Source organism: Enterobacter sp. T2 (genome assembly GCF_010692925.1).
In the GTDB taxonomy this organism is placed as follows: domain Bacteria; phylum Pseudomonadota; class Gammaproteobacteria; order Enterobacterales; family Enterobacteriaceae; genus Enterobacter; species Enterobacter kobei.
The window spans coordinates 3,902,817-3,960,487 of record NZ_CP048736.1; the positions used below are offsets into that span (position 1 = coordinate 3,902,817).

Consider the following 57,671-nt stretch of genomic DNA (forward strand, 5'->3'; position numbering starts at 1 on the left):
GACGCCTTCTCGCTCAGCAGCCAGACTATCGCCTGCGCGACCTCTTCCGGCTGGCCGCCGAGCTGCATCGGCAGTAACGATTTCACGCGATCCACCCGCCCCGGCTCCCCACCAGACGCGTGAATATCGGTAGAAATCAGCCCGGGCCGCACGCAGTTTACGCGGATACCCTGCGCCGCTACCTCCAGCGATAATCCGGTAGTCAGGGAATCTACCGCGCCTTTGGAGGCCGCGTAATCGACATACTCCCCCGGCGCGCCCAGACGAGACGCGGCAGAGGAGACATTGACAATCGCGCCACCCTTGCCGCCATGTTTGCGCGACATGCGCTTTACCGCCTCACGGCAGCAGAGAAAATAGCCCGTGACGTTGGTGCTCAGCACGCGGTTAATGCGTTCAGCGGACAGATTTTCAATAGTGGATTGCTCAAACAGAATGCCTGCATTGTTGACCAGCGCGGTAAGGGGCTCACCTTCGCGATCGAGGCTGTCAAACATGGCCATGACCTGCGCTTCATCGCTAATGTCTGCACGCAGGGCAAATGCTTTTCCACCCGCCTCAACGATCTGATTGATGACGTCCTTTGCGGCTTTGATATTGTGGTGATAGTTCACCGCCACGGTATAACCTTCGCGAGCCAGTTGCAGCGCGGTGGCTTTGCCAATGCCGCGGCTGGCGCCGGTGACCAGTGCAATTGCCATTGTCTTCTCCCAATAAAAAGCCGGGTGGCGGCTTCGCCTTACCCGGCTTACGTTACTACAGCAAAAAAATTACTGGTATTCGCTCATCGGCACACAGGAGCAGAACAGGTTACGGTCGCCGTATACGTCATCAAGACGCTTCACGGTCGGCCAGTATTTATTTGCCACGCCTGCCGGGAAGACAGCCAGTTCACGGGAATAACCGTGATTCCACTCGGCCACCATCTCGTGCTGGGTGTGCGGAGCGTTAACCAACGGGTTATCTTCCAGCGTCCATTCGCCGTCCTGCACGCGGTCTATCTCCATGCGGATGGCCAGCATCGCGTCAATAAAGCGGTCCAGCTCGGCTTTGCTTTCAGACTCCGTTGGCTCCACCATCAGCGTACCCGCAACCGGGAACGACATGGTTGGTGCGTGGAAGCCGTAGTCGATCAGACGCTTGGCGATATCCAGTTCGCTGATACCCGTCGCTTCTTTCAGCGGACGAATATCGAGGATGCACTCGTGTGCCACACGCCCATCGCGACCGGTGTAAAGCACCGGGAAGGCCGACTTCAGGCGAGTCGCAATATAGTTAGCATTCAGGATCGCGACCTGGCTTGCCTGTTTCAGACCTTCCGCGCCCATCATGCGGATGTACATCCAGCTGATTGGCAGGATTGAAGCGCTACCGAACGGTGCAGCAGAGACCGCGCCCTGACGGGTCAGCATACCTTCAATCTGCACGACGCTGTGACCCGGCACGAATGGCGCCAGGTGCGCTTTCACGCCGATAGGCCCCATGCCCGGACCGCCACCACCGTGTGGGATGCAGAAGGTTTTGTGCAGGTTCAGGTGCGACACGTCCGCGCCGATGAAGCCCGGAGAGGTAATGCCCACCTGAGCATTCATGTTCGCGCCGTCGAGGTACACCTGACCACCGAACTGATGCACCACTTCGCACACTTCGCGGATGGTTTCTTCGTACACGCCGTGAGTCGACGGGTAGGTCACCATGATGCAGGAGAGCTTATCGCCCGCCTGCTCGGCTTTCGCGCGCAGGTCGGCCAGGTCGATGTTACCGTTCTTATCACACGCCACGACCACCACTTCCATGCCCGCCATCTGGGCAGACGCCGGGTTGGTGCCGTGGGCAGAGCTCGGGATCAGGCAGATATCACGATGGCCTTCGTTACGGCTTTCGTGATAGTGACGGATTGCCAGCAGCCCCGCATATTCACCCTGCGCGCCGGAGTTCGGCTGCATACAGAGCGCGTCATAACCGGTCAGTTTCACCAGCCAGTCGGAAAGCTGGTTGATCATGACATGATACCCTTCCGCCTGCTCTGGCGGGCAGAACGGGTGCAGCTCGGAGAACTCAGGCCAGGTGATAGGGATCATTTCTGCCGCGGCGTTCAGCTTCATGGTGCACGAGCCCAGCGGGATCATCGCCTGGTTCAGCGCCAGATCTTTGCGCTCCAGAGAGTGCATATAACGCATCATCTCGGTTTCGCTGTGATAACGGTTGAACACAGGATGCGTCAGGATAGCGTCATTGCGCAGCATGCTCTCCTGAATAGAGCGGCTGTCATGCGCGACCTCTTTGTCCAGCGCATCAATATCCAGACCGTGCGCATCGCCCAGCACGACATTAAACAGGTTGACGATATCGTCGCGCGTGGTGGATTCATCAAGGGTGATGCCCACGGCGTGATGAATGTCGCTGCGCAGGTTAATTTGTGCGGCATCCGCACGTGCCAGCACCGCCGCTTTATCCGCCACGTCCACGCACAGCGTGTCGAAGTAGTGCTCATGACGCAGCTTCAGGCCTTTCTGCTGCAGGCCACAGGCCAGAATATCTGCCAGACGGTGGATGCGGCTGGCAATGCGTTTCAGCCCAACCGGGCCGTGGAAGACAGCGTACAGGCTGGCGATGTTTGCCAGCAGAACCTGAGAAGTACAGATATTAGAGTTCGCTTTCTCGCGGCGGATATGCTGCTCGCGAGTCTGCATCGCCATGCGCAGCGCGGTGTTACCGGCGGCATCTTTCGATACGCCAATAATGCGGCCTGGCATGGAACGTTTAAATTCATCTTTCGCGCCAAAGAATGCCGCGTGCGGTCCGCCGTAGCCCATCGGCACGCCGAAACGCTGGGCCGAGCCGAATACAATATCCGCACCCTGTTTGCCCGGAGCCGTCAGCAGCACCAGCGCCATAAAATCAGCGGCAACGCTGACCACCACTTTGCGGGATTTCAGCTCGGCAATCAGTGCGCTGTAATCATGCACTTCGCCGGTGGTACCCACCTGCTGTAACAGCACACCAAAGACGTCCTGGTGATCCAGCACTTTGTCAGCGTCGTCGACAATCACGTCAAAACCAAAGGTTTCCGCACGGGTACGCACCACGTCCAGCGTCTGCGGATGCACGTCCGCCGCCACGAAGAAGCGGTTGGCATTTTTCAGCTTGCTGACGCGTTTTGCCATCGCCATGGCTTCAGCTGCCGCGGTCGCTTCATCCAGCAACGAGGCGGAAGCGATATCCATCCCGGTCAGGTCGAGCGTCACCTGCTGGAAGTTCAGCAACGCTTCCAGACGGCCCTGGGACACTTCCGGCTGATACGGGGTATAGGCGGTGTACCAGCCCGGGTTTTCCAGCATATTACGCAGGATAACCGGCGGTAACTGCACGTTGGTGTAGCCCATGCCAATGTAAGACTTATAGCGCTTGTTAAGGCCAGCGATGGCCTTCAGCTCCGCCAGTGCGGCGAATTCCGTGGTGGCTTCTCCCACCTGAGGCGGCGTGGCAAGCTGGATGTCTTTTGGCACGATCTGGCCGATCAGTGCGTTTAATGAATCCGCGCCAACCGTTTTCAGCATCTCCTGCTGTTGCTGAGCATCCGGCCCAATGTGACGTTCAATGAAAGCGCCACGGTTTTCAAGCTGGCTTAAAGTCTGTGTCATGAGCGATGGTTCCTGAAACGTGCAGTGAATTTAAGTTCCCTCTCTCCTCGGGAGAGGGTTAGGGTGAGGGGAAGATGGGCACCCTCACCCCTGCCCTCTCCCGGAGGGAGAGGGGGATTAACAATTACTCGTCTTCTAACAGGGCTTCGTACGCGGTCGCATCCAGCAGCGCGGCAACCTGAGATTCGTCACTGGCTTTGATCTTGAAGATCCAGCCACCTTCATAAGGCTCGCTGTTCACCAGCTCCGGCGAATCGCTCAGCGCGTCGTTTACGGCCACAATTTCACCGCTTACCGGTGCGTAGATATCGGATGCTGCTTTAACGGACTCCGCCACGGCGCAGTCATCGCCCGCGCTCACGGTTGCGCCCACTTCCGGCAGGTCAACAAACACCATGTCGCCCAGCAGCTCCTGCGCATGCTCGGTGATCCCTACGGTGTAAGTGCCGTCCGCCTCTTTGCGCAGCCACTCGTGTTCTTTGCTGTATTTCAGTTCTGCTGGCACATTGCTCATTGAAGTTCTCCTGATAAAAATAGTTAGGCGACCGGCTTACCGGCGCGAACAAAAATCGGTTTGGTCACGTTGACCGGCATTTCGCGGTTGCGGATTTGCACCACCGCCGTCTCGCCAATGCCCACCGGCACGCGAGCCAGTGCAATACTGTAGCCCAGCGTCGGGGAGAAGGACCCGCTGGTGATCACGCCTTCGCGCGGATTGCCGTCGGCATCGGTAAAACGCACCGGCAGTTCTCCGCGCAGCACGCCTTTTTCCTTCATCACCAGGCCAACCAGCTGTTCAGTGCCCTTCTCGCGCTGCATTTCCAGCGCTTCACGGCCAATAAACTCACGGTCAGCGGGTTCCCATGCGATGGTCCAGCCCATGTTGGCCGCCAGCGGAGAGACGCCTTCGTCCATCTCCTGACCGTAGAGGTTCATCCCCGCTTCAAGGCGCAGCGTATCGCGCGCGCCCAGGCCAGCCGGCTTCACGCCCGCTTCCACCAGCGCACGCCAGAAATCAGCTGCTTTCTCGTTTGGCATGGCAATTTCATAGCCCGCTTCACCGGTATAGCCGGTCGTGGCAATAAACAGATCGCCCGCCTGCACGCCAAAGAAGGGCTTCATCCCTTCGGTGGCTTTACGCTGCTCGTCGCTGAACAGAGACGCGGCTTTCGCCTGCGCGTTCGGCCCCTGCACGGCAATCAGCGACAGATCGTCACGGACGGTGATGTCGATGGCATAAGGTTCGGCGTGTTGGGTGATCCAGGAGAGGTCTTTTTCGCGGGTGGCGGAGTTTACAACGAGGCGGAAGAAGTCTTCGGTGAAGTAGTAGACGATAAGGTCATCAATCACGCCACCCGAGGCGTTCAGCATTCCGGTATAGAGCGCTTTCCCCGGTGTCTTCAGCTTCGCGACATCGTTCGCCAGCAGATAACGTAGAAACTCCCGGGTGCGGCTACCGCGCAGATCGACAATTGTCATGTGGGACACGTCGAACATACCGGCATCGGTGCGCACCGCGTGGTGCTCATCAATTTGCGAGCCGTAGTGCAGCGGCATCATCCAGCCATGGAAATCCACCATGCGGGCGCCGCATAACACGTGCTGTTCGTACAAAGGAGTCTGTTGAGCCATCTTGTCCTCGTTGAAAAATTCACCGTGAAACCCGGTATCGGCCTCGTTTCCGAATGCCGACGCAAACGTTCTCTTTTACCTGAACTTACCACCGAAACCGGCGGTTAACCATAAGGTAAAACGGGTCATCACATTAGCTTATGACCAAAAAACGCTGAAAAGCCTACAGAGTTATTCACTGGAAAAATGCGATTAACCCCGCACAAAATTAACAATGATCTAACAGGATTTAGCACATGGTGATATTTCATGCGGAAAAACGGGCCGAATTTCCGTCACATAAAAATCATGACATTAGATTATCTAATGCGAAAAATGACGTGGAATTAGAATATTTCAAACGAGGGAATTTTCCCGGCACAGAGGCCGGGAAAAGAAAGTGTGACGGGGGTCTATTTTATTTCAGCCAGTCCGGCAGGTCGTTAAGACCCATCGCCTGACGCAGGAGTTGAGGTTTGACGCCAGGGAGGGTATCGGCGAGCTTGAGCCCAATATCACGCAGCAGTTTTTTCGCCGGATTTGCCCCGGCAAACAGCTCACGGAAGCCCTGCATGCCTGCAAGCATCATCGCCGCACTGTGCTTGCGGCTGCGCTCGTAGCGACGCAGATACACATGCTGCCCAATATCTTTACCCTCTCGCTGCAGACGACGCAGCTCTTCTACCAGCTCCGCCGCATCCATAAAGCCGAGATTAACGCCCTGCCCGGCCAGCGGATGAATGGTATGGGCCGCGTCGCCCACCAGCGCCAGACGGTGCGCGGCAAACTGACGCGCATAGCGTCCGGTTAAGGGGAAGACCTGACGCTCGCTCTCAAGAGTACAAAGCCCCAGACGGTTATCAAACGCCACGCACAGTGCCTGGTTAAAGGCCTCTGGCGTCGCCTCCTGCATCTGCTGCGCTTTTTCCGGCACCAGAGACCAGACAATTGAGCAGAGATGCGGATCGCTTAACGGCAGGAATGCCAGAATGCCGTCGTTGTGGAAAATCTGGCGCGCCACGCCGCCGTGCGGCTCTTGGGTACGGATCGTCGCCACCATGGCATGATGGCGGTAATCCCAGTAGGTCAGCGGAATATCCGCTTTATTGCGCAGCCAGGAGTTAGCGCCATCGGCACCGACCACCAGACGCGCGGTGAGCATATCGCCACTTTGCAGGGTGATAAACGCCTCGTTTTCGCCCCACGCAACCTGCTGGATTTGTGCAGGCGCAACCAGCGTTACGTCGCTGCACTGCTGAGCTTTCTGCCACAGCGCGTGGTGGATCACCGCGTTCTCAATGATGTGACCCAGATGGCTATAGCCCATGCTTTCATCATCAAAAGCAATATGACCAAAGCTGTCTTTGTCCCATACCTCCATGCCGTGATAGCAGCTCGCACGCTGGGCCACGATATCTGACCAGACGCCAAGGCGCGTCAGCAGCTTTTCGCTGGCCGCATTTATTGCCGACACGCGGAGTTCCGGCGGGGCATCAGGTGCGACGGGCTGAGGCTGCTTTTGCTCCAGCACGGCCACACGCAGGCCGCTGCCTTGTAATCCGCAGGCCAGGGCCAGTCCAACCATTCCGCCGCCAACGATGGCAACATCAACATTTTGCACAGTGATAACTCCTTAACGCGCGACCCAACCCAGGGTCCGCTGCGCCAGCACGTCGCGTGCCGGAATGAACAGTTCCATCGCCATCAGCCCGAGGTTGCGACCGGCAACCAGCGGCGCCCAGCGATTGGCAAAGAGATGGACTAAACCATCGGTAACGCCGATTGTCGCCTCTTTATCGGCCTGACGTCGCTTCTGGTAATGGCTGAGTACCGGGTATGCGCCGCAATCTTTCTGTTCGCTCCACGCTTGCGAAAGCGCTTCGGCCAGGCTCATCACATCCCGCAGACCCAGATTAAAACCCTGACCCGCGATGGGGTGAAGCGTTTGCGCGGCATTGCCGACCAGCGCCACGCGGTGCGAAACAGACTGTGATGCGGTAGTTAACGACAGCGGGTATACCGCACGTTTTCCCGCATGGGTAATGCGACCCAGCCGCCAACCAAACGCTTTCTGCAGTTCACTGCAAAAACGTTCGTCGGACCAGGCCTTAACGTCTTCCGCCTTTTCCTGCGGATGGCACCAGACCAGCGAGCAACGACCATCCGACATCGGCAGCATCGCCAGCGGACCGTGCTGCGTGAAGCGCTCAAACGCCCGGCCGTTGTGTTCTGCGGCAGTAGAGACGTTCGCAATGACCGCAACCTGCCCGTAAGGCTGCTGCTGCCACTCAACGCCGCACTGGGTTGCGAGCGCCGAGCGCGACCCGTCCGCCGCAACAAGAAGCTGGCCGTCGAGAACGGTGCCATTATTCAGCGTCACGCTGACCGTTTCTTCACTGCGGGTAAAGCTCGCAACGCGTGACGGACAATGCAGGGTCACGCCTGGCGCGTCCTGCAACAGACGAAACAGGCGCAGGCCAACATCATGGAGTTCAACGACCTGACCCAGGGCGTCAATACGATAATCATGGGCATCCAGCGTCACAAACCCGGCATGGCCGCGATCGCTCACATGCACGGTATGAATGGCGGTGGCGCAGTCGGCAATCGCCTGCCAGATGCCAATTCGGGAAAGCTGTTGGCAGGTTCCCTGCGCCAGGGCAATGGCGCGAGAATCAAAGCCGGGGTGATTCTTCGTTTGTGGTGCAACCGCCTCAACGAGATGCACCGGAAGCTGCCCCTTCGTCAAATGCGAGATCGCCAGTGCCAGGGTGGCGCCGGTCATGCCGCCGCCAACGATAATCACGCTCATACGCGTGCCGCTGCCATCAGCGCCTCGATATCGTCTGCGTGTTTCACCACGCTCGCGGTCAGGTTTTCGTTACCGGTTTCGGTGATGACGATGTCATCTTCAATACGAATGCCAATTCCGCGGTACGCTTCGGGCACATCGGCATCCGGCGCGATATACAGCCCCGGCTCGACGGTCAGCACCATGCCCGGTTCCAGCACGCGTGAACGGTCGGTACCGTACGCCCCCACATCATGCACATCCAGCCCCAGCCAGTGGCTCAGGCCGTGCATAAAGTACGGACGATGCGCATTTTCGGCGATCAGGGTGTCCACGTCGCCTTTCAGGATGCCAAGCTTCACCAGTCCGGTGATCATGATGCGCACAACTTCGCCGGTCACCTCCTGAATGGACGTGCCCGGGCGATACAGCGTGAGCGCCGTTTCAAGTGATTCGAGAACGATGTCATAAATTGCTCGTTGCGCGTGCGAGAACTTACCGTTCACCGGGAAAGTACGGGTGATGTCACCCGCGTAGCCCTGATATTCGCAACCGGCGTCAATCAGCACCAGATCGCCATCGCGCAGCGCACTTTCGTTTTCGGTGTAATGCAGAATGCAGCCGTTCTCCCCGCCGCCGACAATGGTGTTGTATGACGGGAAGCGCGCGCCGTGACGGTTAAATTCGTGGTGAATTTCGCCTTCCAACTGGTATTCGAACAGACCAGGACGGCATTTTTCCATGGCGCGGGTGTGTGCCAGGGCGCTGATTTCGCCAGCGCGGCGCATCACGTTCAGCTCTTCTTCAGATTTGAACAGGCGCATCTCATGCACCACCGGACGCCAGTCCGTCAGCGTGGCCGGCGCGGACAGATTCTGACGCGAGCCTTTGCGCAGCTTATCCAGAGCGGTGAAAACAATCTCATCGGCGTACGCATATTCGCCCTGCGCGTGATAAAGCACGTCGAGGCCGTTGAGCAACTGATAGAGCTGCTGATTGATTTCGCTAAACGCCAGCGCGCGGTCGACGCCCAGCTTCTCCGGTGCGGCCTCTTGCCCTAAGCGGCGGCCAAACCAGATTTCAGCGGTTAAATCGCGTACGCGGTTAAAAATCACGCTGTGGTTGTGGGTGTCATTACTCTTAATCAGCACCAGGACCGCTTCCGGCTCGTTAAAGCCGGTGAAGTACCAGAAATCGCTATTCTGGCGATAGGGGTATTCGCTGTCGGCACTGCGCGTCACTTCCGGCGCGGCAAAAATCAGCGCCGCACTGCCGGGCTGCATTTTTGCCAGCAGCGCCTGACGACGGCGCAAATACTCTTGTTGCGAGATAACCATGACACCCTCCTGTGCGTTATTTTTCTTAATGTAAGGTTGGCTTACGAACTTCCGGCGCGGTCGGCTGTGAGCGCGTAAAGTTGTCGTGGCACAGCAGCGCCGCCACGCGCACGTACTCAATAATCTCTTCGAGGGACATTTCCAGCTCTTCCTGGTCTTCCTCTTCATCGTAGCCGAGCTGGGCGATGTTACGCAGATCGTCGATCGCTTCACCCGCTTCGCCGGTCACTTTATCAAGCTTAGGCTGGGTTACGCCCAGGCCAAGCAGATAGTGGTTTACCCAACCCGCGAGCGCATCGGCACGATCGAAGACGCTGACGTCATCACCTTCAGGCAGATAAAGCTGAAAAAGGAAGCCATCGTCCTCCAGCGAATCACTGGTTGCCGCATGCATTTTACGCAGCGATTCTGCCAGTTCGTGGCCAAACGCCAGCCCTTCGTTCGTGAGGTCGTGGATCAGCGGCTGCCATGAGCTATCGCTGTTTCCGCCGCACAGTATGCCGCTGATCAGACCGTGCATTTCGGCAGGGGTAAGTCCGACTCCCTGCTGGTTCAGTAACTGGTTTAAATCCTTGTAACCAGGCATTTCGTTCTGTATAGACATACGCATTCGTCATCAAAGGGAGGATATTCATGATATGCTACCACTTTGGACCCTGGTGATACCAGAAAAGGGCTTGTATCTTCACATCAGGGTAGCTATAGTGTCGCCCCTTCGCAGCCCCCGGGGCAGTAAGCGAAGGCAGCGCAGTCAATCAGCAGGAAGGTGGCATGTCTGCACAACCCGTCGATCTCCAGATTTTTGGCCGTTCACTGCGAGTGAATTGTCCGCCTGAACAAAGGGATGCTTTGAATCAGGCTGCGGACGATTTGAATCAGCGGTTGCAAGATCTAAAAGAACGCACTAGAGTCACAAATACTGAGCAGCTGGTTTTCATCGCCGCGTTGAACATCAGCTATGAACTGACTCAGGAAAAAGCGAAGACCCGCGACTACGCGGCTAGCATGGAGCAGCGCATTAAAATGCTCCAGCAGACCATAGAACAGGCATTGCTTGATCAAGGTCGCAATCCCGAAAGACCGGGACCAAAGTTTGAATAACACTTCTCAGTTGACTATGGTAGAGTAACTGTGAAGACAAAATTTCTCTGAGATGTTCGCAAGCGGGCCAGTCCCCTGAGCCGATATTTCATACCACAAGAATGTGGCGCTCCATGGTTGGTGAGCATGCTCGGTCCGTCCGAGAAGCCTTAAAACTATGACGACACATTCACCTTGAACCAAGGGTTCAAGGGTTACAGCCTGCGGCGGCATCTCGGAGATTCCCTCTTTCTTCTTCTACCTACTACCATGACTCAATTCCCTGAAGTTTCTGCCTCACGCCAGGATATCCGTCAACTTATTCGCCAGCGTCGTCGTGCACTTACGGCTGAACAACAGTCGCATTTTGCCCAGCAGGCCGCCGCCCGCATGATGGCGTGGCCCCCGGTGGTTATGGCTAACACGGTCGCTCTGTTCCTGTCGTTTGATGGCGAGCTCGATACCCAACCACTTATCGACCAGCTCTGGCGCGCCGGGAAGAAGGTTTATCTACCGGTGCTGCATCCTTTTAGCAAAGGCAATCTTCTGTTTCTGCACTACCATCCGCACAGCGAGCTGGTGGTGAATCGTCTGAAAATTACCGAGCCCAAACTCGACGTGCGCGACGTGCTCCCGCTGTCACAGCTGGACGTGCTGATTACGCCGCTGGTGGCGTTTGATGAACAAGGTCAGCGCCTGGGTATGGGCGGCGGTTTTTATGACAGAACGCTGCAAAACTGGCAGCAGTACGGGTTGCAGCCGGTGGGGTATGCGCATGATTGCCAGGCTGTAGAAGCGTTGCCCGTCGAGAAATGGGATGTGCCGTTGCCGGCGGTGGTGACGCCATCGACGTTGTGGGAGTGGTGAAACAGGCGTGCAGCCTGATGCCCTCACCCCAGCCCTCTCCCACAGGGAGAGGGTGAAAACAAAAAAAACGGTAACGATAGTTACCGTTTTGCATTTACCTCGCCACCCGACACCATCAGTAAAGCAGGCGCGCGCGAATCGTCCCCGGAATCGCTTTCATGCTCTGCAGCGCTTTCTCGGCAACATCTTCATCCGCTTCGATATCAATTACCACGTAACCCATCTGCGAGTTGGTTTGCAGGTACTGGGCGGCAATGTTGACGCTCTGCTCGGCAAAGATTTGGTTGATAGCCGTCAGCACGCCAGGACGGTTTTCGTGGATGTGCAGCAGACGGCGACCACCGTGCAGCGGCAGAGACACTTCCGGGAAGTTCACCGCAGAGAGCGTGGAACCGTTGTCGGAGTATTTGCTCAGCTTACCCGCCACTTCGAGGCCGATATTCTCCTGCGCTTCCTGAGTAGACCCGCCGATGTGTGGCGTCAGGATCACGTTGTCGAATTCGCAGAGCGGAGAGTTAAACGGATCGCTGTTGGTGGCTGGCTCCGTCGGGAACACGTCAATGGCCGCCCCCGCCAGATGCTTACGCTTCAGAGCATCGCACAGCGCAGGGATGTCGACCACCGTACCGCGCGCGGCGTTGATCAGCAGTGAGCCCGGTTTCATCAGCGCCAGCTCTTCTGCACCCATCATGTTTTTGGTGGACGCATTTTCCGGCACATGCAGGCTTACCACGTCGCTCATGTTCAGCAGGTCAGAGAGATGCTGCACCTGCGTCGCATTCCCTAGCGGCAGCTTGCTTTCGATATCGTAAAAGTAGACGTGCATCCCCAGAGATTCCGCCAGAATCCCCAGCTGAGTACCGATGTGGCCATAGCCGATGATACCCAGTTTTTTACCGCGCGCTTCGTATGAGCCCGCAGCCAGTTTGTTCCACACGCCGCGGTGCGCTTTGGCGTTAGCCTCCGGAATACCGCGCAGCAGCAGGAGTAATTCGCCAATCACCAGCTCCGCCACGGAACGGGTGTTGGAGAACGGGGCGTTAAATACCGGGATACCGCGTTTGGCGGCAGCATTCAGATCAACCTGGTTGGTACCGATGCAGAAACAGCCAATCGCAACCAGCTTCTCCGCCGCAGCAATAACATCTTCCGTCAGTTGAGTACGGGATCGCAGGCCAATGAAATGGGCATCACGGATGGACGCTTTCAGCTCTTCGGTATCGAGCGCGCCCTTGTGAAATTCGATGTTGGTGTAACCCGCCGCACGAAGGCTATCAAGCGCTTTCTGATGCACGCCCTCGACCAGCAGGAATTTAATCTTGTCTTTCTCCAGTGATACCTTTGCCATTTCCCCGACCCTGTTTTTTATCTGAACTGATGTTGTGCTGGATTGAAATCCGCTGTAGCCAACATATCAAAAAAAACTATTGCAGCAATATGAACGTTTGCGTCGGCACTCTGAAGAAAAGTCATACAGGGCAAAATGGCAGAGCAAAATGCTAAGGAAATTTACAAATGTGGCAGGATCGGCAAAAGAGGTGGAAAAACGTGACACAAGTCACCGAATTTAGCTTTTCAAAAATTTTTTAGCGGGGGGAGCGCTCCCCCCGTCAGATCATTTTACGATGGTTTTCACACCGTCAGCGGTGCCGATCAGCGCCACATCCGCGCCACGGTTGGCGAACAGCCCTACGGTGACAACGCCTGGAATAGCGTTAATCGCATTTTCCAGGGCAATCGCGTCGAGAATTTCCAGGCCGTGCACGTCGAGGATGACGTTACCGTTATCAGTGACCACACCCTGACGGTATTCCGGACGACCACCCAGCTTCACCAGCTGACGGGCAACCGCACTACGCGCCATCGGGATCACTTCGACCGGCAGCGGGAAATTACCCAGAATATCGACCTGCTTGGAGGCGTCAGCGATGCAGATAAATTTGTCTGCAACGGAAGCGATGATCTTTTCACGGGTCAGCGCTGCGCCACCGCCTTTGATCATCTGCATGTGGCCGTTGATTTCGTCTGCGCCATCAACGTAAATCCCCAGACGATCCACTTCGTTGAGGTCGAAAACGGTAATGCCGAGGCTTTTCAGCTTTTCCGTGGACGCATCAGAGCTCGAAACCGCGCCCTCGATCTGCCCCTTCATCGTGCCCAGCGCATCGATAAAGTGTGCCGCCGTTGACCCCGTACCAACACCGACAATGGTACCTGGCTGTACGTACTGGAGAGCGGCCCATCCTACTGCTTTTTTCAGTTCATCCTGCGTCATGATCGTTTTGCCTGTGGTGTGAAAACTCAGGGCGCATTATAGAACACGTCGAATGGATTTCGTCTGCCACAAAGGGAAAATTGTGTCATAGTGCAGATTAAGCAAAATTTAGGAGCCAGCCAGAGCAATGAAACGTCCGGACTACAGAACACTACAGGCACTTGATGCAGTTATTCGTGAACGCGGTTTTGAGCGCGCAGCGCAAAAGCTGTGTATCACCCAGTCCGCCGTATCACAGCGTATCAAACAGCTTGAAAACATGTTCGGGCAGCCGCTGCTGGTGCGTACCGTGCCGCCTCGCCCAACGGAGCAAGGTCAAAAGCTCCTCGCCCTGCTGCGCCAGGTTGAGCTGCTGGAAGACGAGTGGCTGGGTGACGAACAAACGGGCTCCACGCCGCTGCTGCTCTCTCTGGCGGTCAACGCCGACAGTCTGGCAACCTGGTTACTGCCCGCCCTTGCCCCGGTCCTGGCCGACTCCCCTATTCGCCTGAATCTACAGGTTGAAGATGAAACCCGTACCCAGGAACGTCTGCGTCGCGGTGAAGTTGTTGGGGCGGTCAGTATTCAGCCTCAGGCGCTGCCAAGCTGCCTGGTGGATCAACTGGGGGCGCTGGACTACCTGTTTGTGGGTTCAAAAGCCTTTGCGGAGCGCTACTTCCCTAACGGCGTCACCCGCGCCGCGCTGCTGAAGGCGCCTGCCGTGGCGTTTGACCATCTGGACGATATGCATCAGGCGTTCCTGCAGCAGAACTTTGACCTGCCGCCGGGCAGCGTGCCGTGCCATATCGTCAACTCGTCTGAAGCTTTTGTGCAGCTTGCGCGTCAGGGCACTACCTGCTGTATGATCCCGCATCTGCAGATTGAGAAAGAGTTGAAAAGCGGTGAGTTGATTGATTTAACGCCGGGGCTGTATCAGCGCCGGATGCTCTACTGGCATCGTTTTGCGCCGGAAAGCCGCATGATGCGCAACGTCACCGATGCACTGCTGGCGTATGGGCATAAGGTGTTGAGACAGGATTAAAAAGAAAAAGCCGGGTGGCGGCTACGCCTTACCCGGCCTACAGGTTACTGAGCCGGTTTCGGCTGTGCTGCAACGGGCTCCAGCTGGAACACCACATCCACCTGATCGTCGAACTGAATGGTTGGCTGCTCGTAAGTTTCCTGCGCAGAAACCGGTGCCGCGTCAGCCTTCATCATCCGTACCATCGGGCTTGGCTGATAGTTAGAGACGTGGTAACGCACGCTGTATACCGGTCCAAGCTTGCTCTTGAAGCCGGACGCCAGCTGTTCAGCCTGGTGAATGGCATCATCAATCGCCGCTTTACGCGCTTCGTCTTTGTATTTCTCCGGTTGCGCAACGCCCAGCGACACGGAACGGATTTCGTTCAGACCGGCCTTCAGCGCACCATCCAGCAGTGAATTCAGCTTGTCCAGCTGACGCACGGTCACTTCAACCGTACGCACGGCACGGTAGCCTTTCAGGATGCTTTTGCCGTTCTGGTAGTCGTAATCCGGTTGGGTACGCAGGTTAGCAGAGCTGATGTCTTTCTTGGCGACACCGTTCTGTTCCAGGAAGGAGAGATATTGCGCAACGCGGTCGTCCGCCTGTTTTTTGGCAGAGGCGGCATCTTTCGCAGCCACGTTGACTTCAATTGCCAGGGTTGCAACATCCGGTACCGCGTCCACGCTTGCGGTGCCTGACGTGACAATGTGCGGGCCATCCGGCAGTTCACTCGCCTGCGCCGACACCGCACCTAAACTCACTAATGCCGCCAGGGCCATCACTTTAAACTTCACTGTCATTCCTCCATGTTGCGAAGAGTGCCCCAGAAACAGGGCGCATGCCAGCAAGCTTAGCGGGTCTGGCTCAGTTGTCCATAAGACAACGCTTAGTTGAGCAAACCCTGAACATGATGAACGCCCTCTTTCGCCAGCTGGAAAGCGATAAACCACATCACCAGACCAACCAGCGTATTAATGATGCGCTGGGCTTTGGCGGTCCGCAGTCGTGGTGCCAGCCACGCCGCCAGAATCGCAAGACCGAAGAACCACAGGAACGACGCGCTGACGGTTCCCAGCGCAAACCAGCGTTTAGGCTCAACGTCCAACTGTCCGCCGAGGCTACCCAGCACCACGAAGGTATCCAGATAGACATGCGGGTTAAGCCAGGTCACCGCCAGCATGGTGACGATAATCTTCCAGCGCCCCTGCTTCATCACTTCAGCGCTTGCCAGTTCGAGGTTACTGCTCATCGCCGTTTTCAGCGCACCGAATCCGTACCACAGCAGGAAGGCCACACCGCCCCAGGTCACCAGCGCCAGCAGCCACGGCGACTGCATCAGAAGCGCACTCCCGCCAAAAATCCCGGCGCAGATCAGCAGCAAATCGCTCACCGCGCACAGCAGGGCAATCATCAGATGATACTGGCGACGAATACCCTGGTTCATCACGAACGCATTCTGGGGACCGAGGGGAAGGATCATGGCCGCACCTAAAGCAAGCCCTTGAAAATAATAGGATAACATGACGAAATTCTCACAGTAATGTTCTGGATGCAGACTATACTGCGCGAATCACATTAGAGGAAATGGATAATATTAATTGGGGATTAGCGGGGCTTATAAAAGTAAAGCCCGGTGGCGCTGACGCTTACCGGGCCTGGGTGTGACGTTACTCTGCTTCTTTGACTTTTTTGACGTTTACATCCATCTGCGGATACGGGAAGCTGATGCCGTTGGCGTCAAACTCACGCTTAATACGTTCCAGCACGTCCCAGTATACGTTTTGCAGATCGCTGCTTTTGCTCCAGATACGCACCACGAAGTTGATAGAGGACGCGCCCAGTTCGTTCAGGCGTATAGTCTGCTCTTTATCCTTCAGAATACGATCGTCGGAGGCAATGATGTTGCTAATCAGTGACTTCACCTGATCGATATCAGAGTCGTACGCTACGCTGATAATCAACTCATTACGACGTACCGGCTCACGGGAGAAGTTGGTGATGTTCCCGTCGATGACCTTCTTGTTCGGCACTATCACGATTTTACCGTCTATCGAACGCAGCGTGGTGGAGAAAATCTGCACATTCAGCACGGTACCCGCCGTGCCGCCAAGATCGACATATTCACCGGCGCGGAACGGACGGAAGGTGACCAGCAGAACGCCAGCCGCCAGGTTAGCGAGCGAGCCCTGAAGTGCCAGACCAACGGCCAGACCGGCGGCGCCCAGCACGGCAATGACGGAGGCGGTCTGAACACCAACACGGCCTAATGCCGCAATGAGGGTAAACGCGATAATGCCATAGCGCACCAGCGCTGACAGGAAATCAGCAACCGTGGCGTCAATGTGGCGAGTGAGCATGACGCGATTGATGGCTCGGGAAACGGTACGGGCAACAATCATCCCCACGACAATAATGGCAATTGCCGCCGCAATATTCACGGCGTAGCTGATGAGCAGCGCCTGATTGCGCACCAGCCAGGAGCCAGCGTTATTGATGCTATCTACAACACCGAGATCTTCCATTTATCTTTCCTTATGCTCTTATAAACAACAAAAACCATCCCATAGCGAGACAGGCAGGTCAGTAAAGGGTAAACAAAAAGTACGCGTATTGCCAAGCAGATCACAAAAACAGGTATTGCAGGATATTGAAAAAGCATAAAAAAAGGCCCGCTATTGCGGGCCTTTTAACGCTTTCAGCAGCTCAAATTACAGAACGTCAACCGCGTTCAGTTCTTTGAATGCCTGCTCCAGACGAGTAATCATTGAAGTCTGTGCAGCGCGCAGCCATACGCGTGGATCGTAGTATTTCTTGTTCGGCTGGTCTTCGCCTTTCGGGTTGCCCAGCTGACCCTGCAGGTAAGCTTCGTTAGCTTTGTAGTACTGCAGGATACCGTCCCAGGTAGCCCACTGGGTGTCGGTATCGATGTTCATTTTCACCACACCGTAGCTGACGGAGTCTTTGATTTCCTGAGCAGAAGAACCGGAACCGCCGTGGAAGACGAAGTTCAGGCTGTTGTGCGGCAGGTTGTGTTTCTTAGAAACGTATTCCTGAGAATCACGCAGGATGGTTGGAGTCAGAACCACGTTACCTGGTTTGTAGACGCCGTGTACGTTACCGAAGGACGCTGCAATGGTGAAGCGTGGGCTGATTTTGCTCAGCTCGGTGTACGCGTAATCAACGTCTTCTGGCTGGGTGTACAGGGCAGAAGCGTCCATGTGGCTGTTGTCCACGCCGTCTTCTTCACCACCGGTGCAACCCAGTTCGATTTCCAGAGTCATGCCCATTTTGGCCATGCGCGCCAGGTACTTAGAGCAGATTTCGATGTTTTCGTGCAGTGACTCTTCAGACAGGTCGATCATGTGAGAAGAGAACAGTGGTTTACCGGTGGCTGCGAAGTGTTTTTCACCCGCGTCCAGCAGACCGTCGATCCACGGCAGCAGTTTCTTCGCGCAGTGGTCGGTGTGCAGGATAACAGGAACACCGTAGTGCTCAGCCATCTGATGTACGTGGTGCGCACCAGAGATAGCGCCCAGGATAGCAGCACCCTGAGGAATGTCAGTTTTCACGCCTTTGCCCGCGATGAACGCAGCACCACCGTTAGAGAACTGAACGATAACCGGTGCTTTAACTTTGGCAGCGGTTTCCAGTACGGCGTTGATGGAGTCGGTACCTACGCAGTTAACTGCTGGCAGAGCGAAGTTGTTTTCTTTAGCTACCTGGAACACTTTCTGTACGTCATCACCAGTGATCACGCCAGGTTTTACGAAATCAAAAATTTTAGACATGTTGCTTAGTCCTGTATCTTCGGCCGTTAGAAAAGGTGCGAGCTCTGATAAGCGCGCTGAAAATTGGGCAGGTTTCCCTGCCCTTGAATGGCTTACTTCTTAGCGCGCTCTTCGAGCATTGCTACTGCTGGCAGTACTTTGCCTTCCACGAATTCGAGGAATGCACCGCCACCAGTGGAGATGTAGGAGATCTTGTCAGCGATACCGAACAGATCGATAGCTGCCAGGGTGTCACCACCGCCTGCGATAGAGAACGCTTCGCTGTCTGCAATAGCGTTAGCCACGATTTCAGTCCCTTTGCGGAAGTTCGGGAATTCGAACACGCCAACAGGACCGTTCCACAGGATAGTTTTTGCGTTTTTCAGGATATCAGCCAGTTTCTGTGCAGAAACGTCGCCCAGGTCCAGAATCTGCTCTTCATCTTTGATGTCGTTAACAGATTTCAGGGTCGCGGTTGCGGTTTCGGAGAACTCGGTCGCCACGCGAACGTCGGTTGGAACCGGGATGTCACAGGTGCCCAGCAGGCGTTTCGCTTCGTCAACCAGGTCCGCTTCGTACAGGGATTTACCCACGTTGTGGCCTTGAGCAGCAACGAAGGTGTTCGCGATACCACCGCCAACGATCAGCTGGTCAGCGATTTTTGACAGGGAATCCAGCACGGTCAGTTTGGTAGACACTTTAGAACCACCAACGATAGCGACCATTGGACGAGCAGGTTCTTTCAGCGCTTTGCCCAGTGCTTCCAGTTCGTCAGCCAGCAGAGGACCCGCACATGCTACGTCTGCAAATTTACCGATACCGTGGGTAGAGGCCTGAGCACGGTGCGCCGTACCAAATGCATCCATCACGAAGACGTCGCACAGTGCAGCGTATTTCTTAGACAGGGTTTCGTCGTCTTTCTTTTCGCCTTTGTTGAAGCGAACGTTTTCCAGAACAACCAGCTCACCAGCAGCCACTTCAACGCCGTCCAGGTAATCTTTTACCAGGCGAACCGGGTTGGACAGTTTGTCTTTCAGGTAATTAACCACTGGCAGCAGAGAGAACTCTTCGTTGTACTCGCCTTCGGTAGGACGACCCAGGTGGGAGGTGACCATCACTTTCGCGCCCTGCTTCAGAGCCAGTTCGATGGTTGGCAGGGATGCACGGATACGCGCGTCGCTGGTCACTTTACCCTCTTTAACCGGTACGTTCAGATCAGCACGGATGAAAACGCGTTTACCAGCCAGATCCAGATCGGTCATCTTAATTACAGACATGGTGAATCCTCTCGTTGATTCTTAAAGTTTTGCAGACGCACGATGCGTCTTACCTGAAACCTTGAGCGGCCATTGCTAACGTGGTGTCGAGCATCCGGTTAGCAAAGCCCCATTCGTTATCACACCAGACCAGCGTCTTGATAAGGTGTGCGCCACTGACCCTCGTTTGCGTGCCATCAACAATAGCGCTGTGCGGGTCGTGGTTAAAATCTACTGAGACCAACGGTAATTCCGTATAGTCAACTATACCATGAAATGCTCCCTGTGCCGCTTTTTGCAGCAACAGGTTGACTTCACAGGCTTTTACCGGTTTTTTCACCGTCACGCTCAGGTCGATTGCGGTGACGTTAATCGTCGGGACACGCACGGCAATCGCTTCAAAACGGTCATTAAACTGCGGGAAAATTCGGGTGATCCCTGCCGCCAGTTTCGTATCTACCGGGATGATTGACTGGCTCGCCGCGCGAGTGCGTCGTAAATCCGGATGGTAGGCATCAATAACCTGCTGGTCGTGCATGGCGGAGTGAATCGTGGTCACGGTGCCGGACTCAATGCCATACGCATCGTCTAACAGTTTGATGACCGGAATAATGCAGTTGGTGGTACAGGAGGCGTTGGAAACGATGAGGTGTTCAGCCTGCAGCTCATGCTGGTTGACGCCAAACACGACGGTCGCGTCGAGGTCGTTACTGCCGGGATGAGAAAACAGGACTTTTTTCGCACCGGCTGCCAGGTGAGCTTCGCCATGTTCGCGATTGCCGTAAACCCCGGTACAGTCGAGCACCACATCCACGCCCAGCTCACGCCACGGTAGCCCTGCGATACTGCTTTCATGCAGCACGCGGATGGCATCGTCACCGACAAACAGCTGCTCTCTTTCCTGGCGAACATCCCAGGCAAAGCGGCCGTGGCTGGTGTCATATTTCAACAAATGCGCCATGCCCGCAGCATCCGCCAGTTCGTTGATTGCCACCACGGTTATTTCCGCACGACGCCCGGATTCATATAAAGCACGAACCACGTTGCGCCCGATGCGACCGAAGCCATTAATCGCTACGCGTACGGTCATAGATCTCCTGCAAAGCTATCCCTGAGTTTGAGGTGGCTGAAAGAGTAATCCAGCTACGCCCGAAGGGGAATCTTTGCTATCACAAACTGCGATTGATTGGTCAATTGTCGAACATTTAATCGACTGAAACGCTTCAGCAAGAATAAGCGAATCGAGGAATAAAAGGAATGGCTGTCCAGATGAATAAGCGTGCTATATGACATGCGTCACATTTTCGGTGGAATAATACCGGGGAGGTAAAAGCAAAACGGTAACCCAAAGGTTACCGTTTTTAGTGTTTGCACCCTCTCCCTGTGGGAGAGGGCTGGGGTGAGGGCGTCAGCCCGCACCGTACAAGCAATTACAGCAGTTCTTTCGCCTTAGCGACAACGTTATCAACGGTGAAGCCGAACTCTTCGAACAGCAATTCTGCCGGCGCAGACTCACCGAAGGTGGTCATACCGACGATAGCGCCATTCAGGCCCACGTATTTGAACCAGTAGTCAGCGATACCCGCTTCCACTGCCACACGCGCAGAAACCGCTTTAGGCAGAACAGATTCACGGTAAGCCGCATCCTGTTTGTCGAACGCATCGGTAGACGGCATGGAGACCACGCGCGCCTTAACGCCTTCGGCAGTCAGTTTTTCCCATGCTGCAACCGCCAGTTCAACTTCAGAACCGGTCGCGATGAAGATCAGCTCAGGCTGGCCTGCACAGTCTTTCAGCACGTAACCACCGCGAGCAATGTTCGCCAGCTGCTCTGGCGTACGCTCCTGCTGTGCCAGGTTCTGACGGGAGAGGATCAGCGCAGTTGGGCCGTCCTGACGCTCAACGCCGTATTTCCACGCTACCGCAGATTCAACCTGGTCACATGGACGCCAGGTGCTCATGTTCGGGGTCACGCGCAGGGAAGCCACCTGCTCTACCGGCTGGTGAGTTGGGCCATCTTCGCCCAGACCGATGGAGTCGTGGGTGTAGACCATCACCTGACGCTGTTTCATCAGCGCAGCCATACGCACGGCGTTACGCGCATACTCTACGAACATCAGGAAGGTAGAGGTGTACGGCAGGAAACCGCCGTGCAGGGAGATACCGTTGGCAATCGCGGTCATACCGAATTCACGTACACCGTAATGGATGTAGTTACCGGCAGTGTCTTCGTTAATTGGCTTAGAACCAGACCACAGAGTCAGGTTAGATGGCGCCAGGTCAGCGGAACCGCCGAGGAATTCAGGCAGCAATGGACCAAACGCTTCGATCGCATTCTGGGACGCTTTACGGCTGGCGATTTTAGATGGGTTCGCCTGCAGCTTAGCGATGAATTCGTTCGCTTTCGCGTCGAAGTCAGACGGCATATCGCCTTTCATACGACGGGTAAACTCAGCCGCTTCCTGAGGGAAGGCTTTCGCATAGGCGGCGAATTTCTCGTTCCAGGCAGCTTCTTTCGCCTGGCCCACTTCTTTTGCATCCCACTGAGCATAGATCTCAGATGGAATTTCGAATGCAGGGTGTTTCCAGCCCAATGCTTCACGGGTCAATGCGATTTCCGCGTCGCCCAGCGGTGCGCCGTGGGAGTCATGCGTACCCGCTTTGTTCGGAGAACCGAAGCCGATGATGGTTTTGCACATCAGCAGGGACGGTTTATCGGTGACCGCGCGCGCTTCTTCTACTGCACGTTTAATCGAGTCAGCATCGTGTCCATCAACACCACGCACAACGTGCCAGCCGTAAGCTTCGAAACGTGCTGCGGTGTCGTCAGTGAACCAGCCCTCAACGTGACCGTCGATGGAGATGCCGTTGTCATCATAGAACGCAACCAGTTTACCCAGCTTCAGGGTACCTGCCAGGGAGCACACTTCATGAGAAATGCCTTCCATCATGCAGCCGTCGCCCATGAACGCGTAGGTGAAGTGGTCAACAATGTCATGACCAGGACGGTTGAACTGCGCCGCCAGCGTCTTCTCAGCAATCGCCATACCCACTGCGTTAGCAATACCCTGACCCAGTGGGCCGGTGGTGGTTTCTACGCCAGCGGTGTAACCCACTTCCGGGTGACCTGGAGTTTTGGAGTGCAGTTGGCGGAAGTTTTTCAGCTCTTCAATAGGCAGATCGTAGCCAGTGAGGTGCAGCAGGCTGTAGATCAGCATAGAGCCGTGGCCGTTAGACAGCACGAAACGGTCGCGGTCAGCCCATGCCGGGTTCTGCGGGTTGTGGTTAAGGAAATCACGCCACAGGACTTCGGCGATATCTGCCATACCCATAGGGGCACCCGGGTGGCCGGATTTGGCTTTCTGTACTGCATCCATGCTCAGCGCACGAATAGCATTAGCAAGCTCTTTACGTGAGGACATTTTAACTCCAGATCGGACTGTTAAAGGCCATGCCCTTGACGACAGCGCGTTTTGGGCTACGCCGGAAAAAAGTGCCAACAATGTAACCCAAGCCGCAGGGCATGTACATGGACCATTCTTTTGCAGCTTAAGAAATCTCTGGATCATGCTCGCATGTTGCGCAATCTGCTCGCCCGCGCCTGTAGATATTCCTTATACTTATCCCGGCCCCGGCTTCGTTGCGGGTGCACTTTTCGGATTTTATTGAGATTAACAAGTACGGAAGCAACTTCATGAAAATGCGTGCAATAGTGCTGGCCCTGGGTACAACGCTCATGCTGAGCGGCTGTCAGAATATGGATTCTAACGGTCTGATGACGTCAGGCGCAGAAGCCTTTCAGGCCTACTCCCTGAGCGATGCGCAGGTTAAAGCGCTGAGCGATCAGGCCTGTAAAGATATGGACGGAAAAGCCACGATTGCGCCGGCTAACAGTACCTACACACAGCGTCTGAATAAGATTGCTTCCGCGCTCGGCGATAACATCAACGGTCAGCCGGTGAACTATAAGGTTTACATGGCTAAAGACGTCAACGCCTTCGCGATGGCAAACGGCTGCATCCGCGTCTATAGCGGGCTGATGGATATGATGACCGACAACGAAGTGGAAGCGGTTATCGGCCATGAAATGGGTCACGTTGCGCTCGGCCACGTGAAAAAAGGGATGCAGGTCGCCTTAGGCACCAACGCCATCCGTGCGGCGGCTGCCTCTGCGGGCGGTATCGTGGGCAGCTTGTCTCAGTCACAGCTCGGCGATGTCGGAGAAAAGCTGGTCAATTCCCAGTTCTCCCAGCGCCAGGAGTCCGAAGCGGATGACTACTCTTACGATCTGTTGCGCAAACGCGGGATTAATCCGTCAGGTTTAGCCACCAGCTTCGAAAAACTGGCGAAGCTGGAAGCGGGACGCCAGAGCTCCATGTTTGACGATCACCCGGCCTCAGAAGAACGTGCACAACATATTCGCGACCGTATGGCCGCAGATGGAATTAAATAATTCTGGAAGGAGGCAAATTTGCCTCCTTTTTATTTCGCATGAATTGCCAAATTAATCGCACGTATCGGTAACTCCCGCAAAACCCTCTCCATATCCGGCTCTTAGCGCTGAAACGTCTGGACACATAATTATTGCAATCATTAACCATTCGGGTAATTATCCGGCCTGCAGTAATTCATTTTAATATATTAAGACAGAGACGTTCCCTCCGTGAAAAAAGAATTATCGTTAATTGCTTTAGGTTTATTCGCCGCATTACCCGCCGCTGCAAGCCAGCAATCCGACAGTCAGGGTTTTATTGACGACAGCCATCTGGACCTGTTTTTACGCAATGCGTATATCAGTCGCGACTATCATCAGGGCCAGCAGGATAAAGCCGAATGGGGCCAGGGTATTATTGCCACCTTCACATCCGGTTATACCGAAGGGCTGGTGGGCTTTGGTGTAGACGGCATTGCACAGTATGGCGTTCGTCTGGACGGTGGCCGTGGAAAAAGCGGTGCGGGCGGTATCGACTTCTTTAAACAGGAAGACGATGGCCGGGCAAAATCCGATTTAGCGAAATTTGGCGCAACCGCCAAAATGCGTATCTCAAATACCGTGCTGAGCTACGGTAGTCAGCGTCCTGAGCTGCCGATCGTGAATGCCGACAACTCCCGCCTGCTGTTTGAAAGCTACACCGGCACCCTGCTGACCTCAAAAGAGATCGACGGTCTGGAAGTCAACGCCGGTTACTTCACCGACGAGCAGCGCAAAAGTGATGACCGCCACGACAGCGGCCTGAAGAGCCTGACCTTCGGTGGCGCGAGCTACCAGTTTAACGAGCAGTTCAGCGGTGCGGTGTATGCCTCGCATAATGAAGAGGTAATGAACAAGCAGTACCTGGGCCTGAATTTCAAACAACCGTTCAGCACCGGGCAGCAGCTGGTACTCGACTTTAACGGCTATAACTCGCGTCTGGAGCAGGGTTACGCCGACAGCCTCGACACGGGCCGCAGCAACACCATCTGGAGCCTGGCAGCGAGCTATATCTGGGACATTCACACGTTCAAAGTGGCATACCAGCAGAGCAGCGGCAGCACCGGCTACAACTACGGTGGCTACCGCGACCAGGGCGGTGTGGGTGACGGCGGCAACACCATCTGGCTGGCTAACTCCTACTGGTCTGATTTCAACGGCGAAGACGAACGCTCATGGCAGGCATCGTACGGTCTGGACTTTGGCGGACTCGGCCTGCCGGGCCTGAGCTGGACCACCGCCTACGTGCGTGGCGATAACATCAAAACCTCTGAAACCAGCAACGGCAAAGAGCATGAGTGGTTCAACCAGATCCAGTACCAGGTGCAGGATGGTCCGGCGAAAGATCTGAAGCTGAAGCTGCGCTATTCCGTGCTGCGTGTCTCCAGCAACGCCAGCGATTACAACGTGGGTGGGGATGAGATCCGTGCTTACGTGGAATACCCGTTTAACGTGTTCTGATGAAAAAAGCCGGGTGGCGGCTTCGCCTTACCCGGCCTACGGTTTTTTCGCTGTTATTGAGTGAGAAACCGTAGGCCCGGTAAGCGCAGCGCCACCGGGCGATATCCACGATATCAATACAGCGTCTTCTGCGGCGGCCCGGCAAACTTCAGGGTGCCAATCTGCCCCATCCGCACCTCCACTACCGACGGGCCCGGCATCGCCAGCGCTTCTGTCATAACGGCATCAAAATCCTCGGCACGCTCAACGCTCCATGCCTGCAGGCCAATCGCCTGCGCCAGCAGAGTGAAGTCCGGCGTATGCAGCTCGTTGTAATACTGACGCCCGCCGAAATACTTATCCTGAATACCACGCATTACGCCGTACCCCCCGTCGTTCATGATCAGCAGCGTCACGTTGGCTTTCTCCTGGGCCAGCGTCGCCAGTTCGCCGAGGTTCAGACTCAGACCACCATCACCCACCAGCCCCACAACCTTGCGCTGCGGGTTAGCTATCGCGGTGCCAATGGCCATCGGCAGCCCCATACCAATGGCTCCGGCCAGCGAGTGAATGTTCATCAGCGGGCCGTTGGCGCGGAACAGGCGGCTGCCCCACAGGCTGCCGGACACGGTGATATCGCGCACCAGCAGGCCGTCCTGCGGAAGCGCTTTCTCGATGGCATCGTTAAGTCTCGCATAGGGGCCGCACTGATCGCGCAGGCCCTGCCCGGCTTGCTCAACCGCCTGTTGAACCAGCGCGTCCCACTGCGCGTTGCCCCACTCACGCCCCTGTACGTTGTCGGCCAGCGCGCTAAGCAACGCGGAACAATCGGCTATCAGCGTGTTATCCATCAGATAATTACGGCTCGCCGCCGCCGGGTCGATATCTACCTGTACCCGTGGAGACGGCAGCGCCAGCGTCCATGAGCGGGTTTCGTTACTGCGCAGGCGTGAACCGGCGACCAGCGTAAAATCACACTGCGCGATGAGCGCTTCAACGGATGGCGAGTTTTGAAACGCCCGCAGGCTACCGCGATGGCTGTCCGGCAGCACGCCGCGCGCGTGGGTGCTGGAGATGACGGTGATGCCTGCATCCGCCAGTTTTTTCACCGCATCAGCGCTTCTCAGCGCTCCGCCGCCCAGCCACAGCAACGGCTGTTTTGCCTGCTTCAGCTGCGCCCAGAGTGCGTCAACTATCGCGGGGTCCACGGTGGCGACCGACGTCGGTTTCACCGGTGCGGTCACCAGCGAAAGCGGAATATTGGCACTCTGAATATCAATCGGGATCTCAACAGAGACCGGCCCGCACGGCGGCGTCTGCGCGTCCTGAATCGCTTTGTGCAGGATAGCTATCGCCTGGTTGGCGTTGCTGATGCGGTACGCCCGTTTGGAGCTGGCCTTCAGGAAGGTCAGCTGGTCGCGGGTTTCATGGATAAATCCGGTATCGGCATCCAGCCAGGCTTTTTCGACCTGTCCGGTTAAATGCAGCAGCGGCGTGCAGGCGTTCATCGCTTCTACCAGCGCGCCTACCGCGTTACCCGCACCCGCACCGGTGCTGGTCAGCGCCACGCCGAGACCGGAAAAACGTCCGTGGGCGTCGGCCATGGTCACGGATCCCGCTTCGCCGCGCGCGGGCACGAAGCGAATGTTGCCGCGCTGCCCGACCGCATCCGCGATCGGCAGGTTGTGAATGGAGATGACGCCGTAGATGGCCTCAACCTGATACTGCTCCAGCGTTCTGGCGATGGCGTCGCCGACGGTTATCATTTCGCTCATTGCTCACCCTTTCTCAGTCGCACCAGTGGTTGACGCTGTTACCCGTCGCCAGATAAATGCTCTTTTGCTGCATCCAGGCTTTCAGCCCCTGAATGCCCTTTTCGCGGCCCAGACCGCTCTCTTTAAAGCCCCCGAACGGGGTTGAAATCGCAAAGACTTTGTAGGTGTTGATCCACACCGTGCCCGCCTCAAGCTGTTCGCTCAGGCGCAGCGCGCGCCCGGCATCGCGCGTCCAGATCCCCGACGCCAGGCCGTACACCGAGTCGTTGGCCTCGCGGATAAGCGTGGCCTCGTCGCGAAACGGCATCGCCACCAGTACCGGGCCGAAGATCTCCTCCTGACACGCGCGGGCGCTGTTGCTCAGCCCTTCGATGAGGGTGGGCAGGAAGAAACTGCCGTTTGCCAGCTCAGGATCGGCCGGGATCTCCCCGCCGCACAGCACGCGGCCCCCTTCGCGCTTCGCCAGCTCGACGTAATCCTGCACGCTCTGACGATGTTTAGGGTTAATCAGCGGCCCGACATGGGTACCGTCAGTAAACGGATGTCCGACGCGCAGTCCGCGCGTGAGCTCAAGCAGCCGCGACATCAGCGGCGCGTAAACACTCTCGTGGATAAACAGCCTTGAACCGGCGATGCACGCCTGCCCTGCCGAGCTAAAAATGCCGTAGCAGATGCCGCGCGCGGCCTGCTCGATGTCTGCGTCTTCCAGCACGATGGTCGGGGATTTTCCGCCCAGCTCCAGCGATGCCGGGATCAGCTTTTCCGCCGCCACGTGTGCAAGATGGCGGCCTGTAGTGGTACCACCGGTAAAGGAGATTTTGCGCACCTTAGGGTGACGCGCCAGCGTATCGCCAATCACCGAGCCTTTACCCGGTAGCACGCTCAGCAGCCCGGCGGGCAGCCCGGCCTGTTCAAAAATACGCGCCAGCTCCAGCGCCATCAGCGGCGTGGCCTCGGCAGGTTTGAGGATCACCGCATTTCCGGCGGCAATCGCCGGGGCAACCTTTTGCATTTCGCTGGCAATCGGCGAGTTCCATGGCGTGATGGCAGCCACCACGCCGAGCGGTTCATAGCGGCTCAGGGTCAGCAGACCCGGCTGGCGTGGCGTCGGGAGTTCCCCTTCCAGCAGCTCGCAGGCAGCGGCAAAGTAGCGCGCCGTCCCTGCCGCACTCATCACCAGCCCACGCGCTTCCGCGAGCGGCTTGCCGTTATCGCGGCTCTGCATTTTCGCCAGTTCGTCGACGCGGGATTCAATCAGATCCGCGACCTTATGCAGGATCCTCGCGCGCATGTGCGGCAGGCTGCGGCGCCACGCGGGATCGCGCCACGCCCGCTCGCCGGCCTCGATTGCGTCATTCAGATCGTCGAGACTTGCCGCATTCAGCGTCGCATTGATCGACCCGTCTGCCGGGAAATGGCTCTGCATCGGGTTGCCTCCACCATGTCGCCAGTGGCCGCCGATAAAAATCTTCAGATCGTCCATCGTCGCTCCTCAGCTCAGGGCCAGCTCGCGGCAAGCGCGTACCGCGCTCAGTGCTGCAAGAGTGGAGGTTTTAGGGTTAGACGCCAGCGGCAGCCCGCTCAGCTCAAGATGGAACTCGCCGAACACGCCTTCGACATGCAGCGTGTGGGTATTGCGCTTCGTTGCCGGGTCGACCATCAGCTGCACGCGCGTCTCGTCCATCCCGACGCCACCGAGCGCCACCGTCGCCGCCACGTTGGCGTTCGCCGGGAACAGGCGCGCCGCCTCGCGGGCGCTGCCTTCAAAGAAAACGCTCGCCTCAGACACCGCGTTAAGGTCGATAAGCTGCTCAGCATAACTGCCGCGCCAGCTGGCCGGGCTTTTGCGCGACTGATAGGTCACGCGTTCCAGCCCGCCCTCTTTCGCCGCCGCAAGCCCGTCGATACCGGCAACCGCGCCGGAGAGCAACGTCAGCTTGCCGCCAGCACTGAGCAAACGCTGCTCCAGCGCGCTGTCCGCCAGCGCGCCGGTGGAGATCACCGCCAGATGCCAGCCGCGACGCAATATGTCCTCGCCGTACTGCGCCACCGCCTGCTGGCTGGCGCACTCCAGCACCAGATCGGGCGTGTCAGCGCACGCCACCGGCGTACCGAGCGCCATCACTGCATCACCAAACTGTGTGTGAATCGCCGCATGATGAGATTCACGCGCCACGATCCAGCCGATAGCCACGCCCGCGGGTAAACGCTCAATCACCGCCTGCGCCATGGCGCCAAAACCAATTAACATGATCTTTTTCATAATGTGTCCTTACAGGTGGCGGCAGAAGCCGCCGGAAACGTCCAGCGCGGCGCCGGTGGTGAATGACGCCAGCGGCGAGGCGAGGAACAGCAGCGCCTGCGCGGGCTCCTGCGGCTTGCCGAGACGCGCCATCGGGATGCCACGTTTACGCGCGATCTCCGCCGTCCACTCCGGCCAGCTCTGACTTTTGTCCGTCCGGCTCTCAAAGCGGCGCTGCCACTGCCCGGACTCCACCATGCCGAGCAAAATGGAATTCACGCGGATACCTTTACCCACCAGCTCTTTTGAGAGCGTCAGCGTCATATTCAGCAGCGCAGCACGGGCGGCAGAAGTGGCGATCATGTGCTCCTCCGGCTGCAGCGCCAGCAGAGAGTTCACGCAGGTAATGGAGGCGATATCGGACCGCTCCAGCAGAGGCTGAAACGCCTGCACCGGGTTGATCACCCCGAACAATTTCAGTTCGGCTTCGTGCAGCCACGCTTCGCGCGGGGTATCGCTGAAATGCGCCACGTAGCCCTGCCCGGCGTTGTTGATCAGCATGTCCGCCGCGCCAAAGCGGGCCTGAACGGCATCCGCAAAGCCCTGGACTTCGGCAGCGTTTAGCACGTCGCAGCGGTAGGAGAAAATCTCGCCGTCGGGGTATTCGTTTTGCAGCGTCGCGTGGGCGCTGGCGAGCCGGTCCGGGTCTCGGCCGCAGAAAGCCACTTTTGTCCCCTCGCCCAGCAGCAGGCGCAGCGTTTCAAAGCCAATGCCAGAAGAACCGCCGGTGACTACCGCTACGCGCCCGTCAATTTGTGCATTCATCGCGCACCTCTTCGTTAATGCGTAAAAGCTGTTGGTTAAAAAACGCCGCGTTATCGAGATAGCTGGCGTGCCCGGCCTGGGGAATGGCGGTAAACGGCATGCCGTAGCGCAGTGCCAGCCCCTGCACCAGCTCGGGCTGCGTGATCGCATCCTGCTCGCCGCACCAGACCTCAAACGTGCCGGAGTAACGTTTAAGCCAGCCGTGAATATCGTCGTGTGCCAGCATCCACGCGGCGGCAAGGTAGCCCTCAGGACGCAGCTTGCGCATGCCCGACGCGACGGTGGCGATATCTTCCCCGCGGGCGCCGGGGCGCAACAGCTTCGCCGCGCGGGTCTGGGCAAGGATTTCACCGCCCAGCGCCATCTGCTGCTCGCGGCTGCGCCAGACCTGCTCGCGTTGCTCCGGTGCGGCCTGACCGTAGCCCTGCGCGGCATCTGCCAGCACCAGATGCCGCACCCGGTCGGGAAACTTCGCCGCAAAGGCGCTGGCGACCAGCGCCCCGAGAGAATGGCCGACCAGTACCGCCTGCCAGACGCCCGCGCGGTCAAGCATTGCCGCCAGTGCATCGGCGTAATCTCCCGCACTCGCCCGTTCTACGGTCAGCATCGGGCTTTCGCCATAACCGGGCATGTCCCACGCCAGCACGCGAAAACCCTTCAGCGCCATCTGCTTATGCCAGGAGGCAGCACCCGAGCTGATCCCATGCAGCAGCATCAGCGGAATGCCGCTTCCCTGTTCACGAAAACCCGTCATCATGCCCCCTTAGTTCCGCTTCACTTTTGAAAGCGGATGATCGGCGGGATAGGTTGGGATTTCCGGCTTGTTGGTCCCCAGCATGACGCACATCAGCGCCTCTTCTTCCCCGTGGTTAAACAGGCCGCGATAGATACCCGGCGGGACGGAAATCAGGTCACGCTCGCGCAGCACGGTTTCGGTGTAGTGTTCGCCGTCCTGGATCATCAGCGTGATTTGCCCTTTAAGCATGAAGAACACCTCTTCCACGTCGTCATGCAGGTGCAGCGGCCCTTCACACTTCGACGGCAGCACCATGGTGGAGAAGGTGAAATGGTCCGCCTGCACGGTGTTGGTGTCGTTCGCCACGCCCGTTGCGCCGGTGCCGATGTAGCGCATCTGCGCCCGGCGATATTTCGGGTCATAGTCGGCCTGGAACTTCAGCGCGTTCCAGTCGTACTTACGGCCTTCAAAGCGCGCGATGCGCGACTCGACCCACTCTTCCATCGTCAGGTGCTCAGGTTTGATGCCTGATTTATGGGTTACGGTTGAATCAGTCATGACACTCTCCTCAGTAACGTCTCAGCAGCGGCAGTAACAGGACGCAGCCCACCGCCGCCATCACCGCCAGAAAAATCAGCCCGGAATCCATGCTGTGGGTGAAGGCGATAAGCGCCCCCATCACCGCTGGCGACAGTGCGCCCGCGAAGTTTCCCAGCCCGTTGAAAATGCCGCCCGCCGTCGCGCTCACCCGTGGATGAGTGGCCTTCGCCAGCAGGGCAAAAATGTTGGGTGCGCCAGTGCCCCACATAAAGGTGCTGAAGCTCATCGCGGCGATGATGGTCAGCGGGGTGTCGAGGTGCATGACCGCCGCCAGCCCGACAGCCGCGCCCGCCATGGAAATAAAGCAGGCTGCCGCACGCTTATCGACCCGGTCAGAGAGCCACGCGCCAATCACTTCGCCCGCCAGCATGGCGATGAACGGCATCGAGGACAGCCAGCCCGCATGCTCCAGGTGAATGCCTTTGCCTTTGATCAGGTAGCCCGGCAGCCAGCCATTGATGCCCCACAGGTAGGTCAGGAAGGCGATGTTAAAGATGCAGATGATCCAGAAGTGCGGGCTGACGAACAGCTCGCGCCGCGCGGCACGCCGCTCATCCTGAGACGCCTGCGTGGTGCCAGGTTTCGCCTCCAGGCGGATACCACGCAGACCGACGCGCACGAAAATCAATACCGGCACGGTAAGCATCGCCATCACGAAGAAGGTGCTCTGCCAGCCGAAGGTGTTCAGCAGCCAGAGGGAGAGCGGAAAACCAATCGCCGCGCCCACCGGCGTGCCAAGCAGCCACAGCATGGTGGCGCGCGCCTGCAGATGCTGCGGGAAGTTGTGACGCACAATGGCGAAGGCCAGCGGGAACAGCGGCCCCTCCGCCACCCCCAGCAGAATGCGCAGCACGATCATCAGCGTATAGTTGTGGGTAAAGCCCATCGCCACCATCAGCACGCACCAGATCGCCATCATCCCGGTCAGCAGGCGCAGCGGCGCGATTTTATCTCCCAGCCCGCTGAGAAAGACTGACGAAAAACCGTAGCTCAGCAGAAAGGCGCTCATCAGAATGCCGAGGCGCGTGGTGTCGAAATCGATCCCCATCGCCTGCTGGAAATGGCTGTCAGAAAACAGCGCCGCAATACTGATTTTGTCGAAAAACGCCAGCAGCACGCAGGCCAGCAGCGACAGCGGGATAGCCCAGCGCACTGCTTTTTCAGGCGTGCGGGTTCCCTCACCGCCTGCCTCAACGGGCGCGGTGTTGGTCTCTAATGTGGTCATCTCTCCCCCTACGGGTGCGGGTTAGCTATCGCAATGACATCAGTGAAAAAGTCGGGTCGGCGAGCGGTACGTCCGATAAATCCCGCCCTGCCGCCATCCAGCGTTTCGCCAGCTTGACGGTGCGCGCATCGTTAAACGCCACCAGCTGCGTCAGTCGCCCGTTTTCATCCAGCGAGAAAAAGAGCGAATCTTCACGCGCTATCGTGTTGCTGCCCGGCTGCGGAATGCCGAGGATCTGAATATTGTGCTGGTATTGATCCGACCACAGCCACGGCGCGTCGTCGTAGCCTGGCGCATCGGGGTTGAGCATCGCTTTCGCCGTCGCCACCGCCTGATTCTGGGCAAATGCCCACGACTGAATGCACAAGCCGTAGTGGTGATGCTGAGCCACATCGCCAGCCGCAAAGATGAACGGATCCGAGGTACGCCCCTGAGCGTCCACCACGATCCCGCGCCCGGTATGAAGCCCCGCATCGCGCGCCAGTTCCAGATTGAGATCGACGCCGATCCCGACCACCACCGCATCAAAGGTTTCGCGCTGGCCATCACAGTGAATAACCGGCAGGCCATTGTCGTCCTCCAGCTCCAGCGCGCCGCAGCCGGTACGGATGTCGACGCCCTGTTCGCGATGGATGGCCGCTAAGCGTTGCGATACTTCTCCGCTCACCGACCGCATGCACAGCGCGGGCTGCTGCTCGAACAGCGTGACCGTCACGCCGTTTTTGCGCGCGGAGGCGGCAATCTCAAGGCCGATCCAGCCGCCGCCCACAATCGCTAGGGTTTTACTCTGCGCCAGACGCCCCTTCAGACGCTGCGCGTCCTGCCAGTGGCGCAGGGTATAGACCTGCGGATGCGCCGCCCACGCCTCGCCCGGCAGACGCGCCCGCCCTCCGGTGGCAATCAAAAGAATGTTGTAACTAAGATGCGTACCGTTGCTTAAACGCACCGTTTTTGTCTGACGGTCGATCTGCTCCGCACGCAGTGGGCGGTACCAGGTCAGATCCAGCGCCTGCTGTGCCTCTTCGGAAAACAGCCGCGGGAGCGCCGCGTCAGGCTCCAGCAGAGACGCCTTCGACAGCGGCGGACGTTCATAGAAATCCCACGCTTCTTCCGCCACCACGCAAATCTCGCCCTCGAAGCCCTCGTCGCGGAGGGTTTTTGCCGCCCAGCCGCCCGCCTGACCGCCGCCGATAATGACAATGCGCGACGTCATACCGCCTCCGGCTTTTTCTGCTGACGGCGCGTGTCGTGGTCGATGCCGCCTTCCACCGCCCATTCGGTGAAGGAGACCAGCGAATGCTCCAGCTCGCGCGGCTGCCAGTTTTCGGTCAGGTAATCGTCGTTGGTGTAATACTCAAACGCGCCGCCGGTCGGGCTGTTGACGTACCAGAAATAGGCCGACGACACCGGATGACGGCCCGGCCCAATAAACGTGCTCCAGGCGTTTTTATTCATCGCGATACCGCCGCCGATCACCTCGTGGATGTCGCGCACCGTAAACGCAACGTGGTTTAGCCCGCGCTTGCGGTTCGGTAATTGCAGCAGGAACAGGTTGTGATGGCCGCCGCGCACGCCGCAGCGCAGGAATACGGCGCGGTTGATGTAGCGGTCAGAGACCTGGAAGCCGAGCACTTCGCGATAAAATGTCTCCACCGCGGCCAGCTCCTCAACGAAAAACACCACGTGCCCGACGTTAATCGGCTGGGCGCGATCGTAGACCGGGCTGGGGGTGTCGATTCGGCGAGCGTCTCCCCACTGGTTAATCGGCTCAACGTTCAGCTCCACGTCGGTCTGCTGGCTGACCTGCACGCGCAGCGTCATGCCGTTCGGATCGCGGCACTCCAGGACGTCACCTACTTCACGAAAGCCAGGCTGCCCGGCAAGCTTCGGGCGCAGCGCATCGAGGTCTGCCGGGGTGGCCACCGCCCAGGTCATGCGGCGCAGGGTGTTGCCCGCTTCAAAGGCTGGCGGCAGGTCGGGGCTGTCGATCGGATTAAGCTCCACGCGCGCGCCGCTCAGGGTGGTAAAACGTTGGCCGCTGGCATCGCCCGTCAGGCCAAAATCACGCATAAATTTGGCGCAGTGCGTCAGGTCTTCCACGCCAAATTCCAGCTTTTCAATTCCGGTTACACTCATCGTTCGTTGCCTCATCTGGCCCAAATTGGGCGTAAAACATGCCCGACGCACTGAAGCGCCTGACGTTAACTCACTGATTTAACTGGCCTGTGACAGGTACCCTAAGAAGCCAGAAATTTTATCTGCCGCGAGGCGAACCTCGTTCTGGAGCCGCTCGCGGTCGGTCTGCGGGATCTCCTCCGACGGCACCAGAATGCTGACCACCGCCGCCACGCGCTGGCTTCGGTCATACACCGGATAGACGATGGAAGAGATGCCGTGGCGGAAGAAAGACTCGCCAATCACATATCCGCGGGCTTTGTCCTGCTGCACCATCTGCCACAGGGCTTCGCGGTCGTGAAGCTGCCCCGGCGTGTTGCCCGGCAGCCGCTCGTGCGGGAACAGCTGTTCAAAATCGGCGCGGGAAATATCGGTCAATAACATGCGCCCAAGCGAGGTACAGTGCACCGGCAGACGGGTGCCAATGCTGACCTGATTGATACGCGACCCGGCGGCGCTGACGCGGGCAATGTAAATAATGTCGCGTCCGTCGCGGATCGCCAGATGGCTGCTGCACTGGCTGACATCGCGAAGCTGCTCGATCACCGGCTGGCCTACCTGCGCCACATCCAGCGAGGCGATGTACTCAAAGCCCAGGCGCAGCACGTTCATGCCCAGCGAGAAGGTATTGGTGCGCGCATTGCGCTCCAGAAAACCCATATACTCCAGCGTCTGCACCACGCGGTAGGCAGTGGCCTTCGGCATATCCACCAGCCGGTGTAGCTCGGCAAAGGTCAGCTCGCGATGCTGCTCGCCGAAGGCCAACAGCAGCTGCAAACCGCGTTCAAGCCCCGGCACCAGATACTTCACTTCCTGATCGTTTGCCATAATCGCCATACCTTAGTTAAAGACAAAACCGCCGTTGACCGGGATCAACTGCCCGGTGATAAACCGCGACAGATCGCTTAAGAGCCAGACCACGCTGCCGGTGACATCCTCCGGCTGCTGCGCGCCCGTTAACGCGCGGCCATTTTCGTAGAGCTGATGGCGTTCGGCGGGCACATATTCGGTGGCCTCGACGCGGGTCAGCCCCGGCGCGATAGCGTTGATTCGAATGCGTTTTTCCCCCAGCTCGCGCGCCATTGAGCGGGTCATCGCAATCACCGCCCCCTTACTGGCCACGTAGGCCATCAGGCGCGGCGCGCCCCACAGCGCGGTATCGGACGCCACGTTCACAATCCCCGCCCCTTCGCGCAGCAGCGGCACGGCGGCACGCGTCACCAGCCAGGTGCCCTTGACGTTCACGCTCATCACCCGATCCCAGAGATCCGGATCGTAATCCAGCATGTTTTTACCGCCCACGCCGGTCGCCATTGCCGCGTTGTTCACCAGACCGTCAATCTGCCCCAGTTTGCCAATGGCGCTGAATACCTGCTCGATGGACTGCGGATCGGCCAGATCGATAACGTGCGATTCGGTTACATACCCTTGCTCGCTCAGACGGTGGGCGCTTTCGGCCAGCTCGCCTTTGAGGATGTCGCACATCACCACGCAGGCACCTTGCGCAGCGCAGGCGCTGGCAAAGTGGTAACCCAGCCCGCGCGCGGCGCCGGTCACGACGATGCGCTTCCCGCTCAGCAGTCCGTTCATCAGGCGGCTCCCTGCTGCGCTTCGCGCATCGCCAGCTGTTCTTTCGCGGCCTTTTGCATCATGCGGCGCAGGCGCGAGAGCCCGACGTCGTGCTGGTAGAGGTATTCATGGTCACGGGCATTTGGCGCCAGGCTTTCCAGCACCACGCGGTCCTGCTCCAGCACTTCCCAGTGCAGTTTTTCCAGACGATTGCGGTACATAAAGCGCCACATATCGCGCTGCCAGCCCTGCACGCGGCGAATGCGCCAGAAGAAAACGCGGCAGTTGTCGTTATCTTCCGGCACCACCATGCCGACGATAAAGAAATGGCCGCCCGGTCCGAAACGCTTCTTATACGGAATGGAGAGACGCATCCAGCAGGTGCCGCTGTTGCCCAATTCCACCCAGTCGAAATTGACGCCGCTCTGCCCCTTTTTCTCGAAGATGAAGCCGGTTTTGGTCGGCTGAAGCACCATGTCGGCCTTGCGATCCCCTTCCGCCATCGAATGTGATGACGAATGCAGATAGGTGCCGTGCATCGGGTCCATGACGTTTTCCAGCGCGTACTGGTAATTGCATTTCCACGCGGCGGTGCAGAGGAAGTTGCTGAAACTGTCCGTGTCGGCGAGCTCATCCGGGAAAGTCAGCTCGTCCGGCTGCTGGTCAGCAGTGACGCCGAACCACAGGAAAATGGCGCCGTGCGCCTCCTGCACGTTATAGCTGCGCACGCACTGCTGGCCGACCAGCGGGCATTTGTCCACGGCGGGCACATCTTTCACTTCGCCATTGCCCGCCACTTCCACGCCGTGGTACCAGCAGGCAATACGGTCCCCAAGGTTCCAGCCCATCGACAGGCGTGCGCCGCGGTGCGGACAGCGGTCTTCCAGCGCCTGCACCTGGCCGTCTTTATTGCGCCAGACCACAATCTGCTCGCCCAGGCGGGTAATCCCCACCGGCGCGGACTGCACTTCCCAGCTCGCCAGTACCGGATACCAGAGGCCGCGCAGACCTTTATCCAGATAGTTTTGTACGGTAGTCGTCATCGCGTTGTCCTCAGTAGCCGTTAACCTGTAAGAATGCCTGGAAGCTGGCGTCGCTCCAGGGCTCGCCCTGCTGGTCGTGCATGCGCACCGCGTTCAGCCCGTTCACCAGCTCCGGCAAGGTTTCAACGCCCTGCTCGAAGAGATCTTCCAGCGTCGCGATCAGGTTCATCTCCCAGTTTTCCGGCTCGCGGCTGCGGGTTTGCCAGATCAGGTTCTGGTAATCGCCTGGCTTATGAATGGCACCGTTACCGCCTTCTGCAGGCGGAGTAAACTGGCGGCTTTCCGGCAGCGCCGGGTTGTAGTTCAGGGTGTCGCTCATGCCACGCTCTCCTCGACGAAGGTAATCTGGATTTGGTTTTCAAAGACCCGAACCGGGTAGCGGTTAAGGTTGCGACCACCGGGGCCATGCAGGCACTGGCCGGTTTTGACGTCGAACACCGCCTCGTGTAGCGGGCATTCCACCTTGCCATCTTCGACGAAGCCCTGGCTCAGCAAGGCATATGCGTGCGGGCATACGTCTTCCAGCGCGTAATATTCACCGTCAATCAAATAAACGCCGATCTCTTTACCGTCGACGTTGCCGCTAAAAGGGAAATCTTCCTGTACTTGTTCTGCGTCACATACGCCTATCCAGCTCATCACGATCCTCCAGGCTTTTGTTTCATATATGAAACTCTGTTTCTTATTTAATACGGTCAATATAAAAGCGATGAATGTTTCGTCAAGCGCGAATGTGACGAATTTGTTAACCAAGAGGTAATTAATTAACTAAGTGTGCAAAGGATCACGAAAAAATGCAGCGATATGAAATTTTCATTATTGCCGCGTGAAAGAATACGATTTTTCGATAGTCTAAAATTTCAAAAAACAGATATTGACTTCTTTTCTTTTTGCTCATTAAAAATAAAAAGGTGGCACGTCATCGTGTTTCACCTGTGAAACTTATTTTTACTTTATTCTTAATAAACAAAGAGTTTCACAGGTGAACCATTTTACACCCGTGACAATCACCCTGATAAAAAATATTCACACGCGCAGACATAAGGCAGGCATCATGACGGCAAGATGGCAAGGTACAATTGCACTGTTATTACTCATCATTATTTCCTACATCGACCGTGTGAATATCTCGGTAATGATTTTACACCCGGAATTTGCCGCACATTTTCAGTTAAATGAAAACAGAATGTTACAAGGAATGCTCATGAGCTGCTTTCTGCTGGGTTATGGTTTTTCGGCTTTATTATTAACGCCAGTTATTGAAAGCAAACTTCATTATCGGCAGGGATTATTAAGCAGCATTGCGATTTGGGCCGCGATCTGTGCGATTTCGCCCTTGCTCGGCTCGCTGATGGGGATGCTCATTGCGCGCGTGATTCTGGGGATTGCGGAGGGGCCGCTCTTTTCATTAAAAACGCGCTTTATCAGCGAGCGCTTTAACGCAGAAGAGATCGGCAAACCCAACGCGGTGACCGCGCTGGGTGTCTCGCTCGGGCTGGCGGTGGGCTTTCCACTGATCACCTGGCTGATGGCGCATCTGGGCTGGGCGGGATCGTTCTACGCGTTGGCCGTCATGAATCTTGTGCTGGGTGGCGGGTTAATCTGGCGCTTCCTGCCAGCGCCCCAGAGCCGGGGGAAGATGAAAAAGCCGGGATGGGTGCAGACCTTCACCCTTGCCTGGCAAACGCCGCTGCTGGGCTGGATCCTGTTGGTTGAAATCGCCACGCTGAGCTATCTCTGGGGGAGCAGCGCCTGGCTGCCCGCATGGCTGCGCGATGAACATCACTTCTCACTGCATGCTACGGGCCTGCTTGCAGCCATTCCCTTCCTGCTGAGCCTGGGGTCGAAATTTTTGGGCGGCGTGCTGCTCGACAAAATGCGCCCGGAACAGGCACCGGTGCTGTTTGTGGTGGGAGGCGCGTTAACGGCGCTGTCCGTGGTCGCGCTGATGCTCAGCCATCAGCCTGTCTGGTTGGGGATGTTTATGTTGTCCGCCAATGCTTTCTGGGGACTTCAGGGAGCTGCGATCCCTGCGGTGATCCAACATCATGCCGCGCGGGAAGCGGTGGGTAGCGCGTATGGGATCATTAATGGCATAGGGAATATCTGTGCGGCGTTTATTCCGCTACTGATGGGGGTGGTGATGAAATCGGTCGGGTCGGTCAGCTCTGGCTTTTCGGTCCTGGTCGTGTCGCAGGCGATCACCCTTCTGGCCGGAGGAATGTTGCTGCTGCGCATGCGTCGCGCAGCAGCAATCAGCGCCTAAGGCTTATTCGCCTTTTTTCGCCGCCTGAATGTAGAGCATTTCCAGTGCCAGGGTCGCTGCCGCCAGGGCTGTGATTTCGGACTGGTCATAGGCTGGCGCCACTTCCACCACGTCCATCCCGACGATGTTCAGATCCTTCAAGCCGCGCACCAGCTTGATGGCGCGGTCGGACGTCAGGCCACCGATCACCGGCGTACCGGTGCCTGGCGCAAAGGCAGGATCCAGGCAGTCGATGTCGAAGGTCAGGTAGACTGGCATATCGCCGACAATCTGCTTCACCTGCGCGATGATGTCATCCACGCCGCGATCGTTCACCTGGCAGGCATCCAGCACGGTGAAGCCGTTGTCTTTGTCGAACTCAGTACGAATACCGATCTGCACGGAGTGGTTCGGATCGATCAGGCCTTCGTTCGGTGCAGTGTAGAACATGGTGCCGTGGTCAAACTCGCAGCCGTTCGCGTAGGTGTCGGTATGCGCATCGAAATGGACCAGCGCCATTTTGCCAAAGTGTTTCGCGTGGGCGCGCAGCAGTGGCAGAGTCACAAAGTGGTCGCCACCGAAGGAGAGCATACGCTTACCGGCAGCCAACAGTTTCTCGGCGTGGGCCTGCAGCTTTTCGCTCATCTCACGCGCGTCGCCGAAGGCATACACGAGGTCACCGCAGTCAACCACGTTCAGGCGCTCGCGCATGTCGAAGTTCCACGGGAAGCGGTTGTGCTCCCAGGCCAGGTTGGTGGAAACCTGACGGATCGCCGCCGGGCCATGACGTCCACCGGCACGACCCGAGGTTGCCATATCGAACGGCACACCGGTGATCACCCAGTCAGCATCGCTGTCGTAGGGCTGGAAGTTCATCGGAAGGCGTAAAAAACCAAACGCGTTAGATACCAGAGAGTTGTCGTACTGATGACCTAAAGTGCTCATGTCCTGACCTCTTAAAAGTCGTTGCATTAGATACAGATGAAAAAAAATCCCCTCCGCGTCGTTAAACCCGACGAGGAAGGGATTGATGTCCTTACTGCTTTTGCCTAATGCTAGCCTCTGGAACGTGAAGATTCAAGCTCACTTTTCAAAACATAAATCAATTGTGTTGCCAGACTTTTACGGCTCCTAATTATTCACCATACCGATAAAATTCATTTTTAGAATTGATATTATCTTAACCCCCCCATTTCTTCGCATTATTTGCGTTTAAAAGTTTGAAGCAAAACTTAATTCATAAATTTAATAAATATACCATTTTAAAACTAGGAATATATTTAGGCTGGGACGATAGCGGTGGAGGAGATGACCTCTATACAATAGCCCCCCCAATGAAATGATATGGATATTTTTATGAATAAGTTATCTAAGCTGGCAATCCTGGCCGTTCTTTCAACCATCGGTACCGCCGCGGCAGCAGAAGATGGCACGATTACTTTTGAAGGTACTATTAGCGACGCAACCTGTACTATTACCGGCGGTGACGCACAGGGCGAATCTGAAAGCCCAGACTTTACCGTTCATTTACCTTCAATTAGTACAACCGCGCTTGCAACGGATGGACAGCGCGCGGGCGATACCCCATTCCACATTACGTTAAGCGGCGCAAACTGCACCAATGGCAAAGTTGCCAGCGTATTCTTCGAACTGGCGCAAAGCACCAATATCGATGCCACCACCGGTAACCTGAAAAATACCGTGGCTAAAGCGTCAGGCGGAGCGGAGAAAGTTCAGGTTGGTTTACTGGATTCTTCAAAAGCAAAACTGAACCTGAATACTGCAAACGATAGCGCTAAAACCGTTACGGTTGCCGGTAATACGGCTCGCTTTGATTACTGGGCACAATATGTGGCGACGGGTGGTGCATCTACTGCCGGTCAAGTCTCAACCGACGTTGTGTACTCCATTAAATATCAGTAATCGCGCGCACCGCGGGTTTATCCGCTAAAAGTATCACCTAAAGGATTAGGCCAGATGTTAAAAAAACTTGTTATATCTTCTGTATTCATGATGACGCTGGCCTTTTCCTTTGCGGCCAGTGCAACGATTCAAATTATGACGACCCGCGTGGCATTCAACGCCGGGGAGAAAGAACAAACGATTCGTATTAATAACGTCAGCAAAGCGCCTGAACTGGTTCAGGTGTGGCTTTCCAGCACCGATAAGAGTGACGGCATCGCCAAAGAAGATTTGCCTTTCTTTATCACCCCACCGGCGGCCAGAATTAACGGCCAAAAGGGGAAAGTTTTCCGCATATTCCAGACGGAAGGCGCCGCCGCGAAATATCCAAAAGATCGTGAAACGGTTCTGTGGCTCAATGTCCTGGATATTCCGCCTGAAATGGCGGAAGACGTAGATAAAAATCAGCTAAAGATGGCGTTCAGAACGCTGATTAAATTTTTCTATCGCCCGGTTGGTCTGAAAGGTAATCCGATGAAAGCGGCGGATGAATTAACCTGGCAATTGAAAAAAGCAGCCAACGGTTATGACGTCGTTGGAACAAATAATTCACCTTTCCATGTAAGCATGACAAATGTCTGGCTCAGAGATGCTCAGGGTAAAGATGTCATGATTGATGGCGAGATGATCGCGCCATATAGCACGCTGGTATATCACTTCCCGCAGGTTAACGCCGTGCAGGGGAAAGGGACATTCCAATACAATTATATTACCGATCTGGGTGCCTATATTAAGCGCACGTATAACTTCTGATTAGTAATCATATTGACCAGGACGGTGATATGTCGATGTTTTACAAGAAAACTAACATTCTGCGGGTGATTAGTGGCTTTGTCATTTCGGTGACCATTGCGCCACTCGCAGTATATGCCAGTGATACCAGTAAGCCGATGACATTTTCTCGTGGGTTTATGAAGTATTACGATAGCGGAATCGATCTGACACAATTTGACGGCGTTGAAAAAATACTGCCGGGGAAATATACGCTTGAGGTTTACAGCAACCTCAAGCCGGTTAATACCTGGACCGTTACCTTTGTGGCTGCAAATAATGAGCAGGGATTCAACGCCTGCATGACGCCCGAAATGGTCGTCCGCTTTGACGTCGACACATCAAAACTTCCCCCCGACTGGAAGCAGAATACCTGCATTATTCTCCCTGAGCTGATTAAAGGCGCGACGGTTAATTATAATGCGGTAGAAGAACAGCTGGATGTCACGATTCCTCAGGCAATGCTGCTGAATACGCCTGCGGGTTACGTAAGCCCGGAGTTATGGGATAACGGCGTACCGGCGCTGATGTCCTCCTATACCCTTAGCGCCACCAGTTCACGTTATCGCCCCGCTCAGGACAACGCGACCTATCTCTACAGCAATTTGCACAACACCCTCGCACTGGGGGCATGGCGTTTTACGACCTACGACAGCCTGAGCTCCGGCAGCGACACGGAAAATACCGGCGTACAGCATATCCAGGCCTATGCAGAGCGGGCCATTGCGCCGCTGCAATCGCAGATAGTGCTGGGCGATCTGAACACCACCGGTGATTTTTTTGACACTACCGCCCTGCGTGGCGTTCGTCTCGCCACGGACGATCGCATGCTTCCCGACTCGGTACGCAACTATGCCCCGGTGGTGCGCGGCATCGCCAACAGCAACGCCACGGTGACCATCAAGCAGGCTGGCAACACCCTGTATGAAAAAGTGGTGCCGCCTGGGGAGTTCGCCATCAGCGATCTCTATGCGACAGGCTATAACGGCGATCTTGAGGTCACCGTTAAAGAGACAAACGGCAAAGAGTCCTACTTCGTGGTCCCCTACTCCAGCGTGCCGCAGCTGCTGCGCGAAGGTTACTCCCGCTACTCTGTGGCTGCGGGTGAAATCCGCGATACCTGGCTGAAAGAGGATCCGAAAGCGGTTGAGGGCACGTTTCAGTACGGCTTATTCAATAACTTTACCGGCTACGTTGGCGGACAGAGCGCGTTCGAAGGTGATTATGCGGCGCTGATGACCGGTTTTGCGATTAACACCCGTCTGGGCGCATTAGGCGTAGACGTGACGCGCTCTTTCACCCGCTTCGAGGGGCAGCCGGACACCGCAGGCTGCGGCACGTTCTGCAATATGAGCCTGCGCATTAGCCTGGCGAAGACCCTCCCGACAACCGGGACGAACTTCAGCCTGATTGGCTATCGCTACTCCAGCGCGAATTTTTACTCCCTGAGCGACGCGGTCAGCCTGAAGCGCTCGATTGAAGCCGATGAAGAAGACTTTCTCCCGGAACGCTATCGCGAGCGACTGGAAGCCAACATCAACCAGACGCTTCCCGCCGGTTGGGGAAGCTTCTACGTCAGCGGGTTTGTGGGCAACGTCTGGAATAACGAGCAGGGCCGGAATGAAAAGTCGAACTTCGTGCTGGGCTACAACAACCAGTTTGGCATCACGACCTGGGGGATCTCCCTTGGCCGCACCAATAACGACGATGGCGACCACGAAGATACGCTCTACCTGAACGTGAGCATGCCGCTTGGCCACCACTACGAGAAGCAGGCTCGCCTGGGGGCCAACTTTAGCTATAACAGCGAAGAAGCCAACTTCCGTACCTCGCTGAACGGCTCCGCCGGGGAACGCTCACAGTTTGGCTTTGGCGGCTATTTCAGCCAGTCCAACACGCCGGAAACTAACTTCGGCATGAACCTCTCCTACACGGGCGAGAGCGCCTCGGGCGGGATGACCTACAGCCAGTCCCGAGACTCCTTTATGGGAGGGGTCAACCTGAACGGCGGCGTGGTGGTGCATGAAGGCGGCATCAACTTTGTGCCGACCCTCGCAGACACCATTGGCATCGTGGAAGCAAAAGGCGCAGAAGGCTCTCGCATCTACCCGGATTCCCAGGCCGTCATCAAAGACAACGGCTACGGCATTGTCGGGTATCTGGTGCCTTACAAGTACAACGAGGTGTACGCCGACCCGAAAGGCACCGCGTATACCGTCGAGGTCGACGACACCCGCCGAACCATCGTGCCAACCTCCGGCGCGGCAGTGCTGATCAAAATGGACACCCAGGCCAATCGCCAGAGCTTTGTGCGCTTTATGCAGCCTTCCGGCGAAGTGATCCCATTTGGTGCGTCGGTACTGGACGAATCGCACAACGCGATCGGCATGGTCGGTCAAAACGGCGTGGCGATGGTGGCGCTTAAGGAAGGCCAAAACGTCTTTACCCTCCAGTGGAAGAAAAATAAAAAGCCCGCGCAGTGCGGTGCGCGTTATGTGAAGCAAGGCACTGAGGACCGACCAACCGAGGAAGAAGCGTTTAAGGCTATTGAAATTACCTGCATCAATAACGGGGCAACACCATGAAACGGATTTTTACGGCTGCGCTGATTCTTTTATCCACGGCGTTTATCTCTTTAACGTGCAACAACGCCTATGCGGCGTTGTGCACCCTCACGTCCCCGTTGGCGACGCTGAATATCATGGACGACATCACGCTTAACGTCATAAAGCAGCGTGAAGTCGGCAAGGTTTTATGGAGCAAAACCTATCAGGTGCCGGACGTCAGCTACACCTGCGACGCGTCCACCCAATCTTCATGGCATTCAAGCTATTCGCGAAGCTATATCCGTTCGCAGATTGATCATGTCTATAACACCGAAATCCCGGGGATAGGCATTCGTATGCGATGGCCCACGCAGACCGAATCTTCATGGCTGCCGGGTAACTCGGGTTCGCCGACCACGTGCTCCACCGGTTGTGGAGTGAAAAACAGTACGGTTCTGGTGGAAATGGTCCAGACCGGTTCGATGCCTGAAGGGGAATACTTTATTCCAGCGGGTAAGGTGGCCGAAGCACTGGTGATCCCGTCCGCCGATGAAAGCGAAAAACTGCCGATTATGGCCATCAACTTTGGTGTTGCCATTAAGGTGGTTACCGCCTCGTGCTCCATTTACCCCTCAGCGACGAACGTCGATTTAGGCACCTATAACATCGCCGATTTTCAAAACGACGATACTTTTCAGGGTGTTAAAAAAGACTTCAGCATCACCGTGGGCTGCCCTTCTACGGAACAAATTGGCATCACTTTCAACTCCTTAATTAACACCCCTTTAGGCGCGTTGACCGGTGTGATCGGCGTTGAAAGCGGCGATGGCTATGCAAGCAATTTTAGTATTCGCCTTTTTGAGAAGAACTCAACCGCGATCACGCTGGGTAAGGAGAAGGTCTATACCGCCTCCACGCTCACCAAAAACTATCAGGCACAAATCTATGTTGGCGGCGGGGTCGATCGTAAGACGGCCCTCACCCCCGGCAAAGTTGTCGGCGCCGTTCAATACACCGTTGTCATTAAATAACGCTCAGGGAGAGAGTGATGCGTTGTCATTTTAAAATCAAAAACGTCCTGTTTTTACTGCCTTTATTACAGGTGGCCCATGCCGCCATACTGCCCTCAGTTCAGAACAAGCAGGAACTTGACCGCCTGGAGCGGCAGAGTAACCAGTATCTGATTGAAGAGGCGAAAAGAACGGAAGCGTTGCTGCAACAGCAGCGCGCAATTCGCGGCGAAGACGCGGAGACCGGCCTGCCGGCAAATTCATCGTGGAAGTTCAACGTAACCCGGATCGAGATCCTCGACGATCATCTGTTCGACGGATCACCGCAGCGCGAGGAGATCGTCCAGCGCTATCTGGGTAAGGATCTGGGTAAATCTGACATTTTCACCTTAGTGAAAGAGTTAACGGATTTTTATATTTCCCGTGGCTATGCCACCACTCTTATCAGCATCGACCCCGGCAACATCAAGAGCGGTACGCTTAAGCTTCGCGTGCTGTGGGGAAAGATTAACGATTTTAAGGTGAACGGCCAGACACCAGGCCTGCGTGATAGCACGCGTCTTTTTACCGCCTACCCGTTTGCCAAAGACAAGATCCTCAATATGCAGGATGTCGACCAGATGGTTGAGAACCTTATGCGGGTCTCGGAGAGGGATAATATTAGCGTTGAACCCTCAATCATTAATGGCTATTCCGATCTTAACCTGATTCATCAGCCCTCATTTCCGATTGACGCGGCGGCGGGGTTAAATAACTCCGGGAGCAAATCAGAAGGCTGGCAGCAATATTACGGCAGCCTGACGGCAAAAAATATTGCCGGGTTAAACGACATCTTTAATGCGTATTACTCCTGGAACGATCTGAAAAATAATAATGATAAACAGGACTCCTGGTCATTTAGCTACAGCGTGCCGCTGGGCTATTGGGGTTTTGATACCAGCTATTACAAATCCGAATACGAAAAAGGCATCGACGGCGGCTTCGGCATTTACGATTCCGATGGCACGTCGGAGCGTGCATCCCTGCGTATCAGCCGCATGCTGATGCGTGGCGCAACGGGCAAAACCAGCGCCTGGATGAAAGTCGAACGCCGGGATAACTACAACGGCATCGAAAACGCGCGCATTGACGTTAGCTCAAAAACCTACACCTCGCTGGCGTCGGGCCTGACCTACGTTGGCGCCATGGGCGGTGGCTGGTTCTATGGCGATCTGAGCGTCACCGCGGCGGTGCCGTGGTTTGGTTCAGCCCGCGACGGCGATAAAGACCTTGAGGGTTTCGACGTCGATTATCTGAAATACAACGGCATTGCCTCCTGGACGCGCCCGCTCGCTAAGTTTGGCCGACTCGGCATGACCTACGAGCTGAACAGCGGTTTTCAGTACACGCCGGATGTGCTGGTGAGTGATGCCAAAGTGACTATCGGCGATGAATACACCGTTCGTGGTTTCAAAGACGATAACGTGATGAGCGACAGCGGCGCGTGGATTGCCAATAGCCTGCAGTTTCCTTTCGATATTGGACTGGCCGGTATTTACCAGCTGACGCCCTATATTGGCTACGACGTTGGCTTCACAAAAGATAATTGCCCGAAAGGCGTCAATGTCTGCGACAGCCAATTCATGATGGGCGCATCAGTGGGCGTTAAAGCCACTGGCAGCCATTTCTCTTCCTACGTTATGGCAGGGTGGCCCGTTAAAAAACCAGACTCAATGGAAGAAGAAACCGTCGATAACACGGTGGTTTATTACAAAACGGAAATTAACTTCTAACAAAGGGAAGAATAATGAAAAACAAAAACACACGCAGCGGAAAAATAACCACGCGCAATTTGCATAAGCGGCTCTGCCCATTATATCTGTCTTTGGCCGGCATTTTCTCGGCCCCCGTCGATGCGGCAACCACGCCTGATAATCGTCAGTCGAAAGGCCCTACCATGGGCCAGGCGGCCAACGGCACGCCCGTGGTGAATATTGCCGATCCTAATGCGAAAGGCATCTCCATGAATAAATTCAACGAATTTAACGTTGAAAAACAGGGGATGATCTTTAACAACAGCATGCAGGACGGCGTAACGAAAATTGGCGGCTATGCGGTAAAAAATGCCCAACTGCAGCACGAAGCCAGCGCCATTATCAGCGAAGTAACGGGTGCGAAAGCGTCCTACATTAACGGCACGATGGAAGTTTTCGGTAAAAAGGCCGACATCATCATTGCCAACGAAAACGGCATTAGCGTAAACGGCGCAACCACCATCAATGCCAACAGCCTGACCCTCAGCACCGGTAAAGTGCAGGCAAATAACGACGGTTCCTATAAGCTGGCGGTCGAAAAAGGGGCGGTATCCGTCACCGGTCAGGGCATTAATACCGACGGGCTGGGCTACTTTGATATCGTTAGCCGCAGCGCGCAGCTGGAAGGCGAAATTGCTGGTAAAGCAGACATCAAAGTGCTGGCGGGCCAGAACGACTACGACCTTGCGACCCGTAGCCACACCGTGCGTAACAAAGGCGACGGACGCGGTCCGGCCGTGGCTATCGACGGTAGCGCGCTTGGCTCCATGTACGGCGGCAAGATCCAGTTGATCAGCACCGAATCCGGGGCGGGCGTCCGTCATGCCGGCGGCATTATCGCCAGCAGCGATCTCGAGATTAGTGCGGATGGCGACATTACGCTCGCAAGCCTGTCGAGCGAGAAAAATATGTCGCTCTCCGGCAAGAATATCACCCTGAACAAATCCACTTCCGGCGTTCAGGCAAAAAACGACATTATCATGAACGCCCTGGCGGGCATCACGCTGAATAACGACGTGATCGCCTCAACCGGCAAAATCCGCATTGATGCCAGCTCGCTGGTGCAAAACGCCGCCTCGCTGGTAACCAACAACACCACGACCACCGTTCCGGCGATTCAGATTAACGTCGCGGGCCAGTATACCCTGAACGGCAAACTGCAGGCGCTGGACGCCAACGGCAAGGTCATTGCAGACGGCGTCGTGACGCTGAAAAACGGCGATTTCGTTGTGAAGGTCAACGGCGTTGAAGTGCCGTTTGCCTCGCTGATCTCGGATACCCAGGTGATCAGCCACAGCGGTGACGTACAGATTACCGCAGGCAGCATGAATAACGGCAGCGGCAGCGTCCTGGCGAAAAAAGGCACCCTGCAGTTCACCCTGAAAGAGGCCTTTGTGAACAGCGGCTCCGTCAGCGCGACGGGGGACCTGACGATTGCGTCCGGCTCACTGAAGAACGACGGCGTGCTGTACGCATCCAATAACCAGACGCTCCGCGTCGGCAACCTGGACAACAACGGCCGCATCTTCGCGGAAAAACGGCTGGTGATGAACGCCAGCGCGCTGAACAACCGTGGAAACATCGGTGCGACCACTGACGCACTGCAGGTCACCACGACCGGCAATTTGACCAACAGCGGCACCCTCGTGGGTGATGCGGCAGCCGTCAGCCTGAACGTCGGCGGCGACGTCGACAACAGCGGTAACATCATCAGCAACGAAAAAGATGTCTCCCTGACTGCCAGCGGTAAATCCATCAAGAACCAGGGCAAAATCGAGGGGAAAAACGTTACCCTGACCGCGTCCAACGCCGACGCGACGCTTGAAAACAGCGGTACGCTGAACGCCAGACAAAAAGCGCAGGTGAAAGCGGCGAAGCTGAATAACAACGGCGGAACCCTGAGCGCAGCGGGCGATGTTGCGCTGAACGTCAGTAAGCAATTAAATAACACCCACGGCGGCGAGATCCTGGCGGGAGAAAACCTTACGCTGGACGGCGCGCAGACGACTGCACTGACCAACGACAATAGCCGGATCCAGGGGAAAAACGTCACCCTGACCAACATGTCCACTCTTACCAACACGGGCGACGCCGTTCTGCTCGCGAGTGGGGCGATGGATCTGTCCGGCACAACAACGCTGACCAACTCAGCCTCCGGCATTCAGGCAACGTCCATCCTGCTGGACCACATCGGCACGCTGAATAACATCAGCGATGCTACCCTCTATAGCAGCGGCAATCTCACTCTGTCCAACATCGGTACCCTCACCAACGATGCGTCTCAGCTGGTTGCAGACGGTGCGCTGGCGATGCTGAACATCACAAACGTATCCAACACCAACAGCGCCGCGATCGTCGGTAGCGGCAGCATAACAATCAGCAATGTGGATACGCTCCACAACAGCAACAGTGCGGTGATCCAGTCTGAGCATGCCCTCAGCATCAACAACGTGGGTACGCTGAACAACAGCACTGACGCGGCGCTCCTCGCCTCGGGCAACATGACCCTGGACGGTGTGAATACGCTGAACAATGCCTCGGTGATCCTCAGCGATGGCAGCATTACGGTGCAGAACGGCGACACGCTGCACAATAACGGCGTCGTGCAGGCGGGCACCGATCTGATTATCCGCAATATCCGCAGCCTGATGAACGACGGGAGCGACCATGTGCTCATGGCCCTGCGTAACCTGACGATCGAGGATGTGGATTCCCTGACCAACTCCAGCCAGGCGGCGATCACGGCCAGCATGAACACGGTGCTGAACGCCGTTGGCGTACTGACTAACCTCTCCGGTGGGGTGATTCAGGCCGTTGATGGGGCGTTAACCGTCGCGGCAAATTCACTCCTCAACAGCGGCAGTGAAAATGGTTCGAATTCGACTCTGGTGGCGGGCGGCGATGTGACCGTGACGTCAGAGAATGTGACCAACGAGAGTGGCGCGGCCATTGTCTCGACGGATAACAACCTGACGCTGAACGTGAAGAACACCCTTAACAACAGCGATGAAGCCGTGCTCGCAGGGGCAAAAACGACCTCGCTGAATGTTCAGACAGGCAACATCAAAAACACCACTGAAGCAGTCATTGCGGGCACAAATATTGCAGTTGCGACCAAAAACCTGCAAAACGATGCCAACGCCTCCATCACCGCCGACCGGGATCTGCAGCTGACTCTCGCCAGCCTGAACAACACGGCCGGTATTCTTGAGGCCGGACGCGATCTCACGCTTAGCGTTGACAACAGCCTGACCCTCGACGCCAATAACCAGAATATCTACGCCGGACGCGCGATGGCGATCGCCACGCACGGCGACTTTACCAATAGCACCCAGATGGAAGCGATTGGCGATTTGACCGTGAATGCAGACGGTAATTTCACCAACGCCGTCTCTATCGTGACCGGAGGCGATCTCAACGTCACCGCGGGCAATATCACCAACAATGCCGGTAGCCTGCTGTGGACGATGGGCGATATGAGTCTGGAAGCCCGTAACGGTACTTTCTTCAACGGCGTGTCGGGTAACGTGCTCAGCATGGGCGATATGTCGATTATCGCGAAGGAGATCCATAACCAGGCCGGGATCATTCGCGCAGAGAAGGATGTGAATTTAGACGCGGAATCCATCAGAAACGAAAGTAGCTATACCGGCGACGAAATCTCCATGACGGGTTATCAGAACGCCAGTGCGGTATATAGCACCGTAGAGCATCTCGCGACGAAATCTAACACCATGATTAACTTCTCAATGCCGGTTGTGACCTCGGGATTGAGACTGGATCATCAGGCCGAGATCAGCGCGGGCGGCAACATTAATATCAACCAGCGCAATATCTACGACAGAAAACAGATTACAAACAAAGGTGGTCTGATTCAGGCAGCGAAAGATATTACGGTTACCGGTGATATCTACAACTCACCGGAATACGGTGAAATGTCCATTTATGATTATCTGCAGCTGCCGTTAGAGATGCAGGGCGGGCTCACCTATCAGTGGCATTTAGGCGCCTATCATACGTCAACGTGGAACTTTGATACCCTTTACCAGTTCCTCGACTTCGAGTTTGGCAATGGCGCAGCGGCCGGTAAGACAGGCAGTGATGACCCTGAAAAAGCGCTCTGGTACAACGCCGTCGTGATGACCGGCAACGAGTCCACGCTTTTCAACAAAATGATGTCCGACATCTTCGGTGAAACCTGGCAAACCACCGACTACGGTACAATGTGCGGTATCTGGGCGAGCGTAACAGCCTCCAATAATGAGGCATTAAAAAACAATAAAACCTACTTCGTCCCTTCTGAAAAAGGTGAGATCACCGCGGGCGGTAACTTTACGCATAACGGCGGCACGCTGGATAACGGTATTGCGGACGCTGGGGTGATTAACAGCCACAGCGACGTAAGCGATATCGACGTGGGTGAATACACCGTGGATACGGTCATTGCCGGTTACGATGTCCAGGTGAATACCAAAAAAATTGACGAGCTGGCGATGGGCATTAGCCCGATGCCAACCATCAAGGATATGGTCTCCATTCCGGGCATGTTTGAAGTCTCAACCGACTTTAAGAAAACCGCCGAAGCGGAAAAAAATGGCACGGCTTATCCGGGGCCAGCCAACAATATCGTTCCGATCTTTGAAACGCGTCCGTCAATGATCGATCAGAGCGCTTACACAGGATCGGATTACTTCTTCGATCAGGTGGGCTATGACCCGCAGAAGCCGGTTAACGTTATTGGTGATAACTACTTCACCTCAGAATTGATCCGCCGTGAGATCAACAGCTCGGTGGGCAGTTTCTTTTCGATCCGTGATGGTCTGGAAGGCGACGCGCTGGTGCAGGCCCTGATGGACAATGCAGGCGTGGCCGCACAGGACAGCGAGCTGGGGCTGGTTGTCGGTCAATCCCTGACCGAGGAGCAGCGCAACGGACTGGACGCCGATATCGTCTGGTTCGTCAATCAGACGGTGAACGGAGTGGACGTGATGGTCCCGGTCGTGTACCTGTGCCCTGAAACGCTTCGTCAGATGGAGAGCGGAGACGTTAACGGCGGCACCGCGACCGTTCATGCCGGTGGCGATATGAACGTCGACGCGAACAGCATCAATAACGCCAACGGTACAATCTCATCCAAAGGCGACATGACGCTGGTCTCTGATGGGGATATCAACAACGTTAGCAACGGCATGAGCGCGGGTATCTCTGCGGGCGGCGACATCAATATGTCCAGCACCAGCGGCAATATCAATAACAACGGCGCGGCGATTAACGCTGAGGGCGACGTGAACATGTCCGCAGCTCAGGGTGACATCACCATGACGGCCAGCGTAGGGCGCGATGAGAGCGGCAAGCAGGTGATCCACGCCTTTGAGGACGGCGTTACCGCAGGCGGCAGCATTAACATGGAGGCTAAATCCATCACCTCCAACGCGTCGGATATTACGGCGGGTCAGGATGTAAGCATGAAGGCCACCGACGGCGACGTCACCTTCAATGACCTGCATGAAATTGACGCCACGCGTATCATTGATAACGACGTCAGAAGCGCGCTCAACTACACGATGTCTGATACCTCAACCACCACGGGCAAAGCCATTGGCGCGAATGTTTCCGCTGGCGGCAACATGAGTATCGAGGCCAAAAACGACGTAGTGATGGAAGGGGGGACCTACAACGCCCAGACCGGCAGCATCACCGCTGAAAATGACGTGACGATCAAAACGTCCCAGGACGTTGCTCACGAAGAACAGCACAGCTCGTCACGCGAGTTTGTCATCAGCGCGGGCGTCAGCGGCGGCGGCCAGTCGGTTAACACCAGCTACGGCACCATGGACGGCGGCAGCACCGAAACGACCTCCGGCGACTATGTCAGCGCAGGATCAGAATCCGACACCTCTGCAATCGGCAAGAAGCCTGGCCGTGCGCCGGTGAATGATACGGCTGGCTTCACGTTTGGCATGAGCACCTCCAGTGACTCGTCCGTCACCGACAGCAAAAAGAACACCAATGCCGCAATCAACTTTGGCCAGTCCGGGACGATTGAAGCCGGTAAGACCGCTGACATCGGCGGGGCGGATCTCAGCGCGGGCGACGCCCTGACCATCAACGCCGAGGACGTCGCGACCACGAAATATGAAGATGAGATGAAAAACACCTCATCCCATAAAGCGACGTCGTTTGGTATCACGGGTGAAGCCCACAGCACCCTTGTAGATACCTTTGATAAAGCCGGTAACCTGATTGAAAAAGGCACCGAAGGCCAGACTGCCAACGCCGGAACAACGGCTGCGGAAGTGCTGGGCGAGGCCTCTAACCTGCTGCTTAACGATCTGGCTGGCGGTTCCGTTACCATTGGCGGCAGTTCGTCTAAATCGCACTCAACCTCCACCTCCACGGCGGAAAACATTAACCACATCAGCGCCAATAACGTTTCGATCAATACCAAAAAAGACACCACGTTGAACGGAACAGACATTAGCGGCCAGAACGTTGAAATTAACGCAGGCGGCGATGTGAACATGAATGCGGCGAAATCCACATCCAGCTACAGCAACACCACCGAGGAGCACTCGGCGGGCATCTCGGCTGGCGTGGGCGTGGATCTCTCCGGCGTGAGCGGCGGCGCGTCTGTCGACTACAGCGGCAGCAAAGAGACCGGAACAGGCAACAGCACCAGCTACACCAACAGCACCATTACGGCAGGCGACGTCAAAATTAAGTCCGGCGGCGACATGACCATGAGCGGTGCCAACATTGATGCCAATACCGCGGACGTGGATGTTGCAGGGGATATGACCGTGAACTCCCTTCAGGATACGGTTCACACGGACAACGAGCGTGCCAACTGGGGTGCATCCGTCGGTGTAGCCGTGTCGACGAAAGGCGTGATGCCTACCGGGGCCGTTAACGGCGGCGGCGGCTCAGAGGCTTATGACTCGGCAACCACCGCGAAGCAGTCCGGCATTCACACCACGGGGGACGTGCAGGTGAAAACCGGCGGCGACCTCAACATGGCGGGGGCCAATATCGTCTCTGATAATGGCACCGGTAACGTCAACGTTGCGGGCAATATCAACGCCAAAGACCTGCAAGATACCGTTGAGCAGGACGGCCTGTACGGCGGTGGCGGCGTAGGTATCGGTGGTTTGCCGGGTAAAAAAGGCGGCATTCCATCGGCTAACATCTACGTGGATACGGTCGATGAGATCCACCGTAACGAAACGCAGAAATCCACCATTTCCGTGGGGGGCACCACCAGCAAAGGTACGACTGGCGAGATCAACACCAACAAGGATGAGATGTCCGTTGTCACCCGTGACGAAAAAGAAGCGGGCAACAATATCTCCTATACCCTTGCGGATCCTGGCATCGGTAAGAAGAAAAAAGGCAGTTACGACGTCGATACGCCGAGCGACCACCACAATAGCGGCTCGTCGAAGCATTCGAGCGATGGCACCAGGAAGAAAGAGGTTACGCCAGCGAAACCTGCGCACAGCGAAGATGTGCCAGCCGTTACGCCGTCGAAAGCCGACAATCTGAAGCCTGCGCCGAAACCGGCTGACAGTACGAAGAAGACGGATACCACCCCGTCTAAAACCACGCACAGCGAAGAGGCACCTGCCGTTACGCCGTCGAAAGCGGACGATCTGAAGCCTACACCAAAACCGGCTGACAGCGCGAAGAAGACGGATACCACCCCGTCTGAAACCGCGCACAGCGAAGCAGTGCCGGCCGTTACGCCGTCGAAAGCGGATGACCTGAAGCCTGCACCGAAACCGGCTGACAGCACGACGAAGACGGATACCACCCCGTCTGAAACCGCGCACAGCGAAGCGGTGCCTGCCGTTACGCCGTCGAAAGCGGACGATCTGAAGCCTGCGCCGAAACCGGCTGACAGCACAACGCCGAAGAAAAAATGGGACGTTCCAAATACGAATTACCCAACGCTTTCTCCGGGTTCTGCAACCGGTAAAACCGGCAAAGATATGCCGAAAACGCCTGAGCACAGAAAGTGGAACGGCGACATGACCAACGGCGTGGCGCCGTCGAGCAACCCGAAAGGCACCGACGTCAAGCTCTCGCCAGGTTCCTCCACCGGTCAGACCGGCATGGACATGCCGAAAACGCCTGAGCACAAGCAGTGGAACGGCGACATGACCAACGGTGTCACGCCGTCGAGCAACCCGAAAGGCACCGACGTCAAGCTCTCGCCAGGTTCCTCCACCGGTCAGACCGGCATGGACATGCCGAAAACGCCTGAGCACAAGCAGTGGAACGGCGACATGACCAACGGTGTCACGCCGTCGAGCAACCCGAAAGGCACCGACGTCAAGCTCTCGCCAGGTTCCTCCACCGGTCAGACCGGCATGGACATGCCGAAAACGCCTGAGCACAAGCAGTGGAACGGCGACATGACCAACGGTGTCACGCCGTCGAGCAACCCGAAAGGCACCGACGTCAAGCTCTCGCCAGGTTCCTCCACCGGTCAGACCGGCATGGACATGCCGAAAACGCCTGAGCACAAGCAGTGGAACGGCGACATGACCAACGGTGTCACGCCGTCGAGCAACCCGAAAGGCACCGACGTCAAGCTCTCGCCAGGTTCCTCCACCGGTCAGACCGGCATGGACATGCCGAAAACGCCTGAGCACAAGCAGTGGAACGGCGACATGACCAACGGCGTGGCGCCGTCGAGCAACCCGAAAGGCACCGACGTCAAGCTCTCGCCGGGTTCATCCACCGGTCAGACCGGCATGGACATGCCGAAAACGCCTGAGCACAAGCAGTGGAACGGCGATATGAGCGCAACAGCGCAGCCGAAGCAGTGGCTGCCGCTGATGACGGAAACGCCAATTAATATCTATGCGAAGGTGATCATTACGTTCGAGGATGAACAGCTGAGTTAACCGCCCTCCCCCGTCGTTCACCGGCGGGGTTTTCATGTAGCCATAAAAAAAGGGTCTGACCGCGGTCAGACCCTTTTCATATTCAGCTGGCGGAATAATTACTCGTCTTCGAGATAAGTATATCCGTACAGCCCCGCCTCAAACTCTTCCAGGAACTGCTGCTGCAATGCATCGTCGAGACCGGTGTTTTTCACCTGGTCGCGGAACTGGGTCAGCAGCGTTTTCGGATCGAGCTGAACGTATTCCAGCATGTCTGCCACGGTATCCCCCTCGTCAGACAGCTCAACTTCCACGCTGCCGTCAGGGAAGACAAACACGTCAACCGCTTCGGTATCACCGAACAGGTTGTGCATGTTGCCGAGGATCTCCTGGTACGCCCCGACCATAAAGAAGCCCAGCATCGGCGGGTTCTCCGGGTCGTACTCCGGCATTGGCATGGTGGTGGCGATACCGTCGCCGTCAACGTAGTGGTCGATAGCACCGTCGGAGTCACAGGTGATGTCCAGCAGCACCGCGCGACGTTCCGGGGCGTGGTTCAGCCCTTCCAGCGGCAGAACCGGGAACAGTTGGTCGATACCCCATGCATCCGGCATCGACTGGAACAGCGAGAAGTTGACGTAAATCTTATCCGCCATACGTTCCTGCAGCTCGTCGATAATCGGACGGTGCGCGCGGTTGCTCGGGTCGAGCTGCTTTTGCACTT

45 protein-coding genes and 1 other RNA gene (2 of these 46 cut by a window edge) are annotated in these 57,671 nt (G+C 56.6%); 13 read left to right on the top strand and 33 right to left on the bottom strand.

The genetic code is table 11. The annotated features are described in order from the left end of the window. The 8 genes from G0034_RS18705 to G0034_RS18740 form a co-directional block, all read right to left on the bottom strand. Positions 1-701, bottom strand: the 5' portion of a protein-coding gene (locus tag G0034_RS18705; RefSeq protein ID WP_179121185.1) for an SDR family oxidoreductase. 43 nt of this gene lie to the left of the window's left edge; 701 of the gene's 744 nt are visible here — the first part of the coding sequence; the start codon lies at positions 699-701; its stop codon lies off the left edge, out of view. A gap of 69 nt (positions 702-770) precedes the next feature. Further along, positions 771-3,644 carry an aminomethyl-transferring glycine dehydrogenase gene (gcvP, locus tag G0034_RS18710; protein ID WP_032635606.1) on the bottom strand — a complete coding sequence of 958 codons (2,874 nt, stop codon included), beginning with the start codon at positions 3,642-3,644 and terminating at the stop codon, positions 771-773. A 124-nt stretch (positions 3,645-3,768) separates the two neighbouring features. Next, positions 3,769-4,158: a glycine cleavage system protein GcvH gene (gene gcvH / locus G0034_RS18715; RefSeq protein WP_014885143.1), complete on the bottom strand. Its 390-nt coding sequence runs from the start codon at positions 4,156-4,158 to the stop codon at positions 3,769-3,771. Between the two features lie 23 nt (positions 4,159-4,181). Next, positions 4,182-5,276: a glycine cleavage system aminomethyltransferase GcvT gene (gene gcvT / locus G0034_RS18720; RefSeq protein ID WP_179121186.1), complete on the bottom strand. Its 1,095-nt coding sequence runs from the start codon at positions 5,274-5,276 to the stop codon at positions 4,182-4,184. Positions 5,277-5,673: 397 nt separating this feature from the next. After that, entirely contained in the window at positions 5,674-6,876 is a 1,203-nt protein-coding gene (gene ubiI, locus G0034_RS18725) for an FAD-dependent 2-octaprenylphenol hydroxylase (RefSeq protein WP_023337733.1), read from the bottom strand. A gap of 12 nt (positions 6,877-6,888) precedes the next feature. Then, on the bottom strand, positions 6,889-8,067 hold the full coding sequence (gene ubiH, locus G0034_RS18730) for a 2-octaprenyl-6-methoxyphenyl hydroxylase (RefSeq protein ID WP_121528251.1): 1,179 nt from the start codon (positions 8,065-8,067) through the stop codon (positions 6,889-6,891). Beyond that, entirely contained in the window at positions 8,064-9,377 is a 1,314-nt protein-coding gene (gene pepP, locus G0034_RS18735; protein WP_121528332.1) for a Xaa-Pro aminopeptidase, read from the bottom strand. Before pepP ends, ubiH begins: the two co-directional genes overlap by 4 nt. Before the next feature lie 31 nt (positions 9,378-9,408). Next, positions 9,409-9,987, bottom strand: a complete 579-nt coding sequence (locus G0034_RS18740) for a YecA/YgfB family protein (RefSeq protein WP_014885148.1) — start codon at positions 9,985-9,987, stop codon at positions 9,409-9,411. Between the two features lie 167 nt (positions 9,988-10,154). Here G0034_RS18740 and zapA point away from each other — a divergent pair, with 167 nt between their 5' ends. The 3 genes from zapA to G0034_RS18755 all read left to right on the top strand — a co-directional run bounded on the left by zapA (position 10,155) and on the right by G0034_RS18755 (position 11,330). Next, a complete protein-coding gene (zapA, locus tag G0034_RS18745) occupies positions 10,155-10,484 on the top strand; it encodes a cell division protein ZapA (RefSeq protein WP_006811891.1) in 330 nt (109 codons plus the stop codon). Positions 10,485-10,525: 41 nt separating this feature from the next. Further along, a non-coding RNA gene (ssrS, locus tag G0034_RS18750) (6S RNA) lies at positions 10,526-10,709 on the top strand. Positions 10,710-10,733: 24 nt separating this feature from the next. Next, complete coding sequence (locus G0034_RS18755; protein WP_014885149.1) at positions 10,734-11,330, top strand: 5-formyltetrahydrofolate cyclo-ligase; 597 nt, start codon at positions 10,734-10,736, stop codon at positions 11,328-11,330. Positions 11,331-11,445: 115 nt separating this feature from the next. Here the strand turns inward: G0034_RS18755 and serA are convergent, their stop codons facing one another. Then, positions 11,446-12,678: a phosphoglycerate dehydrogenase gene (serA, locus tag G0034_RS18760; RefSeq protein WP_014885150.1), complete on the bottom strand. Its 1,233-nt coding sequence runs from the start codon at positions 12,676-12,678 to the stop codon at positions 11,446-11,448. A gap of 267 nt (positions 12,679-12,945) precedes the next feature. Beyond that, positions 12,946-13,605, bottom strand: a complete 660-nt coding sequence (gene rpiA, locus G0034_RS18765) for a ribose-5-phosphate isomerase RpiA (protein ID WP_014885151.1) — start codon at positions 13,603-13,605, stop codon at positions 12,946-12,948. Between the two features lie 127 nt (positions 13,606-13,732). Here rpiA and argP point away from each other — a divergent pair, with 127 nt between their 5' ends. Further along, positions 13,733-14,626, top strand: coding sequence for a DNA-binding transcriptional regulator ArgP (gene argP, locus G0034_RS18770; RefSeq protein ID WP_008499727.1), 894 nt, complete (start codon positions 13,733-13,735; stop codon positions 14,624-14,626). A 44-nt stretch (positions 14,627-14,670) separates the two neighbouring features. Here argP and G0034_RS18775 read toward each other — a convergent pair whose 3' ends face one another. From G0034_RS18775 to tkt, 7 genes are all read right to left on the bottom strand, one after another. Further along, positions 14,671-15,402 (bottom strand): oxidative stress defense protein, encoded by a 732-nt coding sequence (locus G0034_RS18775; protein ID WP_014885152.1) that lies wholly within the window; start codon positions 15,400-15,402, stop codon positions 14,671-14,673. 92 nt (positions 15,403-15,494) lie between these two features. Further along, the gene (argO, locus tag G0034_RS18780) at positions 15,495-16,130 is read right to left on the bottom strand and encodes an arginine exporter ArgO (RefSeq protein WP_023338768.1); all 636 of its coding nucleotides are present in this window, start codon (positions 16,128-16,130) and stop codon (positions 15,495-15,497) included. Between the two features lie 145 nt (positions 16,131-16,275). After that, the gene (gene mscS / locus G0034_RS18785) at positions 16,276-17,130 is read right to left on the bottom strand and encodes a small-conductance mechanosensitive channel MscS (protein WP_023331254.1); all 855 of its coding nucleotides are present in this window, start codon (positions 17,128-17,130) and stop codon (positions 16,276-16,278) included. A gap of 186 nt (positions 17,131-17,316) precedes the next feature. Beyond that, positions 17,317-18,396, bottom strand: a complete 1,080-nt coding sequence (gene fbaA, locus G0034_RS18790; protein WP_014885155.1) for a class II fructose-bisphosphate aldolase — start codon at positions 18,394-18,396, stop codon at positions 17,317-17,319. A 92-nt stretch (positions 18,397-18,488) separates the two neighbouring features. Continuing rightward, positions 18,489-19,652 (bottom strand): phosphoglycerate kinase, encoded by a 1,164-nt coding sequence (gene pgk / locus G0034_RS18795; RefSeq protein WP_014885156.1) that lies wholly within the window; start codon positions 19,650-19,652, stop codon positions 18,489-18,491. Between the two features lie 49 nt (positions 19,653-19,701). Beyond that, positions 19,702-20,721, bottom strand: coding sequence for an erythrose-4-phosphate dehydrogenase (gene epd / locus G0034_RS18800; RefSeq protein ID WP_014885157.1), 1,020 nt, complete (start codon positions 20,719-20,721; stop codon positions 19,702-19,704). 340 nt (positions 20,722-21,061) lie between these two features. Next, a complete protein-coding gene (gene tkt / locus G0034_RS18805) occupies positions 21,062-23,053 on the bottom strand; it encodes a transketolase (protein WP_023331255.1) in 1,992 nt (663 codons plus the stop codon). A 272-nt stretch (positions 23,054-23,325) separates the two neighbouring features. Between tkt and loiP the strand changes: the two genes are divergently transcribed. Together loiP and G0034_RS18815 are read left to right on the top strand one after the other, a co-directional pair. Then, positions 23,326-24,084, top strand: coding sequence for a metalloprotease LoiP (loiP, locus tag G0034_RS18810; RefSeq protein WP_023331256.1), 759 nt, complete (start codon positions 23,326-23,328; stop codon positions 24,082-24,084). Between the two features lie 210 nt (positions 24,085-24,294). Next, on the top strand, positions 24,295-25,563 hold the full coding sequence (locus G0034_RS18815; protein ID WP_023337739.1) for an OprD family outer membrane porin: 1,269 nt from the start codon (positions 24,295-24,297) through the stop codon (positions 25,561-25,563). A gap of 113 nt (positions 25,564-25,676) precedes the next feature. Here the strand turns inward: G0034_RS18815 and G0034_RS18820 are convergent, their stop codons facing one another. The 14 genes from G0034_RS18820 to G0034_RS18885 all read right to left on the bottom strand — a co-directional run bounded on the left by G0034_RS18820 (position 25,677) and on the right by G0034_RS18885 (position 38,371). Next, a complete protein-coding gene (locus G0034_RS18820; protein ID WP_179121187.1) occupies positions 25,677-27,317 on the bottom strand; it encodes a thiamine pyrophosphate-binding protein in 1,641 nt (546 codons plus the stop codon). Between the two features lie 13 nt (positions 27,318-27,330). Beyond that, the gene (locus tag G0034_RS18825) at positions 27,331-28,800 is read right to left on the bottom strand and encodes an aldehyde dehydrogenase (protein WP_179121188.1); all 1,470 of its coding nucleotides are present in this window, start codon (positions 28,798-28,800) and stop codon (positions 27,331-27,333) included. Positions 28,801-28,809: 9 nt separating this feature from the next. Beyond that, positions 28,810-29,580 (bottom strand): aspartate dehydrogenase, encoded by a 771-nt coding sequence (locus G0034_RS18830; RefSeq protein ID WP_023331260.1) that lies wholly within the window; start codon positions 29,578-29,580, stop codon positions 28,810-28,812. 9 nt (positions 29,581-29,589) lie between these two features. Further along, the gene (locus G0034_RS18835) at positions 29,590-30,384 is read right to left on the bottom strand and encodes an SDR family oxidoreductase (RefSeq protein ID WP_050862337.1); all 795 of its coding nucleotides are present in this window, start codon (positions 30,382-30,384) and stop codon (positions 29,590-29,592) included. Then, positions 30,368-31,138 carry an alpha/beta fold hydrolase gene (locus G0034_RS18840; RefSeq protein WP_023337743.1) on the bottom strand — a complete coding sequence of 257 codons (771 nt, stop codon included), beginning with the start codon at positions 31,136-31,138 and terminating at the stop codon, positions 30,368-30,370. The genes G0034_RS18835 and G0034_RS18840 overlap by 17 nt, the downstream gene beginning before the upstream one ends. Before the next feature lie 9 nt (positions 31,139-31,147). Beyond that, positions 31,148-31,678, bottom strand: a complete 531-nt coding sequence (locus G0034_RS18845; RefSeq protein ID WP_014885166.1) for a cupin domain-containing protein — start codon at positions 31,676-31,678, stop codon at positions 31,148-31,150. Positions 31,679-31,688: 10 nt separating this feature from the next. Beyond that, entirely contained in the window at positions 31,689-32,945 is a 1,257-nt protein-coding gene (locus G0034_RS18850; protein ID WP_023338769.1) for an MFS transporter, read from the bottom strand. Positions 32,946-32,970: 25 nt separating this feature from the next. Further along, entirely contained in the window at positions 32,971-34,158 is a 1,188-nt protein-coding gene (locus tag G0034_RS18855; protein ID WP_179121189.1) for an NAD(P)/FAD-dependent oxidoreductase, read from the bottom strand. Further along, positions 34,155-35,081 carry a VOC family protein gene (locus G0034_RS18860; RefSeq protein WP_179121190.1) on the bottom strand — a complete coding sequence of 309 codons (927 nt, stop codon included), beginning with the start codon at positions 35,079-35,081 and terminating at the stop codon, positions 34,155-34,157. The genes G0034_RS18855 and G0034_RS18860 overlap by 4 nt, the downstream gene beginning before the upstream one ends. 78 nt (positions 35,082-35,159) lie before the next feature. After that, complete coding sequence (locus tag G0034_RS18865) at positions 35,160-35,948, bottom strand: IclR family transcriptional regulator (RefSeq protein WP_014885170.1); 789 nt, start codon at positions 35,946-35,948, stop codon at positions 35,160-35,162. A 12-nt stretch (positions 35,949-35,960) separates the two neighbouring features. Continuing rightward, positions 35,961-36,710, bottom strand: coding sequence for an SDR family oxidoreductase (locus G0034_RS18870; RefSeq protein ID WP_014885171.1), 750 nt, complete (start codon positions 36,708-36,710; stop codon positions 35,961-35,963). Continuing rightward, entirely contained in the window at positions 36,710-37,732 is a 1,023-nt protein-coding gene (locus G0034_RS18875) for a Rieske 2Fe-2S domain-containing protein (protein ID WP_014885172.1), read from the bottom strand. Before G0034_RS18875 ends, G0034_RS18870 begins: the two co-directional genes overlap by 1 nt. Positions 37,733-37,742: 10 nt before the next feature. After that, on the bottom strand, positions 37,743-38,051 hold the full coding sequence (locus G0034_RS18880) for a recombinase-like helix-turn-helix domain-containing protein (protein WP_014885173.1): 309 nt from the start codon (positions 38,049-38,051) through the stop codon (positions 37,743-37,745). Then, entirely contained in the window at positions 38,048-38,371 is a 324-nt protein-coding gene (locus tag G0034_RS18885; protein WP_014885174.1) for a Rieske (2Fe-2S) protein, read from the bottom strand. The genes G0034_RS18880 and G0034_RS18885 overlap by 4 nt, the downstream gene beginning before the upstream one ends. Before the next feature lie 415 nt (positions 38,372-38,786). Here G0034_RS18885 and G0034_RS18890 point away from each other — a divergent pair, with 415 nt between their 5' ends. After that, positions 38,787-39,998, top strand: a complete 1,212-nt coding sequence (locus G0034_RS18890) for an MFS transporter (RefSeq protein ID WP_179121191.1) — start codon at positions 38,787-38,789, stop codon at positions 39,996-39,998. A 3-nt stretch (positions 39,999-40,001) separates the two neighbouring features. Here the strand turns inward: G0034_RS18890 and speB are convergent, their stop codons facing one another. Continuing rightward, positions 40,002-40,922 (bottom strand): agmatinase, encoded by a 921-nt coding sequence (speB, locus tag G0034_RS18895; RefSeq protein ID WP_002434404.1) that lies wholly within the window; start codon positions 40,920-40,922, stop codon positions 40,002-40,004. Between the two features lie 411 nt (positions 40,923-41,333). Between speB and G0034_RS18900 the strand changes: the two genes are divergently transcribed. The 6 genes from G0034_RS18900 to G0034_RS18925 are packed head-to-tail and all read left to right on the top strand — an operon-like array spanning position 41,334 to position 56,968. Further along, entirely contained in the window at positions 41,334-41,900 is a 567-nt protein-coding gene (locus G0034_RS18900; protein ID WP_228371844.1) for a fimbrial protein, read from the top strand. Between the two features lie 54 nt (positions 41,901-41,954). Continuing rightward, positions 41,955-42,692 carry a fimbrial biogenesis chaperone gene (locus G0034_RS18905; RefSeq protein ID WP_014885177.1) on the top strand — a complete coding sequence of 246 codons (738 nt, stop codon included), beginning with the start codon at positions 41,955-41,957 and terminating at the stop codon, positions 42,690-42,692. Between the two features lie 29 nt (positions 42,693-42,721). Continuing rightward, entirely contained in the window at positions 42,722-45,295 is a 2,574-nt protein-coding gene (locus tag G0034_RS18910; protein ID WP_023337752.1) for a fimbria/pilus outer membrane usher protein, read from the top strand. Further along, positions 45,292-46,287, top strand: a complete 996-nt coding sequence (locus G0034_RS18915) for a fimbrial protein (protein WP_014885179.1) — start codon at positions 45,292-45,294, stop codon at positions 46,285-46,287. The genes G0034_RS18910 and G0034_RS18915 overlap by 4 nt, the downstream gene beginning before the upstream one ends. A 17-nt stretch (positions 46,288-46,304) precedes the next feature. Next, the gene (locus G0034_RS18920) at positions 46,305-48,038 is read left to right on the top strand and encodes a ShlB/FhaC/HecB family hemolysin secretion/activation protein (protein WP_023337753.1); all 1,734 of its coding nucleotides are present in this window, start codon (positions 46,305-46,307) and stop codon (positions 48,036-48,038) included. A gap of 14 nt (positions 48,039-48,052) precedes the next feature. Beyond that, entirely contained in the window at positions 48,053-56,968 is an 8,916-nt protein-coding gene (locus G0034_RS18925) for a two-partner secretion domain-containing protein (RefSeq protein WP_286079221.1), read from the top strand. Between the two features lie 98 nt (positions 56,969-57,066). On the opposite strand, the gene speA is transcribed toward G0034_RS18925, so the two are convergent. Then, positions 57,067-57,671: the 3' portion of a biosynthetic arginine decarboxylase gene (speA, locus tag G0034_RS18930; RefSeq protein WP_014885182.1), read on the bottom strand. Its footprint extends 1,372 nt past the window's final position; 605 of the gene's 1,977 nt are visible here — the last part of the coding sequence; the start codon falls outside the window, past its right edge; it ends in the stop codon at positions 57,067-57,069.

What these genes read in the sequence shown, in the direction of transcription:
- rpiA (WP_014885151.1), bottom strand. Translation starts at nt 13,605, where the DNA reads ATGACGCAGGATGAACTGAAAAAAGCAGTAGGATGGGCCGCTCTCCAG.
- G0034_RS18870 (WP_014885171.1), bottom strand. Translation starts at nt 36,710, where the DNA reads ATGAACGGACTGCTGAGCGGGAAGCGCATCGTCGTGACCGGCGCCGCG.
- serA (WP_014885150.1), bottom strand. Translation starts at nt 12,678, where the DNA reads ATGGCAAAGGTATCACTGGAGAAAGACAAGATTAAATTCCTGCTGGTC.
- speB (WP_002434404.1), bottom strand. Translation starts at nt 40,922, where the DNA reads ATGAGCACTTTAGGTCATCAGTACGACAACTCTCTGGTATCTAACGCG.
- G0034_RS18900 (WP_228371844.1), top strand. Translation starts at nt 41,334, where the DNA reads ATGAATAAGTTATCTAAGCTGGCAATCCTGGCCGTTCTTTCAACCATC.
- G0034_RS18875 (WP_014885172.1), bottom strand. Translation starts at nt 37,732, where the DNA reads ATGACGACTACCGTACAAAACTATCTGGATAAAGGTCTGCGCGGCCTC.
- G0034_RS18820 (WP_179121187.1), bottom strand. Translation starts at nt 27,317, where the DNA reads ATGAGCGAAATGATAACCGTCGGCGACGCCATCGCCAGAACGCTGGAG.
- loiP (WP_023331256.1), top strand. Translation starts at nt 23,326, where the DNA reads ATGAAAATGCGTGCAATAGTGCTGGCCCTGGGTACAACGCTCATGCTG.
- fbaA (WP_014885155.1), bottom strand. Translation starts at nt 18,396, where the DNA reads ATGTCTAAAATTTTTGATTTCGTAAAACCTGGCGTGATCACTGGTGAT.
- G0034_RS18910 (WP_023337752.1), top strand. Translation starts at nt 42,722, where the DNA reads ATGTCGATGTTTTACAAGAAAACTAACATTCTGCGGGTGATTAGTGGC.
- gcvH (WP_014885143.1), bottom strand. Translation starts at nt 4,158, where the DNA reads ATGAGCAATGTGCCAGCAGAACTGAAATACAGCAAAGAACACGAGTGG.
- zapA (WP_006811891.1), top strand. Translation starts at nt 10,155, where the DNA reads ATGTCTGCACAACCCGTCGATCTCCAGATTTTTGGCCGTTCACTGCGA.
- G0034_RS18830 (WP_023331260.1), bottom strand. Translation starts at nt 29,580, where the DNA reads ATGAAAAAGATCATGTTAATTGGTTTTGGCGCCATGGCGCAGGCGGTG.
- G0034_RS18890 (WP_179121191.1), top strand. Translation starts at nt 38,787, where the DNA reads ATGACGGCAAGATGGCAAGGTACAATTGCACTGTTATTACTCATCATT.
- G0034_RS18915 (WP_014885179.1), top strand. Translation starts at nt 45,292, where the DNA reads ATGAAACGGATTTTTACGGCTGCGCTGATTCTTTTATCCACGGCGTTT.
- G0034_RS18825 (WP_179121188.1), bottom strand. Translation starts at nt 28,800, where the DNA reads ATGGACGATCTGAAGATTTTTATCGGCGGCCACTGGCGACATGGTGGA.
- G0034_RS18920 (WP_023337753.1), top strand. Translation starts at nt 46,305, where the DNA reads ATGCGTTGTCATTTTAAAATCAAAAACGTCCTGTTTTTACTGCCTTTA.
- G0034_RS18885 (WP_014885174.1), bottom strand. Translation starts at nt 38,371, where the DNA reads ATGAGCTGGATAGGCGTATGTGACGCAGAACAAGTACAGGAAGATTTC.
- G0034_RS18905 (WP_014885177.1), top strand. Translation starts at nt 41,955, where the DNA reads ATGTTAAAAAAACTTGTTATATCTTCTGTATTCATGATGACGCTGGCC.
- pgk (WP_014885156.1), bottom strand. Translation starts at nt 19,652, where the DNA reads ATGTCTGTAATTAAGATGACCGATCTGGATCTGGCTGGTAAACGCGTT.
- G0034_RS18835 (WP_050862337.1), bottom strand. Translation starts at nt 30,384, where the DNA reads ATGAATGCACAAATTGACGGGCGCGTAGCGGTAGTCACCGGCGGTTCT.
- G0034_RS18865 (WP_014885170.1), bottom strand. Translation starts at nt 35,948, where the DNA reads ATGGCAAACGATCAGGAAGTGAAGTATCTGGTGCCGGGGCTTGAACGC.
- gcvT (WP_179121186.1), bottom strand. Translation starts at nt 5,276, where the DNA reads ATGGCTCAACAGACTCCTTTGTACGAACAGCACGTGTTATGCGGCGCC.
- epd (WP_014885157.1), bottom strand. Translation starts at nt 20,721, where the DNA reads ATGACCGTACGCGTAGCGATTAATGGCTTCGGTCGCATCGGGCGCAAC.
- G0034_RS18740 (WP_014885148.1), bottom strand. Translation starts at nt 9,987, where the DNA reads ATGTCTATACAGAACGAAATGCCTGGTTACAAGGATTTAAACCAGTTA.
- G0034_RS18925 (WP_286079221.1), top strand. Translation starts at nt 48,053, where the DNA reads ATGAAAAACAAAAACACACGCAGCGGAAAAATAACCACGCGCAATTTG.
- G0034_RS18850 (WP_023338769.1), bottom strand. Translation starts at nt 32,945, where the DNA reads ATGACCACATTAGAGACCAACACCGCGCCCGTTGAGGCAGGCGGTGAG.
- tkt (WP_023331255.1), bottom strand. Translation starts at nt 23,053, where the DNA reads ATGTCCTCACGTAAAGAGCTTGCTAATGCTATTCGTGCGCTGAGCATG.
- ubiH (WP_121528251.1), bottom strand. Translation starts at nt 8,067, where the DNA reads ATGAGCGTGATTATCGTTGGCGGCGGCATGACCGGCGCCACCCTGGCA.
- G0034_RS18855 (WP_179121189.1), bottom strand. Translation starts at nt 34,158, where the DNA reads ATGACGTCGCGCATTGTCATTATCGGCGGCGGTCAGGCGGGCGGCTGG.
- argO (WP_023338768.1), bottom strand. Translation starts at nt 16,130, where the DNA reads ATGTTATCCTATTATTTTCAAGGGCTTGCTTTAGGTGCGGCCATGATC.
- gcvP (WP_032635606.1), bottom strand. Translation starts at nt 3,644, where the DNA reads ATGACACAGACTTTAAGCCAGCTTGAAAACCGTGGCGCTTTCATTGAA.
- argP (WP_008499727.1), top strand. Translation starts at nt 13,733, where the DNA reads ATGAAACGTCCGGACTACAGAACACTACAGGCACTTGATGCAGTTATT.
- G0034_RS18755 (WP_014885149.1), top strand. Translation starts at nt 10,734, where the DNA reads ATGACTCAATTCCCTGAAGTTTCTGCCTCACGCCAGGATATCCGTCAA.
- mscS (WP_023331254.1), bottom strand. Translation starts at nt 17,130, where the DNA reads ATGGAAGATCTCGGTGTTGTAGATAGCATCAATAACGCTGGCTCCTGG.
- G0034_RS18845 (WP_014885166.1), bottom strand. Translation starts at nt 31,678, where the DNA reads ATGACTGATTCAACCGTAACCCATAAATCAGGCATCAAACCTGAGCAC.
- G0034_RS18840 (WP_023337743.1), bottom strand. Translation starts at nt 31,138, where the DNA reads ATGACGGGTTTTCGTGAACAGGGAAGCGGCATTCCGCTGATGCTGCTG.
- G0034_RS18860 (WP_179121190.1), bottom strand. Translation starts at nt 35,081, where the DNA reads ATGAGTGTAACCGGAATTGAAAAGCTGGAATTTGGCGTGGAAGACCTG.
- G0034_RS18880 (WP_014885173.1), bottom strand. Translation starts at nt 38,051, where the DNA reads ATGAGCGACACCCTGAACTACAACCCGGCGCTGCCGGAAAGCCGCCAG.